Source organism: Amycolatopsis sp. (genome assembly GCF_025464955.1).
In the GTDB taxonomy this organism is placed as follows: Bacteria; Actinomycetota; Actinomycetes; order Mycobacteriales; family Pseudonocardiaceae; genus Amycolatopsis.
The window spans coordinates 57672-101285 of the sequence record NZ_JAODNM010000140.1; the positions used below are offsets into that span (position 1 = coordinate 57672).

A 43614-nucleotide genomic window follows, 5' to 3' on the forward strand; every position below is an offset into this window, starting at 1 on the left:
GCCGCCGCGCCGACGACGTACGCCGCCGCGACGGATGTCCCAGACCGAGTGCTCGACGCTGTCGAGCCGGCAGTGAGCGACGGGACATCGACACCCGGCGCGTAGAGATCGACACCGGCGCCGAAGTTCGAGTTGGCAGCGACCTTGTCACTCGTGTCGCTCGCACCGACCGTCAGCGCCTCGGACACCCGCGCCGGCGAGTACCCGCTGACGTCGGCAGACTGCCCGCCGGCCGGCACCGCGACCGGCATGACCGCCGCGAGCCCCTGAACGGCCGTGTCGAGCTGGGCGTTCGGGACCCCGCCGATGCCGAGCAGCGCGACCGCGGGTTGCTGCGCGTTCTTGGTGACCCAGTCGATGGCGGCGAGGATGCTGTCGATCGAACCGCCGCCCTGCTGGTCGATCACCCGCACCGGCACGATGTGGACGCCCTTCGCCAGCCCGTACGTCGCGCCGCCGATGATGCCCGCGAGGTGCGTGCCGTTGCCGTTGGGATCGGCCGTCGCGGGCGTGCCGTCGACGAAGTCCTTGCCCGCCTCGACCCGGCCGCCGAAATCGGCCTGTTTGGCCTCGACCCCGCTGTCGATGACATACGCCGTGACGTCGTCGGCGGTCGTTTCGTAGTGGTACGACTGGTCGACGCCCTTGCGCTGGTCGACCCGGTCGAGTCCCCAGCTGGGCGGATTCGCCTGAACCCCGACCGCGGCGTTCGCCGGTATCGCGACCGCGGTGGCCACCACCGCCGAGACGCCGATGGCCAGGAAACCCTGTTTCAGTCGAATAGTCATGCCATGCGTCTACCCCGCATGATCACCCGGGACAACTCGAAGATGTCCCTCGAACGGGTTAGTCACCCCACGTTGTCACCGCAGACGCCACGTCGGTCCTGCGTTTTCAGCGCCAGGCTGAGAAAGAAGATGCCGCCCGCCGCGGCGAGAATGGTCACCGCGGACCAGCCGAGCCGCGTGAAACCCTGCGAACCGTTGGTACCCAAAGCGAACACGACCTCGAACACCGAAGCGATGTCCCACACTGACGGAACCGAGTCCCACGCCCGGTTCCGCCACCACCGCAACTCGACGGCGACTTGCGCGCCCCCACGTCCACCCGGCCGATGCCCGCCGCGGCCAGCGTTAAGGTGAGCGTCCCTGAGCTAGGTCTTTTCCAGGTACTCCGCGCGGTCGGAATCGACGACGTCGGCGATCATGTGCGCCAGGCCGGGGTACGCGGCCAGCGCGGGGTCCTTCGTGACGATCTCCTGCGAGCGCTCCCTGGCCTCGGCGATGACTTCCTCGTCGCGCAGCAGCGAAAGCAGCTTCAGCCCGGACTTCTTGCCGGACTGCGTCGAGCCCAGAATGTCGCCTTCGCGACGTAGTTCGAGGTCCATCCGCGACAGTTCGAATCCGTCCGTTGTGGACTCGACGGCGGCCAGTCGCTCGCGGGTCGTGGTGCCGTCCAGGGTTTCGGTGACCAGCAGGCAGAGCCCTGGCACACTCCCCCGGCCGACCCGGCCACGCAGCTGGTGGAGCTGGCTGACCCCGAACCGGTCGGCGTCCATGATCACCATCGCCGTCGCGTTCGGCACGTTGACCCCGACCTCGATCACCGTGGTCGCCACCAGCACGTCCAGCTTCCCGGCGGTGAAAGCCCGCATCACGGTGTCCTTCTCGTCGCTCGGCATCCGGCCGTGCAGGATGCCGAGACGCAGGCCGCTGAGCGCGCCGTTTTCCAGCTCCTGCGCGACGTCGAGCACCGCGAGCGGCGGCCGTTTGTCGCCCTTGTCGGACGCGGGTTCGTCACCGATCCGCGGGCAGACGATGTACGCCTGATGCCCCTTGCCGACCTCTTCGGTGACCCGCTGCCACACCCTGTCCAACCAGGCGGGCTTTTCCGCGACGGGGACGACCGTGGTCGCGATCGGCGAGCGCCCGACCGGCATCTCACGCAGCGACGAGACCTCCAAGTCGCCGTAGACGGTCATCGCGACCGTGCGCGGAATCGGGGTCGCGGTCATGACCAGGACGTGCGGGCTGGTCGAATCCGCGCCGCGCGAGCGCAGGGCGTCGCGCTGTTCGACACCGAACCGGTGCTGCTCGTCGACGACGACAAAACCCAGCTCGGCAAACGAAACCGTGTCCTGGATGATCGCGTGCGTGCCGACGATGATCCCGGCCGCGCCGCTCACCGTGTCGAGCAGCGCCTGCTTACGTTCCTTGGCGCCCATCGACCCCGTCAGCAGCGTGACCTTCGTGGCGTTGTCGGCGGCGCCGAGCTCACCAGCCTGGCCGATGTCGCCGAGCATCTCGCGCAGCGAGCGGGCGTGCTGCGAAGCGAGGACTTCGGTCGGCGCGAGCATCGCGGCCTGCCGGCCCGAATCGACGACCTGCAGCATCGCGCGCAGCGCCACGACGGTCTTGCCGCTCCCGACCTCACCCTGCAGCAACCGGTTCATCGGGTGCGTGCCGGACAGGTCCCGCGCAAGGACGTCGCCGATCTCCCGCTGACCCGCTGTCAGCTCGAACGGCAGCCGCTTGTCGAAAGCGTCGAGCAGGCCGCCGTCCTTGTGCGGGTTGCCGACGGCCGGCCGTGAGATCGCGGAATGCCTACGCTGCGCGAAAATCAGCTGGACGGCCATCGCTTCGTCCCACTTGAGCCGCTTGCGCGCGTTCTCGAGCTGGGCCCAGTCGGCGGGGCGGTGGATGTTGCGCATCGCGTCTTCGAGCCCGGCGAACCCGTAGCGCTTCAGCAGCTCCGGCGGCATCGGGTCCTCGACGACGTCGAGCGTATCCAGCACCTGTCGTACGCATTTGACGATCGACCAGGTCGGCACGCCCTGCGCGGCCGGATACACCGGGATCATCTCGGCCAGGAACGTCTCCATGGCGCTGGGATCGGCCTCGTCGTCGATCAGCTCGTACTCGGGGTTGGCCAGCTGCAGGTTGTCGCGGAAAACGGTGACCTTGCCGGCGAACAGGCCGCTTTTGCCGATCACCAGGCCCTTGGAGTGCTTGGCCGCCTGGTTGAAGAAGGCGCACGAGAGCCGACGGCGGCCGTCGGTGATCACCACTTCCAGCAGGTTGCCGTACCTGGCCTTCATCGGGCGCGAGGTGACCTTCTCGATCCTGGCCATCACCGTGACGTGCTCGCCGATCTCGAGGCCGGCGATGTCGGTCAGCTCACCGCGCTCGGCATAGCGGCGCGGATAGTGCCGCAGCAGGTCGCTGACGGTGTGGATGTCGAGCGACCCGGCCAGCGCCTTCGCGGTCTTGGCACCCAGCAGCGGTGTCAGCTCGTCGCGCAACGCACTCACTTGGTCACTCCACCCCGATCAGCAGCACCGCGTCCGGCTGGCCACCCGGATAGCTCGCCAGCTCCACTTCAGGATGCTCCAGTCTCAACTGCTCTCCCAACTCCAGGTGCACGTTGACCGGCGCGTCCACCCCGGTGAGCACCGTGACCAGCTCACCACCGACGGCGAGCATCCGGTTCAGCACGTTCATCGCGGCGGCGACCAGATTGGTTTCCGACGCCGGCGCGGGCTCGATGACCACGACCTCGCCGTCGACCAGGCCGATGACGTCACCGGCCTGCGCCCGGCCGACCCAGGTCAGCGACTCCTCGCGCGAAATGAGCAGCTCCCCGCGCCTGGTCGCGGCAGCCGCTTCGGCCATCGCGACGACGTCGTCGTTGGTGCGCCGCTGCGGATCGTGGACGGCCAGCGCGGCGAGTACCTGCACCGGCGACACGCACGGGATGACCACGACGTCGTGATCGCCGGCCATGGCGTGCCCGGCCGCCGCGTCGGCCACCGCGGTGAGCTCGATCCCAGCCGGGAGCAGCGTCACATGGCGGCCGTCGGACTCGGTGATGATGCCGAGCATGTCCTCCACGCTCGGGACCTCACCGGCCGGGACAGCGAGCACGCCGACACCTTCGGCGCGGAGCAGTTCGGCGAGCGCGCCACCGTGCACCACCGCGATGACCGACCGGTCCACCCCGCCACCGACCTCGACGGGCGTGGGAGTGATCAGCGGTTCCACCCGGATCTTGCGGAGCCTGCCCGCGTCGATCCCCGCCTCGATAGCGGCGCCGATATCCGCGCAGTGCACGTGAACGGCGTGGCTGCCGGCCCCGTCACCGGCCACCGTCACGCTGTCGCCGAGCCCGGACAGCGCCTTCCGCAACGCGAGCAAGGCTGCCTGCTCGACACCGGCGACAGCGTCGTCAACGTCCAGCAGGTACATGACCTCCCAGGCGTGTGGTGCGGGAGCGGCGTGGACGTGGGTATGCGCGTCGAGCGGGCGCGACGGCGGCTCGGTGGTGGTGCCGATGATCACGCAGACGAGCGCGTCGAGCACGGCGACCAAGCCGCGGGCCCCGGCGTCGACCACCCCGGCCTTGGCCAGGACGGGCAGCTGCTCAGGGGTGCGCTCGAGGGCGGTCGACGCGACCGCTGCGGCCCGCACAGCGACGTCTTCGAGTGCGCCGGTCTCTCCCTTGACCGCCGCTGCGACGGCGTGGAGGACGGTGAGCACGGTTCCCGCGACGGGCCTGGTCACCGCGCCTGTGGCGACGCCGTCGGCGTGCACGAGCGCGGCCGCGAGACCGGCGCCGTCGAGTGGCCCGCCGGTGGCCGCCGACTCGGCGAAACCACGCAGGACCTGGGACATGATGACCCCGGAGTTGCCGCGGGCGGCCGCCACCGCACCCTTCGCCAGCACGCCGAGCGCCTCGGCGGCCGTCGCCGGTTCGGCGCCGGCCAGTTCGTCCCGCGCGCCGGCCATCGTGTGCAGCAGGTTCGACCCGGTGTCGGAGTCCGCGACCGGATAGACGTTGATGCCATTGATGGCCGGACGCAGCACGTCCAGGCTGTGCACAAAGGCGTCAGCCCAGGCGGATACCGCCACCGTGTCCATCACCCGCACCCGTAACCTCCAAGCTGGTCAAGGGCAGGGTATCGACCCGGTTCGGGCCGCCTGAAACGCGCTGGTTACTATGTTCAAGTTGCCCGGTGATCTGGGCTGAACATCTCTTTCACTGATCTTAAAGGAGTTCGACGTGGCTGCCGTGTGCGACGTCTGTGCCAAGGGACCCGGCTTCGGCAAGTCGGTCTCGCACTCCCACCGTCGTACCAACCGTCGGTGGAACCCGAACATCCAGACCGTGCACGCCAAGATCGGTCTGTCGCAGCGTAAGCGCATGAACGTGTGCACCTCCTGCATCAAGGCCGGCAAGGTCGTGCGCGGCTGAGTTCAGCCGTCACTAATGGCGAGTGCCCACGGGCACTCGCCATTTTTTTTGCGCCGCGTGTCCGGTGAGGGCCGAGCCCCGACACCCCCGCCGGGGGGCAAGCCCCCGGACCCCCGCACGTCGTCGCGTCACCCACACGCGTCACCCCTGTAACCCACGTCACCAAGAACGGCACTTTTGTACTTTTGTGCCCTGCTTGAGCTCTCAACCAGGGCACGGTGTGGGACTCGCCGGTCTGACTGTGGGACTCGCCCACACTGAACGTGGGACTCGCACAGCACGTCGGCGAGTCCCACACTCCGGCCCGGCGAGTCCCACGTTCAAACCGACGAGTCCCACAGTCACCACCAGCCGACCACACCCACTGACCTCAGGAACCTCACCAGCCACACCGACACCACTGAGGCGTCGCGGACCCACATACGACACAAGAGCCACAAAAGTGCCCAGCTCTGCCGGGTGCTAGGGGAGCTTCCAGTCGACGGGGGAAGCGCCTTGGGACGCGAGGAGTTCGTTCGCGCGGCTGAAGGGCTTCGAGCCCCAGAATCCGGCGTGCGCCGAAAGCGGGCTCGGGTGAGCCGACTCGATGCACGGGACGTCGCCCAGCATCGGCTTGAGGTTGCGGGCGTTGCGGCCCCACAGGATCGCCACCATCGGCTCGTCCCGCGCGACGAGGGCTTTGATCGCCTGCTCGGTGACGTCTTCCCAGCCCTTGCCCTGGTGCGAGTTCGACTTGCCGGGCTGGACCGTCAGTGCCCTGTTCAGCAGCAGGATCCCCTGCTCGGCCCACGGCGTCAGGTCCCCGTTCGACGGCAGCGGATGGCCGAGATCGTCGGTGTACTCCTTGTAGATGTTGACCAGGCTCTTCGGGATCGGCCGGACGTCCGGCGCCACCGAAAAGCTCAGCCCGACGGCGTGGCCGGGGGTCGGGTACGGGTCCTGGCCGACAATCAGCACCCGCACGTCGTGAAACGGCTGCTTGAACGCCCGCAGCACGTGTTCCCCGGCCGGCAGGTAGGTGCGGCCCGCGGCGATCTCCGCCCGGAGGAACTCCCCCATCGCGCTGACCTGGGCGGCCACGGGTTCGAGGGCCTTCGCCCAGCCGGCTTCCACGATGTCGCTCAAAGGACGTGCTGTCACGGCGGGCGACTCTATCGCTACCCGTCCAGGCGCCTCAGGTCGGTACGGAACACCTTTGCCCGCTCGACGTAGCCGTCGACGACGACCTTGATCAGGTCCGGCCCGAACGAGGTGTTGGGCCGGGTCTTCGCGGGCACCCCCAGCGCGATGTGCCCCGAGGGCACGTGGAAGCCGTACGACAGCACCGCGCCGGCGCCGACCATGCCGCCGTCCTCGATCACACTCCCGTTCAGCACCACCGAGCCCGACGCGATGAGGCAGCCTGTCCCGATCACGGCTCCTTCGACGTGCACCGAGTGGCCGATCGCCGACGAAGCGCCGAGGATGGTCGGATTGCGATGCGTGCAATGGAGCACGCAGCCGTCCTGCACGTTCGAGGATTCGCCGATCTCGATGTAACCGTGGTCACCCCGCAGCACGGTCTGCGGCCACACCGACGCGTGCGCCGCGATGCGAACGTCGCCGATCACGGTCGCGTCCGGGTGGACGTAGGCGTCGGGGTGGATGCTCGGTTCGAGTTCCCCGAGCGCGTAGATCGGCATGCCGCCTCCTGATACCGCGAGTTCACGTCTCCTGCGATTGGATCACGGGCATCACCTTCCCCACGCAACGCCTCACCGCCGCCACGGTCGTGCTGATCGCGCTCGCCGTGCTGCTGTCCTGGCCCGCGCCCGCCGTCGAGGAAGCCAACGCGCTGGCGAAGACCCCGCCGATGGGCTGGAACAGCTGGAACCAGGTCGGCTGTTTCGGCCTGAACGAGCAGGTCGTCCGCGCCGCCGCCGACGCGTTGGCGAGCACCTGGATGCGGGACGCCGGCTACCGGTACGTCGTCATCGACGACTGCTGGCAGGCCCCGGCCCGTGCCGCCGACGGCTCGCTCCGGGCCGACCCGACGCGCTTCCCCAGCGGAATCGCCGCACTAGCCGACTATGTCCACTCACGTGGCCTCGAGTTCGGCATCTACGCCGTGCCCGGCAGCGCGACGTGCGCGATGGCGAACAACGCCTACCCAGCACACGGAATCGGCTCGCTCGGGCACGAACGCCAGGACGCCGAGACGTTCGCGAGCTGGGGCGTCGACTACCTCAAGTACGACTGGTGCAACGCCGACACCAACGACGGGCTAGACCGCGTCGCGGCGTACACGAAGATGCACGACGCACTGGCGAGGCTGCCGCGGCCGATCGTCTACTCGATCTCGGAGTACGGCGTCGGCGAGCCGTGGACTTGGGGACACGCGGTCGCCAACAGCTGGCGGACGACAGCGGACCTGAGCCCGACCTGGGCGTCGGTGACCTCGGTGATCGACGAGCAGGCGTCGGTCGCGCAGTCCACCGGCACACCCGGCGGCTGGAACGACCCCGACATGCTGCAGGTCGGCAACGGCACGCTCACCGACAGCGAGAACCGCGCGCACTTCAGCATGTGGGCGATCTTCAACGCGCCGCTGTTCGCCGGGACGGATCCCGCCCAGTTCGGCGCCACCGACCGGGCGACGCTCACCAACCGCGAGGTGATCGCCATCGATCAGGACTTCGCCGGGACACAGGGACAACGGCTCGCGGTCTCGGCGAGCACACAGGTGTGGGGGAAACCGTTGTCGGGCAGCCGTTACGTCGTCGTGCTGCTGAACACCGGCAACTCGGCAGCGCGGGTTTCCGCGGCGATCCCGGGCCAGTGGACCGTGCGCGACCTGTGGCTGCACACCGATACCGGCACCGCGACCGACACTGTCTCGGCCACCGTCGCGCCACACTCGGCGACGATGCTCCAGCTCAGCCCCTCGTGAGCACTTAGGCCGGTTCTACCCGGCCGGAACGCTCACGAGTCCGTGAGCGCCTTGCCGAAGCAGATGCTTCGCGAGTCTTCCTTGTAGTGGCCGAACTTCCGGATCGGCGTGTAGCCGGACGACTCGTACAACGCGATGGCTTCGGGCTGCGCGGTGCCGGTTTCGAGAATGCTCCGGGTACGGCCGCGTTCGGCGGCGGTGCGTTCGAGTTCGGCAAGCACCGCGCGGGCGAAACCGCGGCCTCGCACCGACGCCGAGACGTACATCCGCTTCAGCTCGGCGTCGCCCGGCCGGAAGTACGGCGAGGGGCCGTCGTGCGCCCGCCACGCTCCACAAGCGACTGGCACGTTGTCCAGGTAGCCGATCAGGAACAGGCCCTGCGGCAGAGTGAACTCGGCGACGTCGACCGGCGTCTCGTCGATGTCGCCGTAGCGGACGATGTACTCCTGCTGAACCTCGGCGATCAGCTTCAGCGCGTCGGGATCGTCGTAGGTGGCGACACGGATATCCATTTTGACAAACTATCGCCAGTGTTCCCAGCCTGTCTCGTGTTCGTAGGTCTTGCCGTCGACGGTCACCCCGGACTCCGGCATGGTCACCGCGCCGATCCGGGTCCATTCCCCTGGCAGGTCGACGAATGGCGGGAAGGTCGCGGCCAGTGCGTGATCCTCGCCACCGGTGAGCATCCAGCGCAGCGGGTCGGCCCCGAGCGCGGACCCGACCTCGGCGAGCCTGGTCGGTACGACGAGCCGCTGGGTTTCGAGGTCGATGCCGACCTCGGACGCCTCGGCGATGTGGCCGAGGTCGGCAAGCAGGCCGTCCGAGATGTCGATCATCGACGTCGCACCGGCATCGGCGGCTTCCCGTCCCGCTTCGTACGGCGGTTCGGGGTGGCGCTGCGCGTTGACGACGCCGACCGGCGACCGGAAGCCGCGACCCAGCACGGCGAGACCGGCCGCGGCCCAGCCGAGCCTGCCGCACACGGCGACGACGTCACCGGGCCGCGCGCCCGAGCGCGTCACGGGTGCCCGGCCGCCGAGGTCACCCAATGCGGTGACGCTGATGACGAGCTTGTCCGCCCGGACCATGTCCCCGCCGACGATGCCGACGCCGGCGCGGTCCGCCTCCAGCCACATGCCGTCGGTGAGCTCGGTGATCACCTTGACCGGGGTGTCCGACGGGCAGGCCAGCCCGATCAGCACCGAGGTCGGGGTGGCCCCCATCGCGGCGATGTCGGCCAGGTTGACCGCGATCGCCTTGCGCCCGACCTGCTCGGCGCTCGACCAGTCGAGGCGGAAGTGCACGCCTTCGACCAGCACGTCCGTGCTCGCCACCACGCGTCCGTCCGGTGCCGCGACCACGGCCGCGTCGTCACCGGGGCCGAGCAGGGTGGCCGGCGGCTGCTTGCGGCCCTGGGTCACGGCGTGAATCAGTCCGAACTCGCCCGCGTCGCGGACGGTCGTCTCCTGTGGTGACACCTGTCACCTCCGTTCCGTCTGACTGCGTGAATGTTGGTCACCGATAGTCGGATGCCCTAGGGTTTTCCCAAGCTCCGCTATGTTCCTACCTTGAGCTTGCCGATCCAGACGAAGGGGCGCGCCGTGGTCCACGCATACATCCTCATCCAGACCGAGGTCGGAAAGGCGGCCGCGGTCGCCGAGGAGATCTCCGGCATCCAGGGTGTCACGAGTTCAGAGGATGTCACCGGGCCGTACGACGTCATCGTCCACGCCTCCGCCGACAGCGTCGACCAACTGGGGCAGCTCGTCGTGGCGAGGGTGCAGAACGTGGACGGCATCACGCGGACGCTGACCTGCCCGGTCGTCCATCTTTGACCCATGCTGTAGTTAGTCCGTGGCTGAAACGGATACCGAAACCGGCGCACCTCCGCGGCTCCTGATCATCGTCGCCGCGGTGCTGGTCGTGGGGCTGGCAGTGGGTGTCGCCATTTTCGGCATCAAAGCGAGTTCGATCGGCAACACCGCGCCGGACGGCCAGTTGGCGCTGGTCCCGGTGCCCGCGCCGCATTCCGGCGAGGCGCCCTGCCGCACCCTGATCGACGCGGTGCCGTCGTCGTTGACGTCGAACGGCGCGCAGCTGACGGTCCGTGATCTAGCGACACCCGCGCCGCCGTCGACCGTGGCCTGGGGCGAGGGCGACCCGATCGTCCTGCGCTGCGGCCTGGACAAGCCGCCGGAGCTCACCCCGAGTGCGCAGCTCCGGCTGGTCAACGGCGTCCAGTGGCTGCAGGTGACCGGCGAGGGCGCGGCGACCTGGTACATCGTCGACCGCGACGTCTACACGGCGCTGACCGTGCCCGACAACGCCGGAACGGGCCCGCTACAGGAGATCTCCGACGTCGTCGCGGCGAAGCTCCCCGCCCGCCCCCTGCACTTCTAACGCAACTCGCCGTCGAGTTGCGGTCTCTTGGAAACTAAGACACCGCAACTCGACGGCGAGTTGCGATGGTCAGCGGAGGCCGATGCCTCGGGCGATGGCGGTGTCGATGAGGGTGGTAAGCAGGGTCGGGTAGTCGACGCCGGTCACTTCCCACATTTTCGGGTACGCGGACTTCGTGGTGAAGCCGGGCATCGTGTTGACCTCGTTGATGATCAGCTCGCCGTCGGCGCGCACGAAGAAGTCCACGCGCGCGAGGCCCTGGCAGTCCAGCGCCCGGAACGCGGCCATCGCGGTGGCGCGCAGCCGCTCGGTGACTTCGTCGTCCAGCTTCGCCGGGATGTCGAGATCGGCGTCTTCACCGAGGTACTTGGTCTCGAAGTCGTACCAGGCATCGGCCTTGTCGCTGAGCACGCGGATTTCGGCCGGCAGCGATGCTTCGAGGTGTCCGTCGGGGAACTCCAGGACCCCGCACTCGACCTCGCGGCCGACGGCGGCAGCCTCGACGAGCACCTTCGGGTCGGTCTCACGCGCCAACGCGATCGCGGCGTCCAACTGGTCCCACGAGGTGACCTTGCTGATCCCGATCGACGACCCGGCGCGGCACGGCTTGACGAACACCGGCAGGCCCAGCCGCACGCGGTCGGCCTCGTCCACAGTGGACTGACCGCGCGGGAGGCTGACGTACTTCCCGACCTCGAGCCCGTCGGCGGCGAGCAGCTTCTTCGCGAATTCCTTGTCCATCGCGGCCGCGCTGGCGAAAACGCCGGGGCCGACGTACGGGATGCCGGCGAGTTCGAGCAGTCCCTGGATCGTCCCGTCCTCCCCGAACGCGCCGTGCAGCACCGGGAACACGACGTCGACGGCAGAAAGCACCTCGACCTCTTCGCCCTGGTTCAGCGTCACCAGTCCGCTCGACGTCGGGTCGGCTGCCAGCACCAGCGCCTGCCCGCCTTCGACGGACGGCAGCTCGCGACCATCGATGGCGAGCGTCGCCGGGTCACCGGTACCGAGGACCCAGCCACCCTCCCGGGTGATCCCGACCGGGACCACCTCGAAGCGGTCCGCATCCAGGTTTGCCATGACGCTACCTGCGGAAACACACGAAATCGTATGCTCGGAACTACGACCACCGAACACCACGGCAACCCGCGTCTTGGGAGAGCTCATAGCCGGTCACCCTACCGGGCTCTTGTGTTCCGGCTCCCGGCGCAGTAAGTCGACAAGTATGTCCAGCGCGCCGTCCAGCGCTTCGCGGGAGCAGCCCGCGTACCCGATCGCCGCGCCATACGCCGTCGGCGTCCCGGCGAAATGCCGGGCGAGGCCGTCGAGCCGGATGCCGCGCTTTTCGGCGGCGGCCAGCCGGGCGAGCTCGGTCTCGGCGGAGTCGAACGGGACCACAAGATGCGCGCCGGCGTCGTCACCGAGCAGCGGTACCCCAGCCGCGGTCAACGCCGTCGACAGCATCGACCGGCGCTGGAACAGCTCACGCCGCAGTTTCCGCAGGTGGCGGCCGAGGTCACCCGCGCGAGCCAACTCGATCGTAACGCGCTGGCCGGCGGGCGAAGGCCGGGTGCCCGACCGATCGCGGTACTCCAGCACGGCCGCGGTGACGCTCGGCGGCGCGACCATCCAGCCGACGCCGAGCGCCGGAGTGAGGATCTTGCTGGTGGTGCCGAGGTGGACGACGACGTCCGGCGCGAGCGCGGCCAGCAGTGGCAGCGGCGCGACGTCGAACCGCAGCTCGCCGTCGTAGTCGTCCTCGATCAGGAGCATGCCCTCGGCGCGGGCCCGGCCGACGAGGTCGACGCGTCGGGACGCGCTCATGCGGCTGCCCATCGGGTACTGGTGCGCGGGCGAGCAGTAGACCGCGCGGACGCCGGCCGGGACGAGGTCCGGCCGCAAACCCTCGCCGTCGACGGGCACGCCGACGACCTGCAGCCCAGCGCGCCTGAACGACTGGACGGCCCGCTGGTACCCGGGCTCCTCGACGGCGACGACTTCGCCGGGGGCCAGCACCGCGACCGCCAGTTCGACCACCGCGGCCGTGGTCCCGCCGGTCGCCAGCACCGAGTCCGTGCCCACGGCAAGACCACGATGCCGGAGGAGGTGCTCCGCGATCGCCGCGCGGTAGTCCGGCAGGCCCGCCCGGTTCTCGCGCGTCGTCGGCGCGGAGTCGGCCGCCGCCCGCCACGCCCGCCGCCAAGCGGACTTGTCGAGCCCTTCTGCCCACGGGACGCCGGGGGTGAGCTCCAAGAGGATCTCCTGCTCACGGACCTCGCCGGGGATCGTGTCGTCGGTCGGCCGGTCCGCGGGCGGCGACGTCGTCACGTACGTGCCGGAGCCGTGGCGACCGGCGATCCAGCCCTCAGCGTGCAGCTGCTCGTACGCGGCCGACGTCACCGTGCGACTGACGCCGAGCCGACCGGCGAGCGCCCTCGTCGACGGCAGTCGATCGCCGCCGCGGAGGTGTCCGGTCGCGGCCGCGTCACGCAGGGCGTCGGCGAGCTGGACGGCAAGCGGGATCTCGGACCCGCGCCGAAGGCTGATCGGCAACGCGGTATCGGGATGGGACACGGCGAGCTCCTCGGGTAGCACCACCAATAAGTGGCCTTTCGAATCATATGATAAATGGCTATTCAAAACAGCCACTGCGCCAAGCGACACTGAATCCATGACCGCCGTAGCCCCGCTTTCCGCCACCGAACGCACCACGCTGGGCCGTCGCAAGATCCGCGCGGTCACCGAACGGTCCGCGCTGTACGCGGTGCTCGACGAGGCGCTGATCTGCCATCTCGGCGTCTTGCGCGAAGGCGCGCCACTGGTGCTGCCAACCGGCTTCGGCCGGGACGGTGACACGATCTACCTGCATGGATCCACCGGCGCGAGCAGCCTGCGGCTGGCGAACGAAGGCATCGACGTCTGCGTGACCGTGACGCTGCTGGACGGGATCGTCTATGCGCGCTCGATCAACAACCACTCGATGAACTACCGGAGCGCGGTGATCCTCGGCAAGGCGCGTCCGGTCCTCGACCCCGAGGCGAAGACCCACGCGCTGAAGGTCATCACCGACCACCTCGCGCCGGGCTCGTGGGAGCACGCCCGCGACGTCAACGCGAAGGAGTTCGCCGCGGTGTCGGTGCTCTCGCTGGACCTCGCCGAGGCGTCGGTCAAGGCACGCGCCGAAGGCCCCGACGACTCGCCCGAGGAGATCGCGGCGAACCTGTCCTGGGCCGGGGTGCTGCCGATCCGCACGGTCTACGGCGACCCGGAACCCTCAGCCGACCTGATCGCCGAGTTCCCCGTCCCGCCACACGTCCTCAACCGCGCGCCCTGACCCGCAACTCGACGGCGAGTTGCGATACGTGCGTCCTCAACCGCGGGTGATGGGCAGGCGGACGGTGAAGGCGGTGCGGCCGGGCCGGCTTTCGACCTCGACCGTGCCGCCGTGGGCTTCGACCAGCGATCGCACCACCGCGAGCCCGAGCCCGCTGCCGCCGTTGCGGCGGTTCCGGGAGTCGTCGACGCGGAAGAAGCGGTCGAAAATCCGCTCGGTGTTCTCGGCGGCGATACCGTCACCCGCATCGATGACCTGCACCACCACGACTCCGGCACCCTCGAGCGACAGCGACACTGTCACCGGCGTGCCGTCCGGGGTATGGATCGCGGCGTTCGCCAGCAGGTTGTCGAGAACCTGACGCAGCCGCGACGGATCGCCTCGCAACACCACACTCGCCGGCCCCGGTTCGACCGTCAGCGGATGCCCCGGCCGCCCGGCCCGAAAGGCGTCCGCCGCCGCCTCCACCAGCTCGACGACGTCGACGTCCTCCGGCCGCACCAGTGCGTCCATCTCCGTCGAATCGAGCCTGGCCAGCAGCAGGAGGTCGTCCACGAGCACGCTCATCCGCGCGGTTTCCGCACGGATCTTCGCGAGGTGCGCTTCGCGCTCGGCGGGCTCGTTGGCCGCGGCATAGCGGAAGAGGTCGGCGTACCCGCGGATCGACGTCAGCGGCGTCCGCAGCTCGTGTGAGGCGTCCGCGACGAACCGGCGCAGCCGCTCGTTGACCGCCGTCCGCGCCGCCAGCGAAGACTCGATATGCGCCAGCATGAGGTTGAACGCGCTCCGCAGCTCCTCGACCTCCGCGCCACCGCCGTCGCCCGTGGCGCGCACGGACAGGTCCGCGGACTCGGTGAGGTCGTGGGCGGCGATGTCGTGCGCGGTGCCGGCCATCTCGCTCAGCGGGCGCAACCCGCGCTTGAGCACGATCCGGCCGACGATCACCAGCAGCGCCAACGCGATGAGGAACGCCACCACTTCGACGGTGATCAGCTGGTTGACGGTGCGGTACAGATCGGTCTGCGAAGCCGCGCTGAGCAGCACCTCCCCGCTGTCGAGCGGGCATGCCCGGACCCGATACCACCCCGCGTCACGAATCCAGACAGTCCGCAGCACGGAACTGTCGATCGCGTCGGCCGCGGCCGAAGAGAGCCCCTGCACATCGACGGGCAGGACACTGCCGGACTTCGGCTTCGTCTCGCCGTCACCAACCTCGAAAACCGCCGAATACCAGCCGTAGGACGGGCTCGGCATGCCGCCCATCTTCTTCAGCTTCACCAGCTGCTGGCTCTGGCTGTCGACGAGCTGCGCGTCCAGTCGCTGCTCGAGGTAGTGCTGCATGATCCCGACGGTCACGACGCCGACCACGGCGAACACCACCAGCGCGAGCGCGCCGAGCCCGAGCGCGAGTCGCGTGCCGAGCCGCGATCGGCGCCACGCTGCAAGCCGGCGGCGGGGGTTCACCGGGGGGCCGGGCGCACTACGTAACCGACCCCGCGCACGGTCTGGATCAGCGGATCGCGGCCGGAGTCGAGCTTCCGGCGCAGATGCGAGATGACGAGTTCGACCACATTGGACCGTCCGCCGAAGTCGTATTCCCAGACGTGGTCGAGGATCTGCGCCTTCGTCGACACCGAAGGCGCACGCCGCATCAAGTACCGCAGCAGCTCGTACTCGGTCGGGGTCAGCGTGACGAGCTCGCCGTCGCGTAACACCTCACGGGTGTCCTCGTTCAGCGTCAAATCGGCGACGCCGAGCAGCGACGACTGCGGCGCCGGCCCCTGGCAGCGACGCAGCACCGCGCGCAGCCGTGCCATCAGTTCCTCGACCGAGAACGGCTTGACCAGGTAATCGTCACCGCCGCGGGTCAACCCGGCGACGCGGTCGGCGGTGGCGTCCTTGGCGGTCAGGAACACCACCGGCACCGTCATCCCGCCGCGGCGAAGCCGATCGAGCACGGTGAACCCGTCGATGTCGGGCAGCATCAGGTCGAGCACCACGATGTGCGGGCCGAAGACCGCGGCCTCGCGCAGCGCGTCCTCGCCCGTTCCCGCGGTGACCGCCGACCACCCCTCGTACCTGGCGACGGTGGCCACCAGTTCGGCGATATGCGGCTCGTCGTCGACGACCAGTAGCCGCACCGGGCTTTCGTTGTCCACCTGTCCATCCTGCGGCAGTTCCCGGACACGGGCGAGGCGGGGGGCCACCCGACAGCAACTCGACAGCTGTTCCCCAGATCGCCCACAGCTTCGATGAGCAGGCTCGAAGACGTACTCGAGGAAGGGGAACAGCTGTGACGATCGCGCCACAGACCGCCGCGCGGATCGGCCCGGCAATCAGGCCGCGCACCGCCGCACGCCTAGGCCTCTACGCCCTTTTCGCCGCCAACCTCGCCGTCGTGACTTCCTTGTTCGTCGCCGCGGGACCATCGGACAACGTGCTGATCAGCATCGGCAGGCTCGCCGGGCTCTACGCGGCCCTGTTCATGGCCTTCCAGCTGCTGCTGGTCGCACGGCTCGGCTGGCTGGACCGCCGCCTCGGTATGGACCGGCTGACCACCTGGCATCGCTGGACCGGTTTCGGTCTGCTGTGGCTGCTGCTCGCCCACGTCGTGTTCGTCGTGTTCGGCTACGCCACGGTGGAGCGCAACACGCCCGTCGACGAAGTGGTCCAGCTGGCCGACACCACCGAAGGCGTGCTGCGCGCGATCGTGGCGTTCGTGCTGATCCTGATCGTCGGCGCCGCGTCCGCACGCTTCGCGCGACGGCGGCTGGCCTACGAAACCTGGCACTTCATCCACCTCTACACCTACGCGGCCGTGCTGCTGGTCTTCAGCCACCAGATCGCGATCGGGCAGTCGTTCACGAGTTCGACGTGGGGACGCGCCTACTGGTGGACACTGTGGAGTGTCGCCGGTGCGGCCGTGCTGCTCGGCCGGGTCGTGCTGCCGCTCTGGCGCAACCTGCGGCACCAGCTGCGGGTCGCGGCCGTCGTTCCCGAGTCGGACAACGTCGTTTCGGTGTACATGACGGGAAAGCGGCTCGACGAACTTCCGGCGAGGGCAGGGCAGTTCTTCCTGTGGCGCTTCCTCACCCGCGACAGGTGGTGGCGGGCGAACCCGTTTTCCCTGTCCACCGCGCCCGACGGGAAGTCGCTGCGGATCACCGCGAAGGCGGTCGGCGACAGCAGTTCGGGGTTGCGCACGCTGAAGGTCGGCACGCGTGTGTTCGCCGAAGGGCCGTACGGCGCTTTCACCACCATTCACCAGCGGCACGAAAACGCGCTGCTGATCGCGGGCGGGGTCGGGATCACCCCGATCCGCGCGTTGCTGGAGGACATCGCGGGGCACGTGGTCGTGCTCTATCGTGTCGGCACCGACGTCGACGCGGTGCTGCTGCCGGAACTCGAAGCGCTCGCTCGGACGCGCGGCGCCGTCGTCCACCTGCTGACCGGACCGTCGAACGCGTCCGGGCCGCACGGACCGTTGCTCGGCGCCGGGAACGTGCGCATGCTCGTGCCCGACGTCGTCGAGCGGGACGTGTTCGTCTGCGGGCCGCCGGGGATGACCGGTGCTGTGCTGCGGAGCCTGCGGGAGCTCGACGTGCCGCGGCCGCAGGTTCACGCCGAACGCTTCAGCCTGGCAGGGTGAGGGAACCATGAAGAGAACGATTCTCGCGATCATGTTGTCGGCAGCCGGGTTCGTCGCGGTCTGGCGGTTCGAACCGTCGGCGATCGGCAGCACCGTCATCGCGCAACCCCCCGCGGTGAGCACACCGGGGTCCAGCACGACGTCTTCCAGCGCGGGAGCCCCGGCCTCGACGCAGGTCACCGTGCCGGGTTCGGTGGAATCCAGCGACTACGGCACGGTCCAGGTGCAGGTGGTGTTCTCCGGCACCAACATCGTCGACGTCCAGCTCCTCCAGCAGCCCGGCAGCGGCCGCGCGATCGACGCGTTGCCGCAGCTGCGCGAAGAGGCGCTGCAGGCGCAAAACGCACACATCGACACGATCTCGGGCGCGACGCAGACCAGCGAGTCGTACCAGCAGTCGATGCAGTCCGCGATCGACGCGAAGGGCGCGTAGTGAACACGCGGGTCGAGCACATCATGGGGCTGCCGATCTCGATCGACGTCCGGGACGAAGACCCGGCGCTCGTCGAAGCGATCGAAGGCGCGTTCGAGTCGTTGCGCGAGGCCGACAGCCGGTTCAGTCCGTTTCGGACGGACAGCGAAATCTGCCGGTACGACCGGGGTGAACTGGCGCCGGAGCTGGTGAGCGACGATTTCCGTGAAGTGATGGGCATTTGCTCGCACTACGAACGCGAGAGCGGCGGAGCGTTCACGGCACGGGTGCCCGGCCGAGGGCTCGACCCGAGTGCGGTGGTCAAGGGCTGGGCCGTGCAGCGGGCCGCGGACTTCCTTCGGCTGTCCGGGGCGCAGCGGTTTTGTGTCAACGCCGGCGGCGACGTCATCGCCGCCGGCGAGCCCGAGGACGGCAGGCCGTGGCGGGTCGGTGTCCGGCATCCCGACCAGCCCGACACGCTGTGCGCGGTCATCGCCGCACGGGACCTCGCGGTGGCGACGTCGGCGACCTACGAGCGCGGGCAGCACATCTTCGATGGGCGGACCGGGGAACCGGCCGGCGGGCTGGTGAGCGTCACCATCACCGCGTCGGACCTGACGACGGCGGATTCCACTGCCACAGCGGCGTTCGCGATGGGCCGCGACGGGATCGCGTGGGCTGCCGCGCAACCGGGCTGCGAGGTGCTGATCGTCGACGCCGACCGCCGCGTCCACCGCACCCCCGGCCTCCACACCCTCTAACGCGGGGCACTTTTGTACTCCGCGACGCCTCAGTGGCTGGTGAGGTTCTTGAGGTCAGCGGGTGTGGTCGGCTGGTGGTGACTGTGGGACTCGTCGGCCTGAACGTGGAACTCGCCGGGCCGGAGTGTGGGACTCGCCGACGCGCTGTGCGAGTCCCACACTCAGCGAGGGCGAGTCCCACACTCAGACCGAACGAGTCCCACACCCAGCTCAACCAGCACCCACACAGACGACCGAAGAGCCACAAAAGTGCCCTCCTTGCACGCGCGGGATATCGGCGAAGGCAAGGACATAGCCGGAGCGGAAACGACAGGACGGGGTCGGGGAAGAGCTGGCAAGGTGGGTGGCATGAAGATCTTGTTCACCTCTGCGCCCGGGTACGGGCTGATGCTGCCACTGATCCCGCTGGCCTGGGCCGCGCGGGCCGCTGGGCACGAAGTACTGTTCGCCACCACCGCCGAGGTAGCCGAGGTCGGGGCCGACGCCGGCCTCGCCATGGTCGACGTCTTCCCGGAACGCGACGTCTGGGGCGAGTTGATGGCCCGGATCGGACCCGGCGCTCCCCCGCCTCCCGACGAGCTGTCCGAGGAGGAGCGGCTGGTCAAGGATTCCGGAAGCCCGTTCGGCGTATTCACCCTCACCATGACCGAGGGCACGATCGCCGCGGGCCGGGCGTTCGGCGCGGACCTCGTCGTCTACCCCTCCGACCACGGTGCCGGACCCCTGACCGCGCTCGCGCTCGGCAAGCCCGCGCTCGAGGTCGGGAACCGGATCTCGTGGTCCATGCGCGACGAAGAATCCCGCGGGCAATTCTCGTTCGGCAAGGAGGACGCGCTGAGCGTGTGGTTGCGCGAAAAGCTGTCGATCCCCGAGGGCCCGCTGAAGCCGATCGCGCGGATCGACCCCCGCGCGCCGAGCATGGGCGGGATCAGCGCGGACGAACCCGACCCGCGGGACGGCGTGCCGTGGTGGTCGATGGAGTTCGTGCCGTACAACGGCGGCGCCGTCGCGCCGGGCTGGCTGGCGGAGCCCGCGACGCGGCCGAGGGTGTGTGTCACGCTCGGCACGGTCGTCCCGGCGCTGTCGGGCACCACCAACCTGACCGCGGTGATCGAAGCCCTGGGCGAAATGGACGTCGACGTCGTCCTCGCGGCGGGCACGGCGGACCTTTCCGCGCTCGGCACCCTGCCGGACAACGTGCGGTCAGCCGGTTTCCTGCCGCTGTCGATGATCCTGCCGAGCTGTTCGCTGATCGTCCACCACGGCGGTTCCGGCAGCACGGCCGCGCCGCTGTTCTACGGCGTCCCGCAGCTCGTGCTGCCGGCGTTCGCCGACAACTTCATATCCGCGGACCGCGTCGCCGCCCGCGGGGTCGGCCTGCGCTGCGACGCCGCCGGCACGGACGCCGCGACGGCGCGCACGTTGATCGAGCGGCTGCTCACGGAACCGGCGTTCACCAAAGCGGCCGCCGAAGTCCGCACGGAAATCGCAGAGCAGCCCAGCCCGGCCGCCATTATCGACCGGGTGACCGCCGCACTGGGTCGGTAACGCTCGGGTGATAGCCCTCGAAGCGGGACAGGAAAACCCCTTCGCCCTGGGTCATGCCCGGTAGCTGCCGTTCGAAGGCGTGAACCGTCCTCGCCGGGATCACGCCTTCGAGCCGGCCGTCGCCGACCCGGACTGCCGCCCCGGCTTCGCCGAGTTTCGCGCAGACGGTGGCGATCGTGTCCGGCGGCACTTCCAGCTCGAAGCGCTCGACGGGTTCGTACACGCGGGTGCCGGCCCGACGCAGCGCTGTCGCCAGCACCAACGCGGTCAGCTTGCGGAAGTCGGCGGCGGCGGTCACCGGCGACGCGTATCCCGTGTGGGTGAGGGTGATCACGCAGTCGGTGACCTCCCAACCGAAGTTGCCGTGCCGGAGCTCCTGGCGGACGGTCTGTTCGATCGCCGTGTGGAACGCCCGCGGCAGACCTCCGAGCTCGACGTCCAGCCGGTAGCCGACGCCGCTGTCCGGCGCTCCCGGCTCGACCCGGAGCCCGACGGTCGCGTAGAACGGGTTCCCGTCCTCGAGGATCACTTCGAGGGCTTCACCGGTGCCGACCGGCTTTTCCCGGTGGACGACCTGCGTTTCGTCGAAGACCACGTGGACGCCGAACTCGCTTTCGAGCTGCGACTTGAGCACTTCCTGCTGCACCTCGCCGTACAGGCTCACCGAGATCTCGTACTCACCACGCCGGACGTGGATGAGCGGGTCCTGCTCGGAGAGGGTCCGCAGGGCCGGGTAGAGGCGTGGCTCTTCGGCCGGATCCGCGGCGCGGACGACGGTTTCGAACGCCGGCGGCAGGAAGTAGGACCCCGAGGTCGTTCCGCCGGGCAGGCCGAGCCGGTCGCCGATCCTGACGTCGTCGAGTCCCCATACCTGCGCGATCCGGCCCGCAGCGACCCGCTGTGTCGGAACGGCTTCACCCTGCTCGAAAACGCGGAGCCCGGTCACTTTCGCGGTTCGCTCCTCCGACTCGCCGTCCCGGAAGAACGAAACTTGTTCGCGGATACCAAGGGACCCGGCGAAAACCCGGACATAGGCGATCTTCTCCCCGGAAAAACCGCGCTCGATCTTGAACACCGAACCGCTCAGCGCGTCCTGTCCCGTGTCTCCCGGGGGAAGCAGTTCGCGGATCGCGCGGATCAGCTCACCGACCCCTTCACCGCTCATCGCCGACCCGAAGAAAACGGGCGTCAGCTGTGCTTTTCCGACTTGTGTCACCAGCTCGCGACGAACACGCGCTGCGTCGACGACCACGTCCTCAGCCAGGTAGTCAGCGAGGAAAGCGTCGTCGTTCCCAGCCAGGACCTCCACAACGGATTCGAAGAATCGGACGTCTTCGAGGGAACGGGAATGCACCCGCGCCGGCCAGTTCCCGAGATCGCTCACGGTTTGCAGGGCGATTGTCGAGGGGGTGAGTTTCGCGGTGATGCTTTCGAGCAGATCCTCGTAACGCGCGCCCATCCGGTCTATCTTGTTGACGAAAACGAGCGTCGGAATCTTCAACCTCGCCAGGGTGCGCATCAGGATTCGCGTCTGGACCTGTACCCCTTCGACGGCGGAAACCACCAGTACCGCCCCGTCGAGCACACTCAGCGCGCGCTCGACCTCCGCGATGAAATCGGAGTGGCCGGGGGTGTCGATCAGGTTCACCGTCAGGTCGTCCACGGTGAAGGACACCACCGCCGAACGGATCGTGATCCCGCGGCGGCGTTCGAGTTCCATCGTGTCGGTCCGGGTGGTTCCGCCGTCGACACTGCCGAGTTCGCCGATAACGCCCGTTTCGAAGAGCAGACGTTCGGTCAGGCTGGTCTTACCGGCGTCGACATGGGCGAGGATTCCCAAGTTCACGGTCTTCATACAGCTTCGTCCCAGTGCATGCGAAGTGACAGGAGGTCTGGGTTGGGACGAACTCCTGGCGCATTGCCTGCTCCTGACGACTCAAGCTGACGAAGACGAGCGAAGCTACCACCCGCCCGCCGATCGCGACACCGATTATTCCGGCTGGGGCGGGATCCCTCTCGTCCAAAGATCCCTCAGCGCCACCCTGGGGGCGTTGAACGCCCCCAGGGTGGCGCTGAGGGCACCCGAAGGGCTAAAGGCGGACCGGGCCGCCGAGGGCGTCCAGGTGGTAGGGGCGCATTTCCCGGCCGCCGTCCCGGTAAACGTGGATGCTGATCGCCGGGTCCAGGCTGTCGTTGCGGACCGCGTGGACGTAGCCCGGTCCGAAGACCCGCGACTGCCCGGCGGTCAGGGCGTGGGCCTCGACCACCGCCCGGCCATCAGGGGCGCGCCGGGTGACGGTTTCGGTGAGGGAGCCGCTGACGACGGTGAACGCCCCGGTGCTGAAGACGTGGTCGTGCAGGTCGGTGTGCTGACCGGGCAGCCAGGCCATCAGCCAGACCTCCTGCTGCTCGTCGCTGTCGACCAGCGCGGAAAACCGCTGGTCAGGGTCGTAGCGCAGGAGGTGCCGCCACCGGTCACGGTCGGCGGCGAACTCGAGGGCGACGCGCACGGGGTGGCGCAGGGCGGGGTTTTCGGCAGTAACGAGCGTGTTGTCCGGAACGGCGAACATGAGTGAGTGTCCTCAAAGGAATGCGGCACACAGGGGCACCGCGAGCTTCGACAGGGTCGGGGCTGGGTTCACCGACAACAAGGACACAACGCCGGCGAGACCGGGCGTGAGTCGTCAAGACCCCGCCCGTTCGTCATTCGCCGCGTGTTCACCCCACGAGCGAACCAGCACCCCCGACGCCCGGTCAAGTCGTTCTCACCAAGTGGACGACCCAGACGGCGCCTACGACCACTCGTGTTTCTGCTCGCGGCCGAGGAGTTCGGCACCGGCCCGGCGCGGATCGACGCCCTCGTGGCAGACGCGGTACATCGCGTCGGTGATCGGCATGTCGACACCGAGGCCGGCCGCGAGGGCACGGATGGACGAACACGACGTCACGCCCTCGGCGACCTGGCCGCCGCCGGCCAGCTGGGCCTGCTCGACGGTCTCGCCGCGGCCGAGGTGCTCGCCGAACGTCCGGTTGCGCGACAGCGGCGACGTGCACGTGGCGACAAGGTCGCCGACGCCGGCGAGACCGGCGAAAGTGAGCGGGTCGGCGCCGAGTTTGGTACCGAGCCTGGCCATCTCGGCGAGACCCCGCGTGATCAACGTCGCCATCGTGTTCGCGCCCAGCCCCAGCCCGACCGCCATGCCACAGCTCAGCGCGATGACGTTCTTGCACGCCCCGCCCAGCTCGCAGCCGATGACGTCGGTGTTGGTGTACGGCCGGAAGTATTGGTTGAAGCTCGCGCGCTGGATCGCGACCGCGCGTTCGTGGTCGGCGCAGGCGACCACCGCCCCCGAAGGCTGTTCCTGCGCGATCTCCCGGGAGAGGTTCGGCCCCGACACCACCACGATGTCACGCTCGGGGACGTCGGCGATTTCGGCGATGACCTGGCTCATTCGCTTCAGCGAGCCGAGTTCGACGCCCTTCGCGAGGCTGACCAGTATCGCGTCGGCCGGCAGCCGCCACATGCTCAGGTTCGCGCGCAGGCTCTGGCTCGGCACCGCGAACATCACCGCTTGCGCGCCCTCCAGCGCGGCCGCCGCGTCGGAAGTGGCCGTCACCCGCGAAGGCAGCTTCACGTTCGGCAGGTACGACTGGTTGGTGTTCGCCGTGCGGATCTCCTCGGCGATCTCCTCGCGGCGCGCCCACATCGTGACGTCCCGGCCGGCGTCGGCGAGGACCTTCGCGAACGCCGTGCCCCAGGAACCCGCCCCCAGCACGGTGATCCGCTGTACCTCCGCAGGCTGCGCCATCAGTCGCCTTCCGTCTGCTGGGTGCTCGCCTGTTCGGTGATCTCGGACTCCTTCGATGGTGATTGCTCCTGGCGGATCTCCGCCAGGAGGGTGACGATCTCGCTCTTCATCAGATCGGTGACTTCGCGGAGCAGGGACGCGCCGGTCGACTTCATCCCGCCCCTCCTTACTCTCCGTCCGCGCCGAACCCCTCCGCTGATCCTGCCGCTCGCCGCTCCGACGGGTCCACCAAGGGTGTCTTCAGACGCTGTTGATAACACGCGGCGTCGTCTTTCGGTAAAGATAGAGGGGTGCATGTCGACCTGATCCTCCCGATGAAGCCGCCCCGCATCGGCAAGTCGCGGCTCCGCGGGGCGCCGGACTACCCGACCGGTGACGACGAACACGCCGAGCTGGTGCTCGCGCTCGCGTGCGACACGGTGGCGGCGGCGACGTCGGCGGCCGGCGTACGTCGTGTGCTGGTGGTCGCCAGCGACCCGGCGGCCGTCGAGGCGCTGCGTGAGTACGGCGCCGAAATCATCCGCGAACCCCGGGTCACCGGGCTCAACGCCGCGCTTCGGCACGGCGAGTCGGTCCTACGCCGGGCCGATCCGGCGTCGGTCGTCGGTGCTCTGCAGGCCGACCTGCCCGCGTTGCGCGCCGAGGACCTGGCCGCCGCGCTGGCCGAAGCCGGCGGCCGGCGCGCGTTCACCGCGGACCGCCAAGGCACCGGCACGACATTGCTGCTCTCGGCCCCCGCCGCGCCGCTCGATCCGCGGTTCGGTGTCGGCTCGGCGTTCGCGCACACCGAGTCCGGGGCGCGGCCGCTCGAGCTGTCCGCCGAATCCCTGCGTAGCGATGTGGACACTCCGGGCGATCTTGCCCATGCCAGGACACTCGGCCTCGGTGAGCGGACCAGCGCCGTGCTCGGGGAGCACTGCCTGACCCTCTGACCGGGCACTGTCGACTCCGACACTGTTAACCAAGCCGTCTGTCACGGTATGCGCATTAAGCGGCGAAGTGGTGAACAATGGCCTCGTGAGCGATGACGACGGCACGACCCCGGCAACAGTGGATTCAGCCAAGACCGAGCCATCCCGGAGGAGGGCCGCCAAACCGGCGAGTCCCAAGGCGAACGGCAGTAAGAGACTGCCCGCCGTGAAGAACCGCGCCACCCGCGGCGGCTCCGCGAGCCGCCCGGTGCAGGACTTCCACGCCGTGCCGTCCGCGCCCCCGGCCGTGACCCCGACTTCGACGACGTCGGCCGAGACCTTGCCTGATGACCGGTACTTCAACCGCGAGCTGTCGTGGCAGGACTTCAACGCCCGGGTGCTCGCGCTTGCCGAGGACGAGTCGCAGGCGCTGCTGGAGCGCGCGAAGTTCCTCGCCATCTTCGCGTCCAATTTGGACGAGTTCTACATGGTGCGTGTCGCCGGGCTGAAGCGCCGCGACGAGACCGGGCTGTCCGTCCGAAGCGCCGACGGGCTCACCCCGCGCGAGCAGCTGGCGTACATCGCCAAGCGCAACCAGGACCTCGTCGAGCGGCAGACCGGCGCGTTCGAGCTGCATCTGCGGCCGCTGCTGGCGAAGGAGGACATCCGGATCGTCGGCTGGGCCGACCTCGAGGGTCAGGACCAGCTCCGGCTGTCCAACTACTTCAGCGAGCAGATCTTCCCGGTGCTGACCCCGCTGGCCGTCGACCCCGCCCACCCCTTCCCCTATATCTCCGGGCTGTCGCTGAACCTCGCCGTCACCGTGCGGGATCCCGAGGGCGGCACCGAGCGGTTCGCCAGGGTCAAGGTCCCGAACAACGTGCGGCGGCTGGTCCGTATCGAGCAGCAGCGCGAAAACCGGACCGCGACGTTCATTCCGCTCGAAGAGCTCATCGCCGCGCACCTCGGCGAGCTGTTCACCGGCATGGAGGTGCTCGAGCACCACGTGTTCCGCGTCACCCGCAACGCCGACTTCGAGGTCGAGGAAGACCGCGACGAGGATCTGTTGCAGGCGCTGGAGCGCGAGCTCGCCCGCCGCCGGTTCGGCCCGCCGGTTCGGCTGGAAGTCACCTCCGACATGAGCGAGCACATGCTCGAGCTGCTGCTCAGGGAGCTGGAAGTCGATCCGAACGACGTCGTCGAGGTCCCGGGGCTGATCGACCTGACCTGCCTGCACCAACTGTCCAGTGTGGATCGCAAGGAGCTGAAGGACAGCCCGTTCGTACCGGCGACGCACCCCGCGTTCGGCGAGCGGGAGACGCCGAAGAGCATCTTCGCGACCCTGCGCGAGAGCGACGTCCTGGTCCATCACCCGTACGACTCGTTCTCCACGAGCGTGCAGCGGTTCATCGAGCAGGCCGCGGCCGATCCCAAGGTCCTCGCGATCAAGCAGACGCTGTACCGCACCTCCGGTGACTCCCCGATCGTCGACGCGCTGATCGACGCCGCCGAAGCGGGCAAGCAGGTCGTCGCGCTGGTGGAGATCAAGGCCCGGTTCGACGAGCAGGCCAACATCACCTGGGCGCGGACGCTGGAGCGCGCGGGCGTGCACGTCGTGTACGGGCTGGTGGGGCTCAAAACCCACTGCAAGGTGTCGATGGTCATCCGGCAGGAAGGCACCGCGCTGCGGCGTTACTGCCATATCGGGACCGGCAACTACAACCCGAAGACCGCGCGACTGTACGAGGACATGGGCCTGCTCACGGCCGACCCGACGATCGGCGCGGACCTGACGGACCTGTTCAACGTCCTCACCGGCTATTCGCGGCAGGACACCTACCGCAACATCCTGACCTCGCCGCACGGCATCCGCCGCGGCATCCTGCGCGCGATCGGCGAGGAGATCGAACTCGCGCGCGCCGGGCAGGCGGCCGGGATCCGGATCAAGTGCAACTCGCTCGTCGACGAGCAGATCATCGACGCGCTGTACCACGCGTCGCGCGCGGGAGTGCCCGTCGAGGTTGTGGTGCGCGGGATCTGCGCGCTCAAGCCGGGGGTGGAAGGACTGAGCGAGAACATCAAGGTCCGGTCGATCCTCGGCCGGTTCCTCGAGCACTCGCGGGTGTTCCACTTCCGCGCGGGCAACGCGTACTGGATCGGCAGCGCGGACATGATGCACCGCAACCTCGACCGCCGCATCGAAGCGCTCGTGCGCGTCAAGGACCCGAAGCTGACCGGCCAGCTCGACGACGTCCTCGATTCCGCCCTCGACCCGATCACCCGCTGCTGGGTGCTGAAGGCGAGCGGGGAATGGGTGCCTTCGCCCGCCGACGGCGCCCAGGTCCGTGATCACCAGGCCGCGCTGACCGCGAGTCACGGAGCGAACGGGTGAGTTCGGTTCCCATCCGTGCGGCAGGTGCGGTGCTATGGCGACGCGAAGACTCGGGCGTGCTGCAACTCGCGGTCGTCCACCGACCGCGTTATGACGACTGGTCGCTGCCGAAGGGCAAACTGGACCCCGGCGAGACCATCCCGGGCACAGCCGTCCGCGAAATCCTCGAAGAGACAGGGTTCGCGGCGAAGCTCGGCCGCTATCTGGTGCGCGTCGCCTATCCCGTGGTCGCCCGGGACGGCGTCGGCACGGCGGACAAGACGGTCGACTACTTCGCCGCCGAAGCCGTCGGCGGGGCGTTCGAGACGAACGACGAGGTCGACGAGCTGCGCTGGGTCGAGCCGGCGAAGGCGGAGATCCTGCTCACCCGGCGCGTCGACGTCGACGTGGTCCGGACCTTTTGCCTGCTGCCGGCCGAGCTGACGACGGTGGTCCTCGCGCGCCACGCGAAGGCGGGCAAGCGCGAGGAGTGGAACGGCGACGACGACCTGCGGCCGCTGTCGTCGGCGGGTCAGCGTCAGTCGGACGGGCTTCGCGCGCTGATGCCGATGTTCGGCGCCGACCGGGTGTTCTCGGCGCCGCGGCTGCGGTGCGTGCAGACCGTGCAGGGGGTCGCGGACGACCTCGGGCTCGAGATCCGGCACGAGCCGCTGCTGTCCGAGGAGGGGTACTGGCCGGACCCCGTGCGCGGGATCGGCAGACTGCTCACCATCGTCGCCGAGGGCGGCGCCCCGCTGATCTCCAGCCAGGGCGGGGTGATCCCGGACCTTGTCAGCGCCCTGGCGGACCGCGACGGCGTCGAGCTCGCCGACAGCAAGCACGGTGTCGTACCGAGCAAGAAGGGCTCGTTCTGGGTCCTTTCCTTCGCCGACGGCCCGAAGCTCGTGGCCGCCGACTACTTCGCCGGCACCCTCCCCGTCCCCGAACTCGCGCACCACTAAGCCAACTCATGTCCACCAACGGCAAACTCGCGAGTTTGCCGTTGGTGGACGTGAGTTGGCTCGTGACAGTGGGGTGACAGTGGCGGCTGGTCTACTGCTCGGGCACACGCGACGAGGCGGGATGCGCCGGTCTAGGGGTGCGGCGCATCTCCTTGGTCCGGGGGGAGGGCCGCTAGCAGGGTGCCGATTTCCGAGGTGCGGGGATCGCCGAGCCGGCGGCAGACTTCCAGCGCTTCGGTCCAGCGGGCGGCGGCGGCGTCGGCTCGGCCCATCAGCAGTTCGACCTTGCCGTAGGTGATGAGGACGTCGATGGTGCCGTAGTCGACGCCGAGTTCGCGCAGGCCGGCGAGCGCGCGATCGCAATGCCCGATGGCCTCACCAAGCCGTCCGGCGCCCGCGCAGGCATCCGCGACGTTCCCCAGCGCCAACGCCGAGTGGTATCGATCACCGAGCCCGTCGAAGGCGTCGTGGGCCGCGTAGGCGTGCTCGATGGCTTCCTCGAACCGTTCCAGCGCGATACAGCTGGCGCTGACGTTCAGCAAAGCGTGCGGCACATACGTCTTCTGGCCCGTCTCGACGGCCGTCTTCGCCGCCTCCGAGCCGCACCGATACGACTTCTCGAACTCCTCGCGCAGGTAGTACGCGCCGGCGAGGTTGCTGAGGATCGCCAAGGTCAGCAGGCTGCCACCGACTTCGTCCGACGCCTTCCTGGCCTCTTCCAAGACTTCCAGCGCGTCGTCGAGCCGCAACGCGCGCAGGTACGCCGAACCGAGATTGTTGGCGGCGTACTGCAGGCCCAGCCTGTCCCCGGCGTCCCTTGCGGCGACGACGGCGTCGGTCGCGGTCGCGATCCACTCGTCGAGGTCGTGCCGCTCCGCGAAGAACCCGCGCAGCAGCCACGCCAGCTTCCACGCTGACGCCGCCAAGCCCCGGCGCGCCATCGCGGACACGAGCGCGACGAGCGTCGCCCGCTCGGCGACGTACCAGGCGGTCGTGTCGTCGTGGTCGGAGAAGCCGACCTTCGGACCGGACACCTCCGGCAGCGCGACGTCTTCGGTGAGCAGATCCGGCCGCACCCACTGGTTCGCTTCGGCCACCGCGCACAGGTACCAATCGCCGACCCGTTTCAGCACGGCGACGCGATCCGCTTCGCCGTAGTCCTCCTCGGCGAGCTCGACGGCGTAGACGCGCAGAAGATCGTGGAACTGGTATCGGTCACCGCGTGCCTGGTTGAGCAGGTGCGCCGCGGCGAGCTGGTCGAGCAGCGCGCGGGTGGCGTGCGTCGGGTGTCCGCTCAGTACCGCCGCCGCCCGCAGGCTGATGTCGACGCCGGGGTGCAGACCGAGCAGCCGGAACAGCCGGGCCGCGTCCGGGCGCAAGGCGTTGTACGACCACGAGAACGTCGCGCGCAGGTCGGTCCCGGCGTCCTGGGGGTCCCGCAGGGTGTCGAGTCTGCTGTGCTGGTCGCGTAGTTCGTCGACGATACCGGCGATCGACAGATCGGCGAACCTGGACGCCCGTTCGCCCGCCAGCGCGAGCGCCAGCGGCAGCCGTCCGCACAGCGCGGTCAGTTCCGCCACCGCATCCGGTTCCGCCTCGAGCCGGGCGTAACCGACGCTGCCGGCGAGCAACGCCGTCGCGTCGCGCTGATCGAAAGACCGCAGCGCGAGCCGGCGCGCACCCTCCCTGGCGACCAGGCCCCGCAACTGGTTTCGGCTGGTGACGACCACGAGGTTGCCGGATCCGGGCAGCAGCGGGCGGATCTGGTCGGCGTCGTGGGCGTTGTCGAGCAACATCAACATCCGCGCGCCGGCCAGCCTGCTGCGCAGCATCGCCGAGCGTTCCTCCACAGTGGAGGGAATGCGGGCGGCGGGGACGCCGATGGAGCGCAGGAACCGGGCCAGCGCCGTGTCCGAGCCGACGGGGGTGCCCGCCGAGTGGCCGCGCAGGTCCAGGAACAGCTGCCCGTCGGGGAAACGGTCTCGCACGGAGTGGGCCCAGTGCACGGCGAGCGAGGTCTTGCCGACACCCGCGGTGCCCTCGATCAGCGCGATCGAAGTCGCGTCCGGTGGACGTTCGGCCAGAAACCGGTCCAGTTCGGCGATCTCCGCCTCCCGGCCGGTGAACTTGGCCACATCGAACGGAAGCTGGCGCGGCAGCGACTCGGCGGTCCGCGGCCGCGGCGCCCCGGGGGCGAGCAGCTCGCCGTGCAGCGTCCGCAGCCGGTCCCCCGGCTCGACTCCGAGTTCGTCGGCCAGCACCTCGCGGAGCTGCGCATACCTGGCCAGCGCCTCGGCACGGCGGCCGGACCTGGCCAGCACCCGCATCAGCCGCTCCCACAAGGATTCCCGGAGCGGGAACTGGGCGATCAGCTCGGTCAGCTCCGCGGCGAGCTCGGAATCGGGGGCCAGCCCGGCATCGAGGTCGATCCGGCGTTCGACCGCGAACAGGTGGCGTTCGGTCAGCAACGGAGTCCAGTCGGCCGCCAGCGCGGGAGAACCCACGCCCTCGAGCGGAGTCCCGCGCCACAGCTCCAGCGCCGCAGCGAGCAGTTCACGCTCACGAACGGGGTCCTGCTCGACCGTCGCGTCGTCGAGCAGGCGCAGGAACTCGAGCGCGTCGACCTCGGAAGGGACGGCGGCGAGCCGGTAGCCCTCCGGCTCGGTCACCACCGCGGTGTCCCCGAGCCGGCGCCGCAACCGCATCACGTACGTCTGCAGGCTGCCCCTGACCCGCTCAGGAAGCTCGTCGCCCCAGACACATCGGGCGAGGGTGTCGATCGAAACCAGGCGCCCGGCGGACAACGCCAGCGTCGCGAGCAGCGCGCGCTGGCGGCTGCTCGTGAGTACGAGGAGGCCGCCGTCACCGATCGCCCGAAACGGGCCGAGAAGCCGGATATCGATGGTGGCAATCCCTCCAGTGCTCGTCCGCGGCTCGGTCTATCGACTCGATAGCGTCGCACCCAGGACCCCGCGCTTCAAGTCCCTCGAGATTTCCGGGCACCTGCCCCGAACGCGCGGCAGGGCCCCACGCGGTTGCGTGGGGCCCTGCCGAGTCGCTCTGGGAGCGGACTTACTTCTTCTTCGCGGCGGCGGTCGTCTTCCGCTTGACCGGGGCCTTCGCGGCGGCGGGCGCCTTGGCAGCTGCCTTCGGCGCGGCCTTGGCGGCGACCGGCTTCTTGGCAGCGGTCGCCTTGGCGGCCGTGGCCTTCGGAGCGGCCTTGGCCGGAGCAGCCTTGGCCGGAGCCTTGGTTGCGGTGGCCTTCGCGGCCGGCTTCGCGGCGGCGGCCCGCGTGGTGGTCGCCCGCGTGGTGGTCGCGCGGGTCGCGGTCGCCCGAGGCGCACGCGTGGTGGTGCTGCGGGTCGCGGTCGGGCGGCTGGCGGTCGCCCGGGTGGCCGCGGTGCGCGTGGTGGCGGCGGCCGCACGCGTGGCGGTGGAAGCCGTCGCGCGCTTGACGACGGTGGCCTTCGGCAGCTTCTTCGTGCCGCTGACCACGTCCTTGAAGGTCGTACCGGCCCGGAACGCGGGCACGTTGGTCTTCTTGACCTTCACGGTCTCGCCGGTGCGCGGGTTCCGAGCGGTGCGAGCGGCGCGGGCGCGCTTCTCGAACACCCCGAAGCCGGTGATGTTCACCTTCTCGCCCTTGTTCACGGTGCGGATGATGATGTCGACGAGGCCGTCGACAGCCTCAGACGCAACCTTCTTGTCGCCCAAACGCTCGGAGAGCGCCTCGATGAGCTGAGCCTTGTTGGCCATTCCCGTCCTCCAAGAAGAACTACTTGTACACGGCCACGTCGGCCGACTATGCGCACACGGTATTACCAATGCAGCACAAATTCCAAACGGCGCGCGGAAATTTCCCTTGTATCGGGCGTGGTTCCGCCTCTTGAGGGACCCCGATGGGGTCATCCGAGGTGCCGTTCGGAGTGGATTTCGGGGGGTCTGGCGGGGTATGGATCCCCTTGCTGAGCAGGGAATCCATACCCCGGGAGGCGCCTGAGGGGCTTTACGGGGCGGTCACAGGCTTCCAGCTCGGACGGCCGGATTCGAACGAATCGATCTCTGCGGCGTGTCGGAGCGTCAGGGCGATGTCGTCGAGCCCCTCGAGGAGCCGCCAGCGGGTGTAGTCGTCGATCTGGAAGGGCGCGGTGAAGTCCTTGGCTCGTACGGTCTTCGACTCGAGGTCGACCGTGACCTCCGTGCCCGGCTCGTTTTCGAGCAGCTTCCAGAGCAGTTCGACGTCCTGCTGCTCGCACTGGGCGGCCAGCAGGCCCTGCTTGCCGGAGTTGCCGCGGAAGATGTCGGCGAACCGGGACGAGACGACCGCCCGGAAGCCGTAGTTCATCAGGGCCCAGACGGCGTGCTCCCGCGACGAGCCGGTGCCGAAGTCGGGCCCGGCGACCAGGACACTGCCCCGGTTGAAGGGCTCCTGGTTGAGGATGAACTGCTCGTCACCGCGCCAGGCGGCGAACAACCCGTCCTCGAACCCGGTGCGGGTCACCCGCTTCAGATAGACCGCGGGGATGATCTGGTCAGTGTCCACGTTGGACCGGCGCAGGGGGACCCCGATACCGGTGTGGGTGGTGAACGGCTCCATGGTGGTGGGTCCCTTCTCAGACGAGGTCGGAGGGTGCGGAAAGCGTGCCCCTGACAGCCGTAGCGGCCGCCACGAGCGGCGAGACGAGGTGCGTGCGGCCGCCCTTGCCCTGCCTGCCCTCGAAGTTGCGGTTGGAGGTCGACGCGCTGCGCTCACCCGGCTTGAGCTGGTCCGGGTTCATCCCGAGGCACATCGAGCAACCCGCCTGGCGCCACTCCGCGCCGGCGTCGATGAAGATCTTGTCCAGGCCTTCGGCTTCGGCGGCGACGCGGACCCGCATCGAACCCGGGACCACCAGCATCCGCACCGAATCGGCCACCTTGTGGCCGCGCAGGACGTCCGCGGCGGCCCGGAAGTCCTCGATCCGGCCGTTGGTGCAGGAGCCGAGGAAGACGGTGTCCACGGCGATCTCACGCAGCGGGGTGCCCGGTTCCAGGTCCATATAGGACAAGGCCTTCTCGGCGGCGATCCGCTCGTTCTCGTCGACGATCTGCGCCGGGTCCGGGACGCTGGCGCCCAGCGGGAGTCCCTGCCCTGGGTTGGTGCCCCAGGTGACGAACGGCGTGAGCTCGCTCGCGTCGAGGTGGACTTCGGCGTCGAACTCGGCGTCTTCGTCGGTAGGCAGCGAACGCCAGTTCTCGACCGCGGCGTCCCAGTCGTCCCCCTTCGGCGCGCGGTCGCGGCCCTTCAGGTACTCGAACGTCGTCTCGTCGGGGGCGATCATCCCGGCGCGGGCACCGGCTTCGATGGACATGTTGCAGATGGTCATCCGCGCTTCCATCGACAGCTTCTCGATCGCCGCGCCGCGGTACTCCAGGACGTAGCCCTGGCCGCCGCCGGTGCCGATCTTGGCGATGACCGCCAGGATGATGTCCTTCGCCGTGACACCGGGCCGGAGTTCGCCGTCGACAGTGATCGCCATCGTCTTGAAAGGACGTAACGGCAGCGTCTGGGTCGCCATCACGTGCTCGACCTCGGAAGTGCCGATGCCGAACGCCATCGCGCCGAAGGCGCCGTGGGTCGAGGTGTGACTGTCGCCGCACACCACGGTCATCCCGGGCTGCGTCAGGCCGAGCTGCGGGCCGATGACGTGCACGATGCCCTGCTCGGCGTCGCCCATCGGGTACAGGGTGACCCCGAACTCCTTGCAGTTGCTCCGAAGGGTGTCGACCTGGGTGCGGGACACGAGGTCTGCGATCGGCTTGTCGATGTCGACCGTCGGGACGTTGTGGTCCTCGGTGGCGATCGTGAGATCGGCTCGCCGCAACGGGCGCCCGGCGAGCCGCAGCCCGTCGAAGGCCTGCGGGCTGGTGACTTCGTGCAGCAGGTGGAGGTCGATGTAGAGGAGATCGGGCTCATCGCCTTCACCTTGGCGCACCCGGTGCGCCTCCCATACCTTTTCCGCCATCGTGCGGCCCCGCGCAGTGCTGGAGCTGGCCATCAGGGCTCCTCCCAAAGGTTGGCGGGAGCAAGGAACTCGGTCGGGCCGGCGGCGAAGGGTGCCGTGGGGCTCAAGAGGCAAGGCGTCGCGTCGATCGCGACCTGAGTTCGATTTTCCCATATTCTGGACTTCCCAAAGTGCGGGAAGATAGTATCGCGTCGTGGGACAGCATAGCGGGATCGGAGTACTGGACAAGGCAGTGGCCGTGCTCCAGGCAGTGGCCGAGGATCCATGCGGCCTGGCGGAACTGTGCGCCCGGACGGGTTTGCCGCGCGCCACGGCGCATCGGCTCGCCGTTGGGCTCGAGGTGCACCGGCTGCTGCGCCGGGGACCGGACGGCCGGTGGCGGCCGGGCACCGCCCTGTCGGAACTGGCGGGCGGCTCGACCGACCCACTGGTCGACGCGGCGGCGGCGATCCTGCCGAAGTTGCGCGACATCACCGGGGAAAGCGTTCAGCTGTACCGGCGCGACGGCGTGCAGCGGATCTGCGTGGCGACCGCCGAACCGCCGAGCGGGCTGCGCGACACCGTGCCGATCGGCTCCAGACTGCCGATGACGGCCGGCTCCGGAGCGAAGGTCCTTGCCGCGTGGTCGGATCCGCACACCCAGCGGACGATCCTCACCGACGCGGTCTACGGCGAGCGGACGCTGCTCGAAGTACGTCGCCGAGGCTGGGCCCAAAGTGTCGCCGAACGGGAGCCAGGCGTGTCGAGCGTCTCAGCGCCGGTGCGGGATTCCTCGGGCACGGTGATCGCCGCGGTGTCAGTTTCCGGCCCCATCGAACGCATCGGCCGGAAGCCCGGCGCGCGCTGGGCGGCGGATCTCCTCGCCGCCGCCGACGCCCTCCAGGAACGCCTGTAACCACAGTCTATTCGAACGCCTGAGCGAGTAATCCCCTGTCCAGCAAACGATTACACGGCCGTCAGAGGGCCCAGGGCCGTTCGGGGTGCCGAGGCCGGTCGGGCCGTCGTAGCCGGTTCCGTCCGTAGTGGAGGGTGCCGGGACCGTGACGCCGCCGCGCCACGACATCGCGCGGTGCTCACCCGGCTTGAGCGTCAGCAGCCGGCTCAGCACGCCTTCGTACTGACCGGTCCGGTTCGGTACGAGCGAGGCCTCGTAGCTCAGCTTCGGCGTCGCGCAGGCGAACGTCCTGCGCGGGCAAGTCGGTGGGTACGACGCATCGATCGTGGCCAACGCCGACGCTGGGTACGTCTGGTCGGCCGGGATCGAATCCGTCTTGGGGACGCCGAGGACGTAGTCATACGGCGATCTGGATGACGACGGTGACACCTGGCGGCCGACGACGCCGTACTGCGGAACACCGACGTCGACTCGCTGGGCGTCACCGCGGACGCCGGGACTGCTGTCTACGTCGGCGCCGCGGCCAAGCCGGTTCACAGTCCCGGGGGCGTTGGTCTCCACCCCGGTAACGGCGACGCTGTGGCCGGGTGGCCCGGCGCCGGCACGAAATGTGCACCGGCGGCTCCGGTCACCTGAACCTTTCCACCGGTCGGCAGCGCGTAGGTGTGCGACTGGGGCGGCTGAGACAGAGCCGGAGCGCGACGGGCGCTGCCGCCGCGGCAGGCGTCGCGACGACGAGTCCGGCCGCCTGTCAAGAACTGCGGAGCATTTCGAAAACAACTAATGACCAACGGAACAATTCAGCCGGGAATAGGGTAACGCTCACCCGGATACCGAAGCTATTCGCCTTCATGAAAGTGAATAGCTTCGGAGTTACTTGCGGGTGAGCTGGTAACCCAGGTCCTGGCGGAGGTACACCTCGATGAACACGCGCAGGTACTCGTCGCGGGCCAGCCCGGCGAAGTACTCGGCCAAGTCCTTGTCCACCGTCTCGGTCAGGTTGACGATCCGCCAGCGGTTCAGCGGACGGAGTTCGGTACCGGCAACGGAGTGCTCGACATGGAACAGCGGCTGCCCGGTCCCAGCGTGCAAGACCCGGCCGTCCGGCGTGGTGAACTCCGACGCCCCGATGAAGAACGCCCGCTGCTGATCGTGGTCGAGGTGGACGTGCTCGATCACCGTGCCGTACGTGTCCTGGTCAAGCCATAGTCGCTGGTCGGAGACGCGGGTGAACTCCTCGGTGCGCCCTTCGGTCTTGCCATCGAACTTCTCGCGGCTGCCGGGCCTGACGACGGTCGGGATGTAGATGTCCGGCGCGGACGCCTTGCGCACCTCCATGTCCCACAGCATCGAACGGGTGAACACCAGGTCGCGATCGACGTCGTAACGGTCCGCCAGCACCTGGTTGACATCGACCGCCGGCAGGTCCGCGATCGTGTTGCCCGGCGCAGCCCAAGCCTCTTCCAGCAACTTCTCGTGTTCCATGACTACTCCTCGGTAATAATCTATGATAGTCATATTTAGTGACTAAAATGAGACTAGCCCCGCGCGGACGGGACGGCAATCGGACCGAGCGGAAGTGAGAGCAGGAACACGGCCGAACTACACTGATCCACCACTACGACGAGGAGGCGGGAACACGTGGTTACCCGGGCCGAGAGGAACCGTTCGAACCCCGATCTCGGGGTACTGGCGGGCAGGCTGCTGTTCGCCGTGCAGAACGAGCTGTTCGCGTCGCTGCGCGAGCAGGGCTTCACCGACCTCCACCACCGCCACGGGTCCGTCATGGCCTATCTCGACCCCGAGGGCGTCCGGGCGACCGACCTGTCGAAGCTGTCCGGTCAGCACAAGCAGGTCATCGGCACGATCGTCGACGAACTGGAAGCCCTCGGTTATGTCGAACGCCGCCCCGACCCGGCCGACCGCCGGGCGAAGCTCATCTGCCCCACCGCCCGCGGCCTCGATCAGATGCGAACCGCGGACCAGATCATGGCCCGGATCCAGCAACGCCACGCCCGCCGGCTCGGACGCGACGCCTATGCCCAATTCAAGGCGACCTTCGTCGACATTGCCGAACACCAGCGGGACTACCTCCACTGACTCGGACTCGGGAGTGTGGCGGCAGGTTCTAGGCGGCCGGAACGCTCACGAGCTCCGACCGGACGCCGTTGCGGACCGGCCGAGAACGCTCTACGGTAGGACGGAACTAGAACAGGTTACAGTTTCGGGTGGCGAGCCGGAGCGAGGAGCGGACATGGCGAAAATGGCGCCGCGCAGCGACGAGGCCGACTACGTGGTCGTCGGGTCGGGCAGCTCCGGGGCAGCGGTCGCGGGCCGGCTGGCGGAGTCGGGCGCGAGCGTGATCGTGCTCGAGGCCGGCGGAACCGACGAGAAGCTGATCGTCAAGAAGCCGGGGCTGAGCGGCCCCATGCACGCGGTGCCCCAGCTCAAGAAGCCCTTCGACTGGGGCTACTACTCGGTGCCGCAGAAGCACCTCCTCGACCGCAGGCTGCCAGTGCCGCGCGGCAAGGTGGTCGGCGGCTCCAGTTCCATCAACGGCATGGTCTACGTCCGCGGCAACCGCGCCAACTTCGACTCCTGGGCCGCCGAAGGCAACGTGGGTTGGGACGCCGACAGCGTGAACGCCGCGTACAAGCGGTTGGAGGACTTCGAGGACGGGGAGGACGCCTTCCGGGGCGCGGGCGGACCGATCCGGGTCACCCGCAACAAGGACCCGGAACAGGGGTCGCTGCAGTTCCTCCAAGCCACCGCCGACACACTCGGCTGCAAGATCCTCGACGACTACAACGCCGAGTCTCAAGAGGGTGTCAGCCGGATGCAGCAGAACGCCGCCGACGGCCTGCGCTACAGCGCTTCCCGCGGCTACCTCCACCATCTCGCGCCGCCGACGCTTCAACTGCAGTCCGGGGTGCTGGCGAAGAAAGTCGTCATCGACAACGGTCGCGCCGTCGGCGTCGAGGTCGTCGACACCGACGGCACCCACCGCACCGTCCGCGCCGGCAAGGAGGTCATCCTTTCGGCCGGGTTCGTCGGATCCGCGCAGCTGCTGATGCTTTCCGGCGTCGGCCACGCCGAGCACCTCAAGGAGCACGGCATCGACGTCCTCGCGGACCTGCCGGTCGGCGACAACCTGCACGACCACATGTTCCACGCGCTGACCTTCCACGTGTCGTCGAGCAGGAACAAGGGCGCGGCGTCCTACTTCGCGCGCGGACTGGTCAAGGAGCTGATCCGGCCCGGCACCACCTTCCTGGCGAACTCGGTCTTCGAGGCGGTCGCGTTCCTCAAGACGTCCCAAGCCGGCGCGGTCCCCGACCTCCAGCTGCACCTCCTGCCGTGGGCGTACGTGTCGCCCAACCAGGACGCGCCGATCCGGCACGACGTCGACAAGCGCACCGCGCTCACCGCGCTGGCGACGCTGATCTATCCGAAGAGCCGCGGCACGTTGCGGCTCGCCTCGGCCGACCCGGGCACTGCGCCATTGATCGACTTCCAGTACCTGGCCGACCCGGCCGACCTCGAGGTGCTCGGCGAGGGCTCTGAGATGGTGCGCGAGATCTTCGCTTCAAAGGCGTTCAACGGCACGGTCAAGGAGGAGATCCACCCGGGCAAGGAGCTGCGAGGCCAGGGCCTGCGCGACGCGATCCTGAATCGCGCGACGTCGGTCTACCACGGCGTCGGCACCTGCCGGATGGGAATCGACGAGCTCGCGGTCGTCGGCCCCGATCTCAGGGTTCGCGGCGTCGAGGGACTGCGGGTGTGCGACGCCTCGATCATGCCGTCGATCACCGGCGGCAACACCAACGCGCCCTGCATCATGATCGGCGAGATGGGCGCGCAACTCGTTCTCTCAGGCAAGTAACCGGAAGACGACCATGACCCTCACCCCGCTCGAGCTCACCCGTCCCGCGTCGACGACCGATGCGCTCCTGCGGCGACTCGTCGCCAGGGTGCCGGGTTCGTCCGGCGCGACCTGGAAGCTCGCCGAGGTCTACACCGGCGAGACGCTCGTCGAGCTGCCGCAGTCGACGCCGGCCGACATCGAGCAGGCGTTCGCCATCGCGCGCGAGGCGCAGCGGAAATGGGCCGCCACCCCGCTCAAACAGCGGCTGGCGGTGTTCAAGCGGGCGCATGCGATCTTCCTCGACAACGCGCGGACCGTCGCCGACCTCATCCAGGTCGAGAGCGGCAAAAACCGGCGGATGGCGATCGAGGAGACCTGCGACCCGCCGATGGTGATGAGCCATTATCTGAAGCGGGCCGCCAAGTTGCTGGCGCCGGTCAGGCGCGGCGGGCCGGTGCCGCTGCTGACGACGTCGACCGAGATCCGGCAGCCCAAGGGCGTCGTCGGCATTATCGCGCCCTGGAACTTCCCGTTCGCCACCGGCATCTCCGACGCTGTGCCGGCGCTGATGGCCGGCAACGCGGTCGTGCTCAAGCCCGACAACAAGACAGCGCTCTCACCGCTCTACGGCGTTCAACTGCTGGAAGAGGCCGGCCTGCCGGAGGGCGTGTTCCAGGTGGTGTGCGGCGAGGGCCCGGACGTCGGTCCCACGCTCATCGACCGCGCCGACTACGTGATGTTCACCGGCTCCACGGCCACCGGCCGGATGATCGGCGAGCGGGCGGGCCGGAACCTCATCGGCTGCTGCCTCGAGCTCGGCGGCAAGAACCCGATGATCGTGCTCTCCGACGCCGACCTGGAAGCGGCCGTGCGGGGCGCGATCTTCGGCGCGTTCGGCAACACTGGCCAGATCTGCATGCACATCGAGCGCATGTACCTACCGGAGTCCAGCTACGACGAGTTCAAGAACGCTTTCGTGGCCAAGGCCGAGGCGCTCGACGTCCGCGCCGCCTACGACTTCGGCCCCGACATGGGTTCGCTCGTCTCCGTCGACCAGATGCGCCGCGTGAAGTCGCATGTCGAGGACGCCGTCGCCAAGGGCGCCACCGTGCTCTGTGGGGGCAAGCCCCGGCCCGATCTGGGCCCGGCGTTCTTCGAGCCGACGATTCTCGAGGGCGTCACGAAAGACATGCTCTGCGGCGTCACCGAAACCTTCGGACCCGTTGTCGCGCTGCACAAGTACCGCACCGTCGAGGAAGCCGTCGCGCTCGCCAATGACACCGACTACGGCCTCAACGCCTCGGTCTGGAGTGGCGACGTCCACGCCGCGCGCGCCGTGGCCGCGCGCCTCGAATCCGGCAACGTCAACATCAACGACATCCTCGCCACCGCCTACGCCGCCAAGGGAACGCCGTCCGGCGGTGTCAAGAGCTCCGGCGTCGGCGCACGTCACGGCGACCAGGGCCTGCTCAAGTACACCGACGTGCAGAACATGGCCGTGCTCAAGAGGCAGGTCATGGGCCCCCGGCCAGGTCAAGATCATGAAAAGTACGTCAAGGGCATGCTCTCCGGACTGAAGATCATGCGGAAGTTGCACATCCGATAGCCGCCGTCCCGCCGACCATCGCAACTCGCCGTCGAGTTGCGGTACTTAGCGTCCGCAACGATCGCAACTCGCCGTCGAGTTGCGGCCTTTGCGTGCGCGGGTTACGCGCGTGTGCAAGGAGGGCACTTTTGTGGCTCTTGTGTCGTATGTGTGGGTCCGCGACGCCTCAGTGGGTGCCGGGTGAGGTTCTTGAGCTCAGCGGGTGTGGTCGGCTGTCAGTGACTGTGGGACTCGTCGGCGTGAACGTGGGACTCGCCGAGCCGGAGTGTGGGACTCGCCGACGCGCTGTGCGAGTCCCACGTTCAGATCGACGAGTCCCACGTTCAGCTTCGGACACCGGCATTCGCCGTACACCGACACGACCCGGCCCTTGCTGCGGTAAACGCAGCCAGTCCACAGCAACCAGCACCCTTACATACGACCGAAGAGCCACAAAAGGGCCTGTCCTGCTCTATCCGTGGGTCTGCGATGGTCGTGGGTGCTGGCTACTGCAGCGAGGACCGGGGCGGCCGGGTGCTCGTGAAGCGGTTCTGCAGGGCCTGTCCTGTCGTGCCCGTTGTGCTGACGCCCCGGTCCGAATCGGTCGTGCGGCCATTCACCCGCACGGTGAAGCGGGATTCGGCCATCTGACTCCTCTATGGCGTGCCGTTGAACTCCTCGTACAGGGCCGGGAGGAACGACGCGAGGTGGTTCATCTCGGCGGCGCAATGGTAGAGCAGGCCGGCGCCGAGGGCTTCCATGTCCGGCTCGCCCAGTGGCGCACGGCCCGCGGGAGGAGTGGCGACGGACGTGGCCGGCAGGTCGAGGTGCTGCAGGTGGTTGAGGAAGAACCTGCTGCGCATCTCCGCGCCGCCACTGGTGGCACGGACCTGGTGGACGATCCAGCCGAAGGCGACCGGCGCCACGCTCAGGCCGACGCGGGCGGCGATGACGGTTTCACCCGGCTTCGACGCCTCGAAGCCAAGCCGTGTCGGGTCGACGAACCGGATGGCCAGCGGGTTCATCTTCCCGCCGACGTACTCATCCACATAGGACACGTTGCCGACGTAGCGCTGACGGTCGGTCAACGTGCGGTCGCCGCTCCGACGCTCGGCCGCCGCGCTGTACTGGTGCGCGTCCGGGTGCCACAGCTTGTACCGGCTGGACTCGCCGGCGTGCCAGCCGAACCACCAGTCCCACATCTGCCCGGTGACCCCGGGCATGTCGGTAAGCACCGAAACCGCGACCACCCCGCTGTCCACTGTGGTCCAGCCGGTTTCCATCTTGTGATACCCGGGCCGCGACATGATCCGCGCCGCGTCCGCGAGGTCGTAGCCGTACTCCGTCGGCGCCATCCCGGCGAGCAGCACCTCGGGCACGTGCGATTGGACCGGGAGGGTGTCCTCGCGGAAGTACTTGGCGTACGGCTTAGCCAGGTCCGCCTCGCGGTAGCCCAGGTAACGATCTTCGCCGGAATAGGACACGGGCGCGGCCGTCTTGTCGGCTTCGGTGGGTTCATAGGTGAACATCGTCGGCTCCCTCGGTTGGACCCTGCATTAATGTACTTTATGGTACATTTTTAGCACAGGCCCGCCGAGGGAGCGGAGACGACGCACAACGGCCTGCGTCAGAAGACCGGAGCCGGCGCAGTGGCGTTGAGCGCCGTGACGACCGTCTGCTCCTCGTACGCGAAATGGGTCTCCAGCTCGGACGCCAGTCGGTCGAGTTCGTCACGCAGCCGGACAGGATCGCTTTCACCCGGGACATAACCGTCGACGAGCTGCTGGATCTCCGTCTGGAGTCGCGCCACCACCACGTGTTCCGCACCCAGTTTCGCCAGCGCCGGAGCGAGCGCGGGGAACTGCCGCGCCAGCATCGGGAAGGTCGCCATGTCCTCCCCCGTGTGGTGCCGCTTCAACGCCCCGCAGAAGTTCAGGCAGTGCACGCGCATCTCCTGCCCCAGGTCGGGCGGCGTCCGTTCAATCGAACCGGCGGTGCCGTCGACGACCTTGTCCGCCTGACGACGGAGTTCAGCGAGCTCCTCGCGCAGCCAGTCGTGCACCTCGACCAGCCAGTCCCCCATTCCCTTGACTCGATCAAGCTCCGAACCGACCCGATGCAGCACCACCACCGGGATCTCCCGGGTCGTTTTGGCCTGGTGTTCGGCGAATCCAGGAGCCTCGTCGAGCACTTGGGAGAACAGTCCGTCGCGCTCCTGCCCCTGTGGAATGCCCGCGATCGCCTCGTAGGTTTCGGCGCCGGTCTCGACGGTCACCATCGGGTTCTTCCGAATATTGTGGTACCACGCCGGATGGTTCGCGGCCCCCATCGCGGACGCGACGACGATGCCTTTTCCGCCGATTTCCAGGTATCCCAGCAGACTGGTCCGGTGTTGCCCACTCCGGCCCCCACGGTGTTCAACAGGACCAACCGCCAGCCCTCGAACATCCCACTCAGTTTTCCACCGTTGTCCCGAAACTCGGTGATGAGTCCTCGTTGGAACCCGGCGATGTCAAAATTCTCGTTCACATAGTCCTTTCCAGATCACTAGAACAGATCGGAGGCAGACCACGAGACACCACTGAACACGCGCACTACATAAGGACGCCAAAAAACCCCAAGACGATGCCCTACGCGAGAGACTCGGAACAATGCCGTTCTCTGTGGTGGCTAAGAAAAGCCGTAACCTCCGTGCATAGGCCCATCTGGGGCGCACACGAAGATTAACACCCTCGCCACCACGACCGCAAGGCAGCGTCGCTCACACTCCGGCGACACGGGGGAAGAGGACTTCGGCGTTGCCCTGCGTGTCAGGGTGAGTTGAGTCCACTGGTTCACAGCAACCCGGCCTGATGCAGGGCGAGATACGGATCGACTGAGATGACCCGCACGAGCATGTCCTCGCTGGTCGAGGGCGATAATGTGCAG

41 protein-coding genes (1 of these 41 cut by a window edge) are annotated in these 43614 nt (G+C 68.6%); 16 read left to right on the forward strand and 25 right to left on the reverse strand.

Going from position 1 to position 43614, the window contains the following annotated elements; all coding sequences use genetic code 11:
• From JWQ81_RS36525 to JWQ81_RS36540, 4 genes are all read right to left on the reverse strand, one after another.
• Window positions 1–788 carry the 5' portion of a S8 family peptidase gene (locus tag JWQ81_RS36525; protein WP_297548889.1) on the reverse strand. The gene continues 217 nt to the left of window position 1, outside the view, so 788 of the gene's 1005 nt are visible here — the first part of the coding sequence; its start codon is at window positions 786–788; its stop codon lies off the left edge, out of view.
• A gap of 62 nt (window positions 789–850) precedes the next feature.
• The gene (locus JWQ81_RS36530) at window positions 851–1033 is read right to left on the reverse strand and encodes an SMR family transporter (protein ID WP_297548891.1); all 183 of its coding nucleotides are present in this window, start codon (window positions 1031–1033) and stop codon (window positions 851–853) included.
• A gap of 120 nt (window positions 1034–1153) precedes the next feature.
• Entirely contained in the window at window positions 1154–3310 is a 2157-nt protein-coding gene (recG, locus tag JWQ81_RS36535; protein ID WP_297548893.1) for an ATP-dependent DNA helicase RecG, read from the reverse strand.
• Window positions 3311–3314: 4 nt separating this feature from the next.
• A complete protein-coding gene (locus tag JWQ81_RS36540; protein ID WP_297548895.1) occupies window positions 3315–4925 on the reverse strand; it encodes a DAK2 domain-containing protein in 1611 nt (536 codons plus the stop codon).
• Between the two features lie 133 nt (window positions 4926–5058).
• On the opposite strand from JWQ81_RS36540, the gene rpmB reads away from it, so the two are divergent.
• A complete protein-coding gene (rpmB, locus tag JWQ81_RS36545) occupies window positions 5059–5250 on the forward strand; it encodes a 50S ribosomal protein L28 (RefSeq protein ID WP_297548897.1) in 192 nt (63 codons plus the stop codon).
• Between the two features lie 462 nt (window positions 5251–5712).
• On the opposite strand, the gene JWQ81_RS36550 is transcribed toward rpmB, so the two are convergent.
• Window positions 5713–6390: a uracil-DNA glycosylase gene (locus JWQ81_RS36550; RefSeq protein WP_297548899.1), complete on the reverse strand. Its 678-nt coding sequence runs from the start codon at window positions 6388–6390 to the stop codon at window positions 5713–5715.
• A 17-nt stretch (window positions 6391–6407) separates the two neighbouring features.
• The gene (locus JWQ81_RS36555; RefSeq protein ID WP_297548901.1) at window positions 6408–6932 is read right to left on the reverse strand and encodes a gamma carbonic anhydrase family protein; all 525 of its coding nucleotides are present in this window, start codon (window positions 6930–6932) and stop codon (window positions 6408–6410) included.
• Window positions 6933–7021: 89 nt separating this feature from the next.
• On the opposite strand from JWQ81_RS36555, the gene JWQ81_RS36560 reads away from it, so the two are divergent.
• Window positions 7022–8179: a glycoside hydrolase family 27 protein gene (locus JWQ81_RS36560; RefSeq protein ID WP_297548903.1), complete on the forward strand. Its 1158-nt coding sequence runs from the start codon at window positions 7022–7024 to the stop codon at window positions 8177–8179.
• A gap of 32 nt (window positions 8180–8211) precedes the next feature.
• On the opposite strand, the gene JWQ81_RS36565 is transcribed toward JWQ81_RS36560, so the two are convergent.
• Window positions 8212–8691: a GNAT family N-acetyltransferase gene (locus JWQ81_RS36565; protein WP_297548905.1), complete on the reverse strand. Its 480-nt coding sequence runs from the start codon at window positions 8689–8691 to the stop codon at window positions 8212–8214.
• A gap of 9 nt (window positions 8692–8700) precedes the next feature.
• On the reverse strand, window positions 8701–9657 hold the full coding sequence (locus JWQ81_RS36570; RefSeq protein ID WP_297548907.1) for a thiamine-phosphate kinase: 957 nt from the start codon (window positions 9655–9657) through the stop codon (window positions 8701–8703).
• 123 nt (window positions 9658–9780) lie between these two features.
• On the opposite strand from JWQ81_RS36570, the gene JWQ81_RS36575 reads away from it, so the two are divergent.
• Both JWQ81_RS36575 and JWQ81_RS36580 read left to right on the forward strand, forming a co-directional pair.
• On the forward strand, window positions 9781–10014 hold the full coding sequence (locus tag JWQ81_RS36575; protein WP_297548971.1) for an Lrp/AsnC ligand binding domain-containing protein: 234 nt from the start codon (window positions 9781–9783) through the stop codon (window positions 10012–10014).
• Window positions 10015–10033: 19 nt separating this feature from the next.
• A complete protein-coding gene (locus JWQ81_RS36580; protein ID WP_297548909.1) occupies window positions 10034–10579 on the forward strand; it encodes a DUF3515 domain-containing protein in 546 nt (181 codons plus the stop codon).
• Window positions 10580–10648: 69 nt separating this feature from the next.
• Here the strand turns inward: JWQ81_RS36580 and JWQ81_RS36585 are convergent, their stop codons facing one another.
• Together JWQ81_RS36585 and JWQ81_RS36590 are read right to left on the reverse strand one after the other, a co-directional pair.
• Window positions 10649–11746 carry a D-alanine--D-alanine ligase family protein gene (locus tag JWQ81_RS36585; RefSeq protein ID WP_297548911.1) on the reverse strand — a complete coding sequence of 366 codons (1098 nt, stop codon included), beginning with the start codon at window positions 11744–11746 and terminating at the stop codon, window positions 10649–10651.
• 6 nt (window positions 11747–11752) lie between these two features.
• The gene (locus JWQ81_RS36590) at window positions 11753–13153 is read right to left on the reverse strand and encodes a PLP-dependent aminotransferase family protein (RefSeq protein ID WP_297548913.1); all 1401 of its coding nucleotides are present in this window, start codon (window positions 13151–13153) and stop codon (window positions 11753–11755) included.
• Window positions 13154–13250: 97 nt separating this feature from the next.
• Between JWQ81_RS36590 and JWQ81_RS36595 the strand changes: the two genes are divergently transcribed.
• A complete protein-coding gene (locus JWQ81_RS36595; protein WP_297548915.1) occupies window positions 13251–13913 on the forward strand; it encodes a pyridoxamine 5'-phosphate oxidase family protein in 663 nt (220 codons plus the stop codon).
• Between the two features lie 36 nt (window positions 13914–13949).
• Here JWQ81_RS36595 and JWQ81_RS36600 read toward each other — a convergent pair whose 3' ends face one another.
• A complete protein-coding gene (locus JWQ81_RS36600; RefSeq protein WP_297548916.1) occupies window positions 13950–15377 on the reverse strand; it encodes a HAMP domain-containing sensor histidine kinase in 1428 nt (475 codons plus the stop codon).
• The gene (locus tag JWQ81_RS36605; RefSeq protein WP_297548918.1) at window positions 15374–16072 is read right to left on the reverse strand and encodes a response regulator transcription factor; all 699 of its coding nucleotides are present in this window, start codon (window positions 16070–16072) and stop codon (window positions 15374–15376) included. The genes JWQ81_RS36600 and JWQ81_RS36605 overlap by 4 nt, the downstream gene beginning before the upstream one ends.
• 134 nt (window positions 16073–16206) lie before the next feature.
• Here JWQ81_RS36605 and JWQ81_RS36610 point away from each other — a divergent pair, with 134 nt between their 5' ends.
• The 4 genes from JWQ81_RS36610 to JWQ81_RS36625 all read left to right on the forward strand — a co-directional run bounded on the left by JWQ81_RS36610 (window position 16207) and on the right by JWQ81_RS36625 (window position 20283).
• Window positions 16207–17562 (forward strand): ferredoxin reductase family protein, encoded by a 1356-nt coding sequence (locus JWQ81_RS36610; RefSeq protein WP_297548920.1) that lies wholly within the window; start codon window positions 16207–16209, stop codon window positions 17560–17562.
• A 7-nt stretch (window positions 17563–17569) separates the two neighbouring features.
• On the forward strand, window positions 17570–17995 hold the full coding sequence (locus JWQ81_RS36615) for an FMN-binding protein (RefSeq protein ID WP_297548922.1): 426 nt from the start codon (window positions 17570–17572) through the stop codon (window positions 17993–17995).
• Complete coding sequence (locus JWQ81_RS36620; protein WP_297548924.1) at window positions 17995–18735, forward strand: FAD:protein FMN transferase; 741 nt, start codon at window positions 17995–17997, stop codon at window positions 18733–18735. The genes JWQ81_RS36615 and JWQ81_RS36620 overlap by 1 nt, the downstream gene beginning before the upstream one ends.
• 348 nt (window positions 18736–19083) lie before the next feature.
• The gene (locus tag JWQ81_RS36625) at window positions 19084–20283 is read left to right on the forward strand and encodes a nucleotide disphospho-sugar-binding domain-containing protein (protein WP_297548926.1); all 1200 of its coding nucleotides are present in this window, start codon (window positions 19084–19086) and stop codon (window positions 20281–20283) included.
• Here the strand turns inward: JWQ81_RS36625 and JWQ81_RS36630 are convergent.
• From JWQ81_RS36630 to JWQ81_RS36645, 4 genes are all read right to left on the reverse strand, one after another.
• Window positions 20249–22138: a TetM/TetW/TetO/TetS family tetracycline resistance ribosomal protection protein gene (locus JWQ81_RS36630; RefSeq protein ID WP_297548928.1), complete on the reverse strand. Its 1890-nt coding sequence runs from the start codon at window positions 22136–22138 to the stop codon at window positions 20249–20251. The genes JWQ81_RS36625 and JWQ81_RS36630 overlap by 35 nt on opposite strands.
• Window positions 22139–22373: 235 nt before the next feature.
• Window positions 22374–22853, reverse strand: coding sequence for a cysteine dioxygenase family protein (locus tag JWQ81_RS36635; protein WP_297548930.1), 480 nt, complete (start codon window positions 22851–22853; stop codon window positions 22374–22376).
• A gap of 222 nt (window positions 22854–23075) precedes the next feature.
• Window positions 23076–24092, reverse strand: coding sequence for an NAD(P)H-dependent glycerol-3-phosphate dehydrogenase (locus JWQ81_RS36640; protein WP_297548932.1), 1017 nt, complete (start codon window positions 24090–24092; stop codon window positions 23076–23078).
• On the reverse strand, window positions 24092–24247 hold the full coding sequence (locus JWQ81_RS36645; RefSeq protein WP_297548934.1) for a hypothetical protein: 156 nt from the start codon (window positions 24245–24247) through the stop codon (window positions 24092–24094). Before JWQ81_RS36645 ends, JWQ81_RS36640 begins: the two co-directional genes overlap by 1 nt.
• Window positions 24248–24382: 135 nt before the next feature.
• Here JWQ81_RS36645 and cofC point away from each other — a divergent pair, with 135 nt between their 5' ends.
• From cofC to JWQ81_RS36660, 3 genes are all read left to right on the forward strand, one after another.
• Entirely contained in the window at window positions 24383–25024 is a 642-nt protein-coding gene (gene cofC, locus JWQ81_RS36650; protein WP_297548936.1) for a 2-phospho-L-lactate guanylyltransferase, read from the forward strand.
• An 85-nt stretch (window positions 25025–25109) separates the two neighbouring features.
• A complete protein-coding gene (locus JWQ81_RS36655; RefSeq protein ID WP_297548938.1) occupies window positions 25110–27395 on the forward strand; it encodes an RNA degradosome polyphosphate kinase in 2286 nt (761 codons plus the stop codon).
• A complete protein-coding gene (locus JWQ81_RS36660) occupies window positions 27392–28336 on the forward strand; it encodes an NUDIX hydrolase (RefSeq protein ID WP_297548940.1) in 945 nt (314 codons plus the stop codon). The genes JWQ81_RS36655 and JWQ81_RS36660 overlap by 4 nt, the downstream gene beginning before the upstream one ends.
• Window positions 28337–28467: 131 nt before the next feature.
• On the opposite strand, the gene JWQ81_RS36665 is transcribed toward JWQ81_RS36660, so the two are convergent.
• The 4 genes from JWQ81_RS36665 to leuC form a co-directional block, all read right to left on the reverse strand.
• Window positions 28468–31248, reverse strand: coding sequence for a BTAD domain-containing putative transcriptional regulator (locus tag JWQ81_RS36665; protein WP_297548973.1), 2781 nt, complete (start codon window positions 31246–31248; stop codon window positions 28468–28470).
• A gap of 160 nt (window positions 31249–31408) precedes the next feature.
• Window positions 31409–32092 (reverse strand): HU family DNA-binding protein, encoded by a 684-nt coding sequence (locus JWQ81_RS36670; RefSeq protein WP_297548941.1) that lies wholly within the window; start codon window positions 32090–32092, stop codon window positions 31409–31411.
• A gap of 250 nt (window positions 32093–32342) precedes the next feature.
• Window positions 32343–32933, reverse strand: a complete 591-nt coding sequence (leuD, locus tag JWQ81_RS36675; protein ID WP_297548943.1) for a 3-isopropylmalate dehydratase small subunit — start codon at window positions 32931–32933, stop codon at window positions 32343–32345.
• A 16-nt stretch (window positions 32934–32949) separates the two neighbouring features.
• The gene (gene leuC / locus JWQ81_RS36680; RefSeq protein WP_297548945.1) at window positions 32950–34374 is read right to left on the reverse strand and encodes a 3-isopropylmalate dehydratase large subunit; all 1425 of its coding nucleotides are present in this window, start codon (window positions 34372–34374) and stop codon (window positions 32950–32952) included.
• 160 nt (window positions 34375–34534) lie between these two features.
• On the opposite strand from leuC, the gene JWQ81_RS36685 reads away from it, so the two are divergent.
• The gene (locus JWQ81_RS36685) at window positions 34535–35236 is read left to right on the forward strand and encodes an IclR family transcriptional regulator (RefSeq protein ID WP_297548947.1); all 702 of its coding nucleotides are present in this window, start codon (window positions 34535–34537) and stop codon (window positions 35234–35236) included.
• Here JWQ81_RS36685 and JWQ81_RS36690 read toward each other — a convergent pair.
• Entirely contained in the window at window positions 35138–35797 is a 660-nt protein-coding gene (locus tag JWQ81_RS36690) for a hypothetical protein (RefSeq protein WP_297548949.1), read from the reverse strand. The two genes, JWQ81_RS36685 and JWQ81_RS36690, sit on opposite strands and share 99 nt — an antisense overlap.
• Before the next feature lie 312 nt (window positions 35798–36109).
• Window positions 36110–36721 (reverse strand): hypothetical protein, encoded by a 612-nt coding sequence (locus JWQ81_RS36695; protein WP_297548951.1) that lies wholly within the window; start codon window positions 36719–36721, stop codon window positions 36110–36112.
• A 156-nt stretch (window positions 36722–36877) separates the two neighbouring features.
• Between JWQ81_RS36695 and JWQ81_RS36700 the strand changes: the two genes are divergently transcribed.
• From JWQ81_RS36700 to JWQ81_RS36710, 3 genes are all read left to right on the forward strand, one after another.
• On the forward strand, window positions 36878–37336 hold the full coding sequence (locus JWQ81_RS36700; RefSeq protein ID WP_297548953.1) for a helix-turn-helix domain-containing protein: 459 nt from the start codon (window positions 36878–36880) through the stop codon (window positions 37334–37336).
• 154 nt (window positions 37337–37490) lie between these two features.
• Window positions 37491–39119, forward strand: coding sequence for a GMC family oxidoreductase N-terminal domain-containing protein (locus tag JWQ81_RS36705; RefSeq protein WP_297548955.1), 1629 nt, complete (start codon window positions 37491–37493; stop codon window positions 39117–39119).
• Window positions 39120–39132: 13 nt separating this feature from the next.
• Window positions 39133–40707 (forward strand): succinic semialdehyde dehydrogenase, encoded by a 1575-nt coding sequence (locus JWQ81_RS36710; RefSeq protein ID WP_297548957.1) that lies wholly within the window; start codon window positions 39133–39135, stop codon window positions 40705–40707.
• A 485-nt stretch (window positions 40708–41192) separates the two neighbouring features.
• On the opposite strand, the gene JWQ81_RS36715 is transcribed toward JWQ81_RS36710, so the two are convergent.
• The 3 genes from JWQ81_RS36715 to JWQ81_RS36725 form a co-directional block, all read right to left on the reverse strand.
• Window positions 41193–41333 (reverse strand): hypothetical protein, encoded by a 141-nt coding sequence (locus JWQ81_RS36715; RefSeq protein ID WP_297548959.1) that lies wholly within the window; start codon window positions 41331–41333, stop codon window positions 41193–41195.
• 9 nt (window positions 41334–41342) lie between these two features.
• Entirely contained in the window at window positions 41343–42215 is an 873-nt protein-coding gene (locus JWQ81_RS36720; protein ID WP_297548961.1) for a hypothetical protein, read from the reverse strand.
• Window positions 42216–42313: 98 nt separating this feature from the next.
• A complete protein-coding gene (locus JWQ81_RS36725) occupies window positions 42314–43123 on the reverse strand; it encodes a nitroreductase/quinone reductase family protein (RefSeq protein ID WP_297548975.1) in 810 nt (269 codons plus the stop codon).
• Window positions 43124–43614 lie beyond the last annotated feature (491 nt).

Coding starts and splice junctions, on each gene's coding strand:
- JWQ81_RS36670 (WP_297548941.1), bottom strand. CDS start 32,092: ATGGCCAACAAGGCTCAGCTCATCGAGGCGCTCTCCGAGCGTTTGGGC.
- JWQ81_RS36640 (WP_297548932.1), bottom strand. CDS start 24,092: ATGGCGCAGCCTGCGGAGGTACAGCGGATCACCGTGCTGGGGGCGGGT.
- leuC (WP_297548945.1), bottom strand. CDS start 34,374: ATGGCCAGCTCCAGCACTGCGCGGGGCCGCACGATGGCGGAAAAGGTA.
- JWQ81_RS36695 (WP_297548951.1), bottom strand. CDS start 36,721: ATGGAACACGAGAAGTTGCTGGAAGAGGCTTGGGCTGCGCCGGGCAAC.
- JWQ81_RS36625 (WP_297548926.1), top strand. CDS start 19,084: ATGAAGATCTTGTTCACCTCTGCGCCCGGGTACGGGCTGATGCTGCCA.
- JWQ81_RS36615 (WP_297548922.1), top strand. CDS start 17,570: ATGAAGAGAACGATTCTCGCGATCATGTTGTCGGCAGCCGGGTTCGTC.
- JWQ81_RS36635 (WP_297548930.1), bottom strand. CDS start 22,853: ATGTTCGCCGTTCCGGACAACACGCTCGTTACTGCCGAAAACCCCGCC.
- JWQ81_RS36595 (WP_297548915.1), top strand. CDS start 13,251: ATGACCGCCGTAGCCCCGCTTTCCGCCACCGAACGCACCACGCTGGGC.
- JWQ81_RS36630 (WP_297548928.1), bottom strand. CDS start 22,138: ATGAAGACCGTGAACTTGGGAATCCTCGCCCATGTCGACGCCGGTAAG.
- JWQ81_RS36715 (WP_297548959.1), bottom strand. CDS start 41,333: ATGGCCGAATCCCGCTTCACCGTGCGGGTGAATGGCCGCACGACCGAT.
- JWQ81_RS36585 (WP_297548911.1), bottom strand. CDS start 11,746: ATGAGCTCTCCCAAGACGCGGGTTGCCGTGGTGTTCGGTGGTCGTAGT.
- leuD (WP_297548943.1), bottom strand. CDS start 32,933: ATGGAGCCGTTCACCACCCACACCGGTATCGGGGTCCCCCTGCGCCGG.
- JWQ81_RS36565 (WP_297548905.1), bottom strand. CDS start 8,691: ATGGATATCCGTGTCGCCACCTACGACGATCCCGACGCGCTGAAGCTG.
- JWQ81_RS36645 (WP_297548934.1), bottom strand. CDS start 24,247: ATGAAGTCGACCGGCGCGTCCCTGCTCCGCGAAGTCACCGATCTGATG.
- JWQ81_RS36710 (WP_297548957.1), top strand. CDS start 39,133: ATGACCCTCACCCCGCTCGAGCTCACCCGTCCCGCGTCGACGACCGAT.
- JWQ81_RS36555 (WP_297548901.1), bottom strand. CDS start 6,932: ATGCCGATCTACGCGCTCGGGGAACTCGAACCGAGCATCCACCCCGAC.
- JWQ81_RS36720 (WP_297548961.1), bottom strand. CDS start 42,215: ATGTTCACCTATGAACCCACCGAAGCCGACAAGACGGCCGCGCCCGTG.
- JWQ81_RS36705 (WP_297548955.1), top strand. CDS start 37,491: ATGGCGAAAATGGCGCCGCGCAGCGACGAGGCCGACTACGTGGTCGTC.